The organism is Enterovirga sp. CN4-39 (genome assembly GCF_049446235.1).
GTDB lineage: Bacteria > Pseudomonadota > Alphaproteobacteria > Rhizobiales > Beijerinckiaceae > Enterovirga.
The window spans coordinates 1-54,491 of sequence record NZ_JBMSEF010000008.1; the positions used below are offsets into that span (position 1 = coordinate 1).

Annotated in this window: 55 protein-coding genes and 1 pseudogene (1 of these 56 running past the window's edge); 29 read left to right on the top strand and 27 right to left on the bottom strand. The window is 67.5% G+C overall.

What is annotated here, in order from left to right; all coding sequences use genetic code 11:
- The 3 genes from exbB to ACO2SS_RS14255 form a co-directional block, all read left to right on the top strand.
- The coding region (gene exbB / locus ACO2SS_RS14245) for a tonB-system energizer ExbB (protein ID WP_423278342.1) at window positions 1–969 on the top strand (969 nt) is incomplete at its 5' end.
- 5 nt (window positions 970–974) lie between these two features.
- On the top strand, window positions 975–1,421 hold the full coding sequence (gene exbD / locus ACO2SS_RS14250; RefSeq protein ID WP_423278343.1) for a TonB system transport protein ExbD: 447 nt from the start codon (window positions 975–977) through the stop codon (window positions 1,419–1,421).
- On the top strand, window positions 1,418–2,305 hold the full coding sequence (locus ACO2SS_RS14255) for a TonB family protein (RefSeq protein WP_423278344.1): 888 nt from the start codon (window positions 1,418–1,420) through the stop codon (window positions 2,303–2,305). The genes exbD and ACO2SS_RS14255 overlap by 4 nt, the downstream gene beginning before the upstream one ends.
- A 31-nt stretch (window positions 2,306–2,336) precedes the next feature.
- Here ACO2SS_RS14255 and ACO2SS_RS14260 read toward each other — a convergent pair whose 3' ends face one another.
- From ACO2SS_RS14260 to ACO2SS_RS14270, 3 genes are all read right to left on the bottom strand, one after another.
- A complete protein-coding gene (locus ACO2SS_RS14260; protein WP_423278345.1) occupies window positions 2,337–3,626 on the bottom strand; it encodes a hemolysin family protein in 1,290 nt (429 codons plus the stop codon).
- A gap of 123 nt (window positions 3,627–3,749) precedes the next feature.
- Window positions 3,750–4,898: a GNAT family N-acetyltransferase gene (locus ACO2SS_RS14265; protein WP_423278346.1), complete on the bottom strand. Its 1,149-nt coding sequence runs from the start codon at window positions 4,896–4,898 to the stop codon at window positions 3,750–3,752.
- Window positions 4,899–5,030: 132 nt separating this feature from the next.
- Window positions 5,031–5,624, bottom strand: a complete 594-nt coding sequence (locus ACO2SS_RS14270) for a class I SAM-dependent methyltransferase (RefSeq protein WP_423278347.1) — start codon at window positions 5,622–5,624, stop codon at window positions 5,031–5,033.
- Window positions 5,625–6,245: 621 nt separating this feature from the next.
- Here ACO2SS_RS14270 and arr point away from each other — a divergent pair.
- A complete protein-coding gene (arr, locus tag ACO2SS_RS14275; protein WP_423278348.1) occupies window positions 6,246–6,659 on the top strand; it encodes an NAD(+)--rifampin ADP-ribosyltransferase in 414 nt (137 codons plus the stop codon).
- A gap of 137 nt (window positions 6,660–6,796) precedes the next feature.
- Here the strand turns inward: arr and ACO2SS_RS14280 are convergent, their stop codons facing one another.
- The gene (locus tag ACO2SS_RS14280; protein WP_423278349.1) at window positions 6,797–9,082 is read right to left on the bottom strand and encodes an NADP-dependent malic enzyme; all 2,286 of its coding nucleotides are present in this window, start codon (window positions 9,080–9,082) and stop codon (window positions 6,797–6,799) included.
- 54 nt (window positions 9,083–9,136) lie between these two features.
- Window positions 9,137–10,504 (bottom strand): alpha-amylase family glycosyl hydrolase, encoded by a 1,368-nt coding sequence (locus tag ACO2SS_RS14285; protein WP_423278350.1) that lies wholly within the window; start codon window positions 10,502–10,504, stop codon window positions 9,137–9,139.
- 99 nt (window positions 10,505–10,603) lie between these two features.
- Here ACO2SS_RS14285 and ACO2SS_RS14290 point away from each other — a divergent pair, with 99 nt between their 5' ends.
- The 4 genes from ACO2SS_RS14290 (at window position 10,604) to ACO2SS_RS14305 (ending at window position 16,511) form a co-directional block, all read left to right on the top strand.
- Window positions 10,604–10,867, top strand: a complete 264-nt coding sequence (locus tag ACO2SS_RS14290) for a type II toxin-antitoxin system Phd/YefM family antitoxin (protein ID WP_423278351.1) — start codon at window positions 10,604–10,606, stop codon at window positions 10,865–10,867.
- A gap of 8 nt (window positions 10,868–10,875) precedes the next feature.
- The gene (locus ACO2SS_RS14295; protein ID WP_423278352.1) at window positions 10,876–11,283 is read left to right on the top strand and encodes a type II toxin-antitoxin system VapC family toxin; all 408 of its coding nucleotides are present in this window, start codon (window positions 10,876–10,878) and stop codon (window positions 11,281–11,283) included.
- A gap of 159 nt (window positions 11,284–11,442) precedes the next feature.
- Entirely contained in the window at window positions 11,443–14,085 is a 2,643-nt protein-coding gene (gene mutS, locus ACO2SS_RS14300) for a DNA mismatch repair protein MutS (protein WP_423278570.1), read from the top strand.
- Between the two features lie 1,439 nt (window positions 14,086–15,524).
- Window positions 15,525–16,511, top strand: a complete 987-nt coding sequence (locus tag ACO2SS_RS14305; RefSeq protein ID WP_423278353.1) for a TRAP transporter substrate-binding protein — start codon at window positions 15,525–15,527, stop codon at window positions 16,509–16,511.
- An 8-nt stretch (window positions 16,512–16,519) separates the two neighbouring features.
- On the opposite strand, the gene ACO2SS_RS14310 is transcribed toward ACO2SS_RS14305, so the two are convergent.
- The gene (locus ACO2SS_RS14310) at window positions 16,520–17,422 is read right to left on the bottom strand and encodes a LysR family transcriptional regulator (protein ID WP_423278354.1); all 903 of its coding nucleotides are present in this window, start codon (window positions 17,420–17,422) and stop codon (window positions 16,520–16,522) included.
- A gap of 142 nt (window positions 17,423–17,564) precedes the next feature.
- Here ACO2SS_RS14310 and ACO2SS_RS14315 point away from each other — a divergent pair, with 142 nt between their 5' ends.
- The gene (locus tag ACO2SS_RS14315) at window positions 17,565–17,960 is read left to right on the top strand and encodes a RidA family protein (protein WP_423278355.1); all 396 of its coding nucleotides are present in this window, start codon (window positions 17,565–17,567) and stop codon (window positions 17,958–17,960) included.
- Window positions 17,961–17,977: 17 nt separating this feature from the next.
- On the opposite strand, the gene ACO2SS_RS14320 is transcribed toward ACO2SS_RS14315, so the two are convergent.
- Window positions 17,978–18,343, bottom strand: a complete 366-nt coding sequence (locus ACO2SS_RS14320) for a winged helix-turn-helix transcriptional regulator (RefSeq protein ID WP_423278356.1) — start codon at window positions 18,341–18,343, stop codon at window positions 17,978–17,980.
- Window positions 18,344–18,475: 132 nt separating this feature from the next.
- On the opposite strand from ACO2SS_RS14320, the gene gstA reads away from it, so the two are divergent.
- A complete protein-coding gene (gene gstA / locus ACO2SS_RS14325) occupies window positions 18,476–19,093 on the top strand; it encodes a glutathione transferase GstA (RefSeq protein ID WP_423278357.1) in 618 nt (205 codons plus the stop codon).
- A gap of 90 nt (window positions 19,094–19,183) precedes the next feature.
- Window positions 19,184–19,624, top strand: coding sequence for a cupin domain-containing protein (locus ACO2SS_RS14330; RefSeq protein ID WP_423278358.1), 441 nt, complete (start codon window positions 19,184–19,186; stop codon window positions 19,622–19,624).
- Window positions 19,625–19,653: 29 nt separating this feature from the next.
- Here ACO2SS_RS14330 and ACO2SS_RS14335 read toward each other — a convergent pair whose 3' ends face one another.
- Both ACO2SS_RS14335 and ACO2SS_RS14340 read right to left on the bottom strand, forming a co-directional pair.
- On the bottom strand, window positions 19,654–20,475 hold the full coding sequence (locus ACO2SS_RS14335; protein ID WP_423278359.1) for an NAD-dependent epimerase/dehydratase family protein: 822 nt from the start codon (window positions 20,473–20,475) through the stop codon (window positions 19,654–19,656).
- The gene (locus ACO2SS_RS14340; protein ID WP_423278360.1) at window positions 20,475–20,933 is read right to left on the bottom strand and encodes a MarR family winged helix-turn-helix transcriptional regulator; all 459 of its coding nucleotides are present in this window, start codon (window positions 20,931–20,933) and stop codon (window positions 20,475–20,477) included. The genes ACO2SS_RS14335 and ACO2SS_RS14340 overlap by 1 nt, the downstream gene beginning before the upstream one ends.
- A 163-nt stretch (window positions 20,934–21,096) precedes the next feature.
- On the opposite strand from ACO2SS_RS14340, the gene ACO2SS_RS14345 reads away from it, so the two are divergent.
- Window positions 21,097–21,789 (top strand): class I SAM-dependent methyltransferase, encoded by a 693-nt coding sequence (locus ACO2SS_RS14345; protein ID WP_423278361.1) that lies wholly within the window; start codon window positions 21,097–21,099, stop codon window positions 21,787–21,789.
- A gap of 15 nt (window positions 21,790–21,804) precedes the next feature.
- Here ACO2SS_RS14345 and ACO2SS_RS14350 read toward each other — a convergent pair whose 3' ends face one another.
- Together ACO2SS_RS14350 and ACO2SS_RS14355 are read right to left on the bottom strand one after the other, a co-directional pair.
- Window positions 21,805–22,692 (bottom strand): class I SAM-dependent methyltransferase, encoded by an 888-nt coding sequence (locus ACO2SS_RS14350; protein WP_423278362.1) that lies wholly within the window; start codon window positions 22,690–22,692, stop codon window positions 21,805–21,807.
- A gap of 197 nt (window positions 22,693–22,889) precedes the next feature.
- Window positions 22,890–23,210, bottom strand: a complete 321-nt coding sequence (locus ACO2SS_RS14355; RefSeq protein WP_423278363.1) for a hypothetical protein — start codon at window positions 23,208–23,210, stop codon at window positions 22,890–22,892.
- 276 nt (window positions 23,211–23,486) lie between these two features.
- On the opposite strand from ACO2SS_RS14355, the gene ACO2SS_RS14360 reads away from it, so the two are divergent.
- From ACO2SS_RS14360 to ACO2SS_RS14385, 6 genes are all read left to right on the top strand, one after another.
- Window positions 23,487–24,071: a hypothetical protein gene (locus ACO2SS_RS14360; RefSeq protein WP_423278364.1), complete on the top strand. Its 585-nt coding sequence runs from the start codon at window positions 23,487–23,489 to the stop codon at window positions 24,069–24,071.
- Between the two features lie 32 nt (window positions 24,072–24,103).
- Window positions 24,104–24,937, top strand: coding sequence for a hypothetical protein (locus ACO2SS_RS14365; RefSeq protein ID WP_423278365.1), 834 nt, complete (start codon window positions 24,104–24,106; stop codon window positions 24,935–24,937).
- Window positions 24,938–25,038: 101 nt separating this feature from the next.
- Window positions 25,039–25,353 carry a YdeI/OmpD-associated family protein gene (locus ACO2SS_RS14370; protein WP_423278366.1) on the top strand — a complete coding sequence of 105 codons (315 nt, stop codon included), beginning with the start codon at window positions 25,039–25,041 and terminating at the stop codon, window positions 25,351–25,353.
- A gap of 571 nt (window positions 25,354–25,924) precedes the next feature.
- Window positions 25,925–27,100 carry a zinc-dependent alcohol dehydrogenase gene (locus tag ACO2SS_RS14375; protein ID WP_423278367.1) on the top strand — a complete coding sequence of 392 codons (1,176 nt, stop codon included), beginning with the start codon at window positions 25,925–25,927 and terminating at the stop codon, window positions 27,098–27,100.
- A gap of 26 nt (window positions 27,101–27,126) precedes the next feature.
- Complete coding sequence (locus ACO2SS_RS14380) at window positions 27,127–27,714, top strand: hypothetical protein (RefSeq protein WP_423278368.1); 588 nt, start codon at window positions 27,127–27,129, stop codon at window positions 27,712–27,714.
- A 46-nt stretch (window positions 27,715–27,760) separates the two neighbouring features.
- A complete protein-coding gene (locus tag ACO2SS_RS14385; protein WP_423278369.1) occupies window positions 27,761–28,792 on the top strand; it encodes an ion channel in 1,032 nt (343 codons plus the stop codon).
- A gap of 79 nt (window positions 28,793–28,871) precedes the next feature.
- On the opposite strand, the gene ACO2SS_RS14390 is transcribed toward ACO2SS_RS14385, so the two are convergent.
- Together ACO2SS_RS14390 and ACO2SS_RS14395 are read right to left on the bottom strand one after the other, a co-directional pair.
- Window positions 28,872–29,510 (bottom strand): glutathione S-transferase, encoded by a 639-nt coding sequence (locus tag ACO2SS_RS14390; RefSeq protein WP_423278571.1) that lies wholly within the window; start codon window positions 29,508–29,510, stop codon window positions 28,872–28,874.
- Window positions 29,511–29,711: 201 nt separating this feature from the next.
- Window positions 29,712–30,365 carry an RraA family protein gene (locus ACO2SS_RS14395; protein ID WP_423278370.1) on the bottom strand — a complete coding sequence of 218 codons (654 nt, stop codon included), beginning with the start codon at window positions 30,363–30,365 and terminating at the stop codon, window positions 29,712–29,714.
- A 332-nt stretch (window positions 30,366–30,697) separates the two neighbouring features.
- Here ACO2SS_RS14395 and ACO2SS_RS14400 point away from each other — a divergent pair, with 332 nt between their 5' ends.
- A complete protein-coding gene (locus ACO2SS_RS14400) occupies window positions 30,698–31,636 on the top strand; it encodes an IS110 family transposase (RefSeq protein ID WP_423278371.1) in 939 nt (312 codons plus the stop codon).
- Between the two features lie 151 nt (window positions 31,637–31,787).
- On the opposite strand, the gene ACO2SS_RS14405 is transcribed toward ACO2SS_RS14400, so the two are convergent.
- From ACO2SS_RS14405 to ACO2SS_RS14430, 6 genes are all read right to left on the bottom strand, one after another.
- Entirely contained in the window at window positions 31,788–32,729 is a 942-nt protein-coding gene (locus ACO2SS_RS14405; protein ID WP_423278372.1) for a ring-cleaving dioxygenase, read from the bottom strand.
- Window positions 32,730–32,857: 128 nt separating this feature from the next.
- The gene (locus ACO2SS_RS14410; RefSeq protein WP_423278373.1) at window positions 32,858–33,490 is read right to left on the bottom strand and encodes a glutathione S-transferase N-terminal domain-containing protein; all 633 of its coding nucleotides are present in this window, start codon (window positions 33,488–33,490) and stop codon (window positions 32,858–32,860) included.
- Window position 33,491: 1 nt separating this feature from the next.
- Entirely contained in the window at window positions 33,492–33,683 is a 192-nt protein-coding gene (locus tag ACO2SS_RS14415; protein ID WP_423278374.1) for a hypothetical protein, read from the bottom strand.
- Between the two features lie 13 nt (window positions 33,684–33,696).
- Window positions 33,697–33,993, bottom strand: coding sequence for a hypothetical protein (locus tag ACO2SS_RS14420; protein WP_423278375.1), 297 nt, complete (start codon window positions 33,991–33,993; stop codon window positions 33,697–33,699).
- Window positions 33,994–34,053: 60 nt separating this feature from the next.
- Window positions 34,054–34,404 carry a RidA family protein gene (locus tag ACO2SS_RS14425; protein ID WP_423278376.1) on the bottom strand — a complete coding sequence of 117 codons (351 nt, stop codon included), beginning with the start codon at window positions 34,402–34,404 and terminating at the stop codon, window positions 34,054–34,056.
- A gap of 77 nt (window positions 34,405–34,481) precedes the next feature.
- Window positions 34,482–35,102: a pyridoxamine 5'-phosphate oxidase family protein gene (locus tag ACO2SS_RS14430; protein ID WP_423278377.1), complete on the bottom strand. Its 621-nt coding sequence runs from the start codon at window positions 35,100–35,102 to the stop codon at window positions 34,482–34,484.
- Between the two features lie 119 nt (window positions 35,103–35,221).
- On the opposite strand from ACO2SS_RS14430, the gene ACO2SS_RS14435 reads away from it, so the two are divergent.
- Window positions 35,222–35,491: a GlsB/YeaQ/YmgE family stress response membrane protein gene (locus ACO2SS_RS14435; protein WP_423278378.1), complete on the top strand. Its 270-nt coding sequence runs from the start codon at window positions 35,222–35,224 to the stop codon at window positions 35,489–35,491.
- Window positions 35,492–35,563: 72 nt separating this feature from the next.
- Here ACO2SS_RS14435 and ACO2SS_RS14440 read toward each other — a convergent pair whose 3' ends face one another.
- On the bottom strand, window positions 35,564–35,806 hold the full coding sequence (locus tag ACO2SS_RS14440) for a YgaP-like transmembrane domain (protein WP_423278379.1): 243 nt from the start codon (window positions 35,804–35,806) through the stop codon (window positions 35,564–35,566).
- Between the two features lie 191 nt (window positions 35,807–35,997).
- Between ACO2SS_RS14440 and ACO2SS_RS14445 the strand changes: the two genes are divergently transcribed.
- Together ACO2SS_RS14445 and ACO2SS_RS14450 are read left to right on the top strand one after the other, a co-directional pair.
- Window positions 35,998–36,792, top strand: coding sequence for a DUF72 domain-containing protein (locus ACO2SS_RS14445; protein ID WP_423278380.1), 795 nt, complete (start codon window positions 35,998–36,000; stop codon window positions 36,790–36,792).
- A gap of 153 nt (window positions 36,793–36,945) precedes the next feature.
- Window positions 36,946–37,239: a GYD domain-containing protein gene (locus ACO2SS_RS14450; protein WP_423278381.1), complete on the top strand. Its 294-nt coding sequence runs from the start codon at window positions 36,946–36,948 to the stop codon at window positions 37,237–37,239.
- Window positions 37,240–37,329: 90 nt separating this feature from the next.
- Here the strand turns inward: ACO2SS_RS14450 and ACO2SS_RS14455 are convergent, their stop codons facing one another.
- The 3 genes and pseudogenes from ACO2SS_RS14455 to ACO2SS_RS14465 all read right to left on the bottom strand — a co-directional run.
- On the bottom strand, window positions 37,330–38,952 hold the full coding sequence (locus tag ACO2SS_RS14455) for an ABC-F family ATP-binding cassette domain-containing protein (protein WP_423278382.1): 1,623 nt from the start codon (window positions 38,950–38,952) through the stop codon (window positions 37,330–37,332).
- A 535-nt stretch (window positions 38,953–39,487) separates the two neighbouring features.
- Complete coding sequence (locus ACO2SS_RS14460; protein ID WP_423278383.1) at window positions 39,488–40,444, bottom strand: IS5 family transposase; 957 nt, start codon at window positions 40,442–40,444, stop codon at window positions 39,488–39,490.
- A 233-nt stretch (window positions 40,445–40,677) separates the two neighbouring features.
- Window positions 40,678–41,007, bottom strand: a pseudogene (locus ACO2SS_RS14465) (transposase); the annotation flags it as partial.
- A 306-nt stretch (window positions 41,008–41,313) separates the two neighbouring features.
- On the opposite strand from ACO2SS_RS14465, the gene ACO2SS_RS14470 reads away from it, so the two are divergent.
- Together ACO2SS_RS14470 and ACO2SS_RS14475 are read left to right on the top strand one after the other, a co-directional pair.
- Complete coding sequence (locus ACO2SS_RS14470; RefSeq protein WP_423278384.1) at window positions 41,314–42,528, top strand: putative DNA modification/repair radical SAM protein; 1,215 nt, start codon at window positions 41,314–41,316, stop codon at window positions 42,526–42,528.
- Window positions 42,528–43,970: a UdgX family uracil-DNA binding protein gene (locus tag ACO2SS_RS14475; RefSeq protein ID WP_423278385.1), complete on the top strand. Its 1,443-nt coding sequence runs from the start codon at window positions 42,528–42,530 to the stop codon at window positions 43,968–43,970. The genes ACO2SS_RS14470 and ACO2SS_RS14475 overlap by 1 nt, the downstream gene beginning before the upstream one ends.
- Here ACO2SS_RS14475 and ACO2SS_RS14480 read toward each other — a convergent pair whose 3' ends face one another.
- Both ACO2SS_RS14480 and ACO2SS_RS14485 read right to left on the bottom strand, forming a co-directional pair.
- Window positions 43,971–44,714 (bottom strand): M48 family metallopeptidase, encoded by a 744-nt coding sequence (locus ACO2SS_RS14480; protein ID WP_423278386.1) that lies wholly within the window; start codon window positions 44,712–44,714, stop codon window positions 43,971–43,973.
- A gap of 58 nt (window positions 44,715–44,772) precedes the next feature.
- Window positions 44,773–46,065, bottom strand: a complete 1,293-nt coding sequence (locus tag ACO2SS_RS14485) for a polyhydroxyalkanoate depolymerase (protein WP_423278387.1) — start codon at window positions 46,063–46,065, stop codon at window positions 44,773–44,775.
- A 241-nt stretch (window positions 46,066–46,306) separates the two neighbouring features.
- Between ACO2SS_RS14485 and ACO2SS_RS14490 the strand changes: the two genes are divergently transcribed.
- Both ACO2SS_RS14490 and ACO2SS_RS14495 read left to right on the top strand, forming a co-directional pair.
- On the top strand, window positions 46,307–47,689 hold the full coding sequence (locus tag ACO2SS_RS14490) for an ActS/PrrB/RegB family redox-sensitive histidine kinase (protein WP_423278572.1): 1,383 nt from the start codon (window positions 46,307–46,309) through the stop codon (window positions 47,687–47,689).
- 54 nt (window positions 47,690–47,743) lie between these two features.
- On the top strand, window positions 47,744–48,301 hold the full coding sequence (locus tag ACO2SS_RS14495) for an ActR/PrrA/RegA family redox response regulator transcription factor (protein WP_423278573.1): 558 nt from the start codon (window positions 47,744–47,746) through the stop codon (window positions 48,299–48,301).
- 11 nt (window positions 48,302–48,312) lie between these two features.
- Here ACO2SS_RS14495 and ACO2SS_RS14500 read toward each other — a convergent pair whose 3' ends face one another.
- The gene (locus ACO2SS_RS14500) at window positions 48,313–48,804 is read right to left on the bottom strand and encodes an MmcB family DNA repair protein (RefSeq protein ID WP_423278388.1); all 492 of its coding nucleotides are present in this window, start codon (window positions 48,802–48,804) and stop codon (window positions 48,313–48,315) included.
- Between the two features lie 152 nt (window positions 48,805–48,956).
- On the opposite strand from ACO2SS_RS14500, the gene ACO2SS_RS14505 reads away from it, so the two are divergent.
- The 3 genes from ACO2SS_RS14505 to ACO2SS_RS14515 are packed head-to-tail and all read left to right on the top strand — an operon-like array spanning window position 48,957 to window position 53,636.
- Window positions 48,957–51,548 (top strand): ABC transporter transmembrane domain-containing protein, encoded by a 2,592-nt coding sequence (locus ACO2SS_RS14505; protein ID WP_423278389.1) that lies wholly within the window; start codon window positions 48,957–48,959, stop codon window positions 51,546–51,548.
- Complete coding sequence (locus ACO2SS_RS14510) at window positions 51,545–52,399, top strand: MBL fold metallo-hydrolase (RefSeq protein ID WP_423278390.1); 855 nt, start codon at window positions 51,545–51,547, stop codon at window positions 52,397–52,399. Before ACO2SS_RS14505 ends, ACO2SS_RS14510 begins: the two co-directional genes overlap by 4 nt.
- Window positions 52,400–52,454: 55 nt before the next feature.
- A complete protein-coding gene (locus tag ACO2SS_RS14515) occupies window positions 52,455–53,636 on the top strand; it encodes an aminotransferase (RefSeq protein ID WP_423278391.1) in 1,182 nt (393 codons plus the stop codon).
- A 10-nt stretch (window positions 53,637–53,646) separates the two neighbouring features.
- Here ACO2SS_RS14515 and ACO2SS_RS14520 read toward each other — a convergent pair whose 3' ends face one another.
- Window positions 53,647–54,491: the 3' portion of an O-succinylhomoserine sulfhydrylase gene (locus tag ACO2SS_RS14520; protein WP_423278392.1), read on the bottom strand. Its footprint extends 352 nt past the window's final position; the window shows 845 of its 1,197 coding nt (coding positions 353–1,197); its start codon lies off the right edge, out of view; it ends in the stop codon at window positions 53,647–53,649.

Here is a 54,491-nt window from a genome sequence, read left to right on the forward strand (position 1 = left end):
CCCGCTCCCTCCTCCGCCGCACCGGCGCCGGCGCCGTCCCCGGCTCCCGCGCAGCACCCGGCGCCCGTGGCGCAGCAGCCGGCGGCGGCCCCCGCCCCGGCGCCCTCCGCGGGGTCCCCGGCCGCTGCGCCGGCCACGGACCCTGCCGCTCCGACGGCGAGCCCCGCGGCTCCGGCCGGCCCCTCTCCGGCCAACGTGCCTCCGGCCGGCGTGGCCCCGGACGCGGCGCCCGCAGCAGCGCCCCAGGCGGCCCCGCGCGGTCCGGGCGCCTCCCTCGCCCTGCCGCATGATCTTTCCCCCTGGGGAATGTTCATGGGGGCGGACATCGTCGTGAAGGCCGTCATGGTCGGCCTCGCCTTCGCGTCCGTCGTGACCTGGACGATCTGGCTGGCCAAGAGCCTGGAACTCCTCGCCGCCCGCCGGACGGCGCGCCGCCTGCTCGTCCGGATCGGCGGCGCCCCGTCGCTGCCCCACGCCATCGATGCCGTCGGAAGCGGAAGATCGCCCGTCGGCCAGATGGTGGCGGCCGCCGCCCGTGAGGCCGAGATGTCGGCCGGCCTGGACAAGGACGGCATCAAGGAGCGGGTCGCATCCCGCCTCGAGCGGATCGAGGCGGCGGCGTCGCGCCGCATGACCCGCGGCACCGGGCTCCTGGCGACGATCGGCTCGACGGCACCCTTCGTGGGCCTGTTCGGCACCGTCTGGGGCATCATGAACTCGTTCATCGGCATCTCGAAGGCGCAGACCACGAACCTCGCGGTCGTCGCCCCCGGCATCGCCGAGGCCCTGCTCGCGACCGCCATCGGGCTGGTCGCGGCCATCCCGGCCGTCGTGATCTACAATCTGTTCTCGCGCTGGATCTCGGGCTACCGGCTCATCCTGTCCGATGCCGCCGCGGAGGTGATGCGCCACGTCAGCCGCGATCTCGATCGCGCGCGCAAGCCGCATCTGCGCGCCGCCGCGGAGTAACGCTCATGGGTGCGAAGCTTGGCGAAAGCGGCGGCGACGATCTCGAACTCAACCACGAGATCAACGTCACGCCCTTCATCGACGTCATCCTGGTCCTGCTGATCATCTTCATGGTGGCGGCGCCGCTCGCGACGGTCGACGTGCCGGTGGACCTGCCCGCCTCGACGGCGCAGCCGCAGCCACGGCCCGACAAGCCCGTCTTTCTCACGGTGAAGTCCGACCTGTCGCTGGATCTCGGCGAGACGCCGGTCCCGCGCGACGGGCTGAACGGCGCGCTCCAGGCCGCCACCAACGGCGACCACGAGCAGCGCATCTTCCTGCGCGCCGACAAGGCCGTGAGCTACGGCGACCTGATGGACGTGATGAACGCGCTCCGGAACGCCGGCTACCTCAAGGTGGCACTGGTCGGGCTCGAAGGTGCGGCGGCCGCCAACGGGGCCCTCCCGAAGTGAGCGCGCTCGCCCTGTCCGGGCCGCCGGATTTCGACCGCGGCGAGGTTTCCCGCTGGACCGCCAGCTTCGCGCTCGTGCTGGGCCTGCACGCAGCCGCGATCGGCGCCGCGGTCGCATACAAGACGGTGTCCCTGGAGCCCGGCGAGGCGCTCCCGGCCGTGATGATCGACATGGCCCCGCCGCCTTCCGCGCCGACCGTGGCGCCCAACGACGCGCCGCCGCAGGAGGCCGTCCCGGAGGCGGCCATCCCCGACCCCGTCCTGGACGCGCCGCCGGACGTCCCCGAGCCGGACGTGCAGCCGCCCGAGCCGATCGTGACGGCGGACGTGCCGCCGCTCGAGCCGGTGCCGCAGGTCCCGCCGATCGACCAGATCCTGACGCCGCCCCCGGTCGTGAAGGAGACGGCCGCGGTCGCGCTGCCGCCGCCCCCGCAGGCAGCCCCGAAGCCCAAGAAGGTGGTCGAGAAGAAGCCGGAGACGAAGAAGCCCCCGAAGCCCGTGCAGGCGCGCCGCGCCGAGCAGCGGCAGGAGGCCCGCCGTCCGCCGCAGCAGCAATCCGGAGCCCAGACGACGGCCTCGATCGCCTCGAATTCGAGCGGCTCCTCGGCCGCGAGCCGTTCCTCCTGGCAGGGCGCACTCGTCTCGCACCTGCGCCGTCACCTGCGCCCGCAACCCGGACAGACCGGCTCCGCCTCCGTCCGCTTCTCGGTCGATCGCGGCGGGCGGGTCCTGTCGGCGAGCCTCGCGGGCAGCGCCGGCTCGCCCGCGCTCGACGCCGAGGCGGTCGCCGTGTTCCGGCGCGCTCAGCCGCTCCCGGCGCCCCCGGCCGAGGTGCCGGGCTCGACCTTCACGTTCACCATCCCGATCCGGTTCACGGTCCGGTAGGACACGGGCGGCCGAGGCGGGCCGCCCTGCCTCAGGCCGCCACCGCCTCGGCGCGGGTCGCGAGGACCTTGTCCACGCGGCGGCCATCCAGGTCCACGACCTCGAAACGCCAGCCGAGCGTGTGGACGGCCTCGCCCGCCGCGGGCAGGTGCTGCAATTCGCCGATCACCAGCCCCGCGACCGTCTCGTAGGAGCGGCGCTCCGGCAGGGTGAGGCCCAGCATGTCGGCCATCTCGTCGACCGGCATCCAGCCTGCGAGCAGCCAGGATCCGTCTTCGCGCAGCACGGCTTCCGGCTCGGCCCCGCCCTCGTCCGAACGGAACGCGCCCGCGATGGCGTCCAGGATGTCCGCGGGCGTCGCAAGCCCCTCGAAATGCCCGTACTCGTCATGCACGAGCGCCATCGGCACCTCGGCCTCCCGGAGCACCGTCAAGGCGTCCAGCGCGTCCAGCGTGTCGGGCACGACCGGCGCGTTGCGCATATGGGTCCGGATATCGATGCTCTTCCCGTCGAGCAGCGGCGCCAGGATTTCCCGCACCTGGACGACGCCCAGCATGTTGTCCGGGCTGCCCTCGCCGACCGGAAGGCGGGAATGGGTCGTCGCCGCCAGCCGCTGGCGCAGCTTCGTCTCGTCCTCGTCGAGGTCCAGCCACTCGACCTCCGTCCGCGGCGTCATGACCGAGCGCACGGCTCGGTCCCCGAGCCGCATCACGCCCGAGATCATCTTGCGCTCGTCGACCTCGAGGATGCCGGCCGTCTCGGCTTCCGCCATGACGGTCCTGATCTCCTCCTCGGTCACGGCGTTCTCGGGCTCGGTCGTCTGGCCGAAGATGTGGAAGATCAGCCGCGTCGAGGCATCGAGCAGCCAGACGACGGGCGCTGCGATCTTGGAGACGACCGACATCAGGGGAGCGACCGCGCAGGCGATCGCCTCCGGGTTGCGGAGCGCCAGATTCTTGGGGACGAGCTCGCCCACCACCACGGACAGGTAGGTGATGATGGCGATGACCAGCACATAGCCGAGCGGACCCGCGATCCGCTCCGGAACGCCCTGCGAGAGGAGGAGGTCGGTGAGCTGGCCGCCAAGCGCCGCGCCGGAGACTGCACCGGCCAAGATCCCGACGAGCGTGATGCCGATCTGGACGGTGGAGAGGAAGCGGCCCGGATTCTCCGCCAAGGCCAACGCCGTGGCGGCGCCGCGCCTTCCCGATTCCGCCATTCCCTTCAGTCTCGCCCGGCGGGCGGATACGACTGCGAGTTCCGAAAGGGAGAACACCCCATTCAGGAGGATGAGAAAAACCGCGACCGCGAATTCGAGCAATGACCCGAAGGGCCGGCCCCGAACGGTCCGGTCCTCTCCTTGCTGTTGAGGGGCCTAGAAGATGAGGCTGGAGCCGGCTGCGGTCAAGACGACCGGGCGATTCGCGCCGATCTCGCGCTGCTCCTATTTCCACCCGCGCCGGCGCCGAGGCGGGATGAGCCCATCCACCACCGGCAGGATTCTCCGGCGCGCTGCATCCCGGCAGAGGCGGTAGGTGCGCTCGAGTTGGGCGAGGCACATTCCCCCGAAAGAACCGCCAGGGTGAAGGTCGATCACCAGGTCGAGAACCTGGCGCCGCTCCGGCCATAGCTGCGCGAGCGGCCCGGTGTCGCGCCGATTGCACGAATCGAAGAACCAGGCCTCGGGATCCGCCATGACCTGTTCGGTCAGGTCGTCCAGCAGCAAGGCTCCGGGCGACATCTGCCGGTAGGCTTCGTCGAAGGCCATCTTCCACCCGAAGACGCCGTGCCCTGACCGCAGCCAGACATTCATCGCGATCGCACGGCCGTCGAGACGAAACGCGTCGATCGTCACGCAGCCGTCGCGCGCGAGGCGTTCGATCATGTCCCGGGCGAAGGCGGTCCGGTGTTCCGAGTTGAGGATCGCCCGGCTCTCGCCCTTCCAGCCCGAGGCCTCGAGCGAAAGAAACTCTCCGAATGCCGCCCGGACGGCGTCCGGTGCGCTGTACCTGGCACGTTCGAGCGAGCCGAGCCCGGCCAGCTTCTTGCGCTGGCGCCTGAGCTCGGAGCGCCGCTTGGAGGAACCCGCCCGAGTGGAGAGGTCCTTCGGGTCGGCCTTGAGGTCGAGCTTGGCACGGGCTCGCCGCTCGATCTCGACAGCTCTTCCGCCACGATTGTCGACCGCCGCCCGCAAGGCCGGATAGACGGCACCCTCGGCCGCGATGTCGTTCGCGCAGACCATGTTCGGCAAGCGAGGATCCGCCGCGATCGCATCGAACATGGCCGAGAGCGTCTCCACTGGACGGTGGCGGTCGAGCACGGGCGAGCCGAGAAAGGTCAGCGTGTTCGGCGGGCAGGCGAGGACCCTCACGGGCAGGTGCGAGGACGGCTTCGTCAAGCCTAGCAGCCACGCGCCTTCCAGCTCCTGCTCGGAGCGCCAAACAAGGACGGAGAATAGCGGCATGTCCGTCGTGGACACGACCGCCTCCGCCACCGCCGGCTCCATGAAGACGTTCGGCTCCGAGCAGCGGGACACGAGATCGCGCCAGGCGGGCGCGGCGGCCCGGAAGCTTTCCGCTCCGGCGATCTCCACCCGAAGCCTCCCGTTTCCCGGTCCCGCCAGCGCGCCGCGCGGAATCTGCGGGAAGCGACGGGCCGATGTCCGATCAAAGTCCAAGTGCTCCCCCTGCCGCCCCGGGAACCGTGTCGGTAGGGCCCAGCCTCGTCAAACGCTCTCGTAGAGGGCCCACTTAGCCGGCGTCGTGACATGAAGCAGACCGGCAAACAGAGGAGGAACGCCGAACGGCGCGAAATGCCTCGAACTCTCCACGACCTCGCGGTGCTTCGGATGCTGGTAGATGATGTAGATCTTGCGGCCCTTAGTGACCTCTGATCCGAGCCGGGCGATCAGCCGGCCGAGCGGCTCCGGGCCGAACGGATTGAAGAGAAAGACGACGAGGTCCTCCTCGGGCGGCTCGAACAGCGTGGCATCCATGTTCACTACCTGGATGTCGCGACACCGAGCCTGTCCGGACTCGAGCAGACGGGCGACATTGCGCTCCGCGTGGCCGCTCAGCATCTCCGAAAGCTCGACGCCAAGCACGCGCCGGAAGGGAAACCCCGCCGCGATGCAGAGCGAGCGGCCCATTCCCGAGCCGAAGTCGATGAAGGTGAACCTGGCGGGATCGATTCCGAGGGCGCGGATGAACAGCCGGAGCGTGAACGTGTTCGTCGCCTCATAGCCGCTGTTCAGCGCGGGCCCCTCCGCGTCGAAATCGAGCTGCTGGGGCGGAATTCGCCCAAACGTATCTGCCTGCATGTATTTATCCAGACGACGGTCCATCCGCGCCAAGATCGATTGGCGTATCGCGAGCGATGCTGCCAAGCGGGCCGTCTCCGCCACTCCTCTTGTCGCCAGGGATCCGCGGACTCTCTTCATCTGCTGCGATATGCTCTTCCCCATCGGCCATCACTTGCTTCACTGTCCGCAATACGACACATGAAGTCTTACAGCGATGCATCACAGCAATGGTTCTTTCGAGGTACTTTCCTGTTCCGAATAACTATTGTCTCAGCCTGATCTCTGCGACATATGCCGGCGCGCGCTCGTTATTTGGGCAGTAGATCGCCGAGGCTAGACTCGCTACGCGACTCCGAGCACGGCGTCGAAACGGCCACAAAATGCTAGACCGTCGGCTTAACTGACCAACGACTCCGTGGGCCTACCGTCCGGCGATTGAATTAACTTCGGAGGAGCGCGGAACCACTCGTCAACGCGCCTGCGGTCAGATCCAGGGGAGTGGTTCGGCGCGCAGAACTGGAAGACGAGATCTCATCTTCCATGATCATCATCTAACCCGGACGGGGGCTTGCGGCAAGCCCGCCTACCCGGTCCATGAACATTGCTCCCGATTCGAATCGGCGAGGGAGCAGCAGATCGATGGCAATTGTCGACACTATACGTCCGCGGCAATTCTACCACGGCACCCGGGCTGATCTTAGTCCTGGAGACCTAATCATACCTGGCTACCGATCCAACTTTGGGACGGGGAGGCCCTTGTCCTGGGTGTACCTCACCGGGACGCTGGATGCCGCCATCTGGGGCGCGGAATTGGCCGCCGGGAATGGCCGGGAGAGGATCTATATCGTCGAGCCGACGGGTCCGATCGTCGACGACCCGAACCTGACGGACAAGAAATTCCCCGGCAACCCGACGAAATCCTATCGCTCCCGCGACCCGCTCAGGGTGGTCGGAGAGATCATGGAATGGGAGGGACATTCCCCCGAGCGACTGGAAGAGATGAAGAACAATATTCGGCGCCTGCTGGCGGAAGGCGCCCAGATCATCGACTGACGCGGCGGAGCCGTGCCGCCCCGGACCGACGGGACGCGAATGATACCCGCGGCCCGCCGGCTCGTGCGCCATTCGGCTTCCTCGCCACCGCGAGAGCGGTGGCGAGGGTCTGCTTCGTCGGGGGCGCGCGGGCGTCCTCAGCCGCCGATGTTGAACCCGGCGAGCGCCGCCATGCGGACGAGATCCGTATCCGTCGCCCCGAGCGAGACGATCTGGACCGGCTTGTCGAGGCCGACGATGAGCGGGCCGACAACCGTCGAGCCGCCGAGTTCCTGCAGCATCCGGGTCGAGATCGAGGCCGAGTGGAAGGCCGGCATGACGAGCACGTTCGCCGGCCCGGAGAGACGGCAGAACGGATAGGCGGCCATCTGCTCCCGGTTCAGCGCGACATCGGCCGCCATGTCTCCGTCATACTCGAAGTCGACGCGCATCCCGTCGAGCACCTTCACGGCCTCGCGGACATGCCGGGAGCGCTCGCCCTCCGGGTGGCCGAAGGTCGAGAAGGCCAGGAGTGCGACGCGGGGCTCCATGCCGAGGCGCCGCGCGGCACCGGCCGCCTCGATGGCGATCTCCGCGAGGGCATGCGCGTCCGGCATCTCGGTGACGGCCGTGTCTGCGACCAGCACCGTGCCGCCGCGCGTCAGGCAGAGGGAGACGCCGATGACCCGGTGCCCCGGCTTGTCGTCGATGACCCGGCGCACGTCCTCGAGCGCGACGGAGAAGTTGCGGGTCACACCGGTCACCATCGCGTCCGCGTCGCCGAGCGCCACCATGGCGGCCGCGAAATGGTTGCGGTCCTGGTTGATGAGCCGCTGGCAGTCGCGCAGCAGGTACCCCTTCCGCTGCAGCCGCTCATAGAGATACTGCGCATAGGCGGCATTGCGGTGCGACAGCCGGGCGTTGTGGATCTCGACCAGGCGGCCGTCGATCTCGACCCCGGCCTGTTCGGCGGCCGCCCGCACCCGCTCCTCGCGCCCGACCAGGATCGCCGTGCCGAGGCCCTGGCTGGCGAAGGACAGGGCGGCGCGGATGACCTGTTCCTCTTCGCCCTCGGCGAAGACGACGCGCTTCGGATATTTCCGCACGCGCTCGAAGACCTGCGACAGCACGCCGGCGGTCGGGTCGCGCCTCGCCTCCAGCTCGGTCTTGTAGCGGCGGAAATCGGCGATGTTCTTCCGGGCGACGCCCGTGTCCATGGCGGCTTTCGCGACCGCCGGCGGAACCGTGGAGATCAACCGCGGATCGAAGGGCACGGGGATGATGTAGTCGCGACCGAAGCGCGGACGGGAGCCCTGGTAGGCCGCCGCGACCTCGTCCGGAACGTCCTCGCGCGCCAGTTCGGCCAAGGCCTGCGCGGCCGCGATCTTCATCTCCATGTTGATCGAGGTGGCCCGCACGTCGAGCGCGCCGCGGAAGATGTAGGGGAAGCCGAGGACGTTGTTGATCTGGTTCGGGTAGTCCGACCGGCCCGTCGCCATGATGGCGTCTTCACGGATCGCCGCGACCTCCTCGACCGTGATCTCCGGATCGGGATTGGCCATCGCGAAGATGATCGGGTTCGGGGCCATCGACCGGATCATCTCGTCCGTGAACGAGCCCTTCACGGACAGGCCGAACACCGCATCCGCACCGTCCATCGCCTCGGCCAGCGTGCGCTTGTCCGTACGCGCCGCATGGGCCGACTTCCACTGGTTCATGCCCTCGGTGCGGCCGGCATAGACCACGCCCTTCGTGTCGCAGAGGATGACGTTCTCGGGGTGGAGCCCCAGCGCCTTCAGGAGATCGAGGCAGGCGATGCCGGCCGCGCCCGCGCCGTTCACGACGAGCTTCGCCTCCTTGATGTCCCGACCCGTGAGATAGAGCGCGTTGATCAGCCCCGCGGCCGCGATGATGGCGGTGCCGTGCTGGTCGTCATGGAACACCGGGATGTCCATGAGCTCGCGCAGGCGCTCCTCGATGATGAAGCACTCCGGCGCCTTGATGTCCTCCAGGTTGATGCCCCCGAAGGTCGGCGCGAGATAGCGCACGCAGTTGATCACGGCGTCCGCGTCCTCGGTGCCCACCTCCAGGTCGAAGGCGTCGATATCGGCGAAGCGCTTGAAGAGGACGGCCTTGCCCTCCATGACGGGCTTCGACGCCATCGCGCCGCGGTTGCCGAGCCCGAGGATGGCGGTGCCGTTCGAGACGACCCCGACGAGATTGCCCTTGGCCGTGTAGTCGAAGGCGGTGCCCGGATCCTCGGCGATCGCCAGGACCGGCACGGCGACGCCCGGCGAATAGGCGAGCGACAGGTCGCGCTGCGTCGCCATCGGCTTGGTGGCTACGATCTCGAGTTTCCCCGGACGGCCGACGGCGTGGAAATTGAGCGCCTCCTGGTCCGTGAAGGTCGGACGCTTGCGGCGCATCGGGGGCTGGTCGCTCATCACTCTCTCGGTGTTTCCTCGGCCTCGACCCTTAAGGGAGGTCGGCCCACCCGCTCAAGGAGAAAGCGGCCCGGATCGAACGAGGACACGGCCGGAATTCGGCTCCAGCGGGACGTGCAGGGTTCCGCCCTCGGCCCCGAATACCCGTCCCGGCGCAAGTCCGTTTCGCCAGGCGCCCTCGATCCCTTCTCCCCGCAACACGATCTCGGTCGGGCTTTCGGCGGCGTTCACGGCGATGATCGCCCGTTCCCCCCTGGTCTCGCGGGCGAAGGCGAACTGCTCCGAGGCGAGGTGGAGCTCGCGGTAAGTCCCGGCCCTCAGCGCGGAGTGCTCGCGGCGGAGCGTGGCGAGGCTGCGGATCAGGGGCGGCAATTCGGGATGCGGCGCTCCTTCGGCGAGGCGCTCGGGGTCCAGCGCCGGCCGCAGCGGCGCGTCGGTCCCTTTCCCCTTCCGGCCTGAAATGCCCCACTCGCTGCCATAGTAGATCGAGGGCAGGCCCGGCACGGTGAACAGCAGGATGTGGAGCGGGACGAGATGGGCCGGCTCGCGCAGGCGGCTGGCGATCCGCTCGACGTCGTGGTTGTCGAGGAAGTTGTAGAGAATCAGGTCCTTGTAGATCCCGCCCTCGCCGAATTGCCGCGCGAGCGAATGGCCGAGCTCGAAGTAGTTCCGGTCGTTGTGGCTCGACCAGAGCCCCTTGTGCAGCTCGTAGTTCGTCACGGCATCGAGCTCGGCTTCGCGGATCCAGCGAGTGTAGTCGCCATGGATCACCTCGCCCTTCAGCCAGAAATCGGGCTTCAGGCCGCGGCAGAAGCCGGCGAGGTCGCGCTGGAAGCTCCGGTCGAGCACGTCGGCCGCATCCAGGCGTAGACCGTCGATGCCGAAGGCGTCGATCCACATCCTGACCGCCGCGAAGAGGTGGTCGCGAAGCGCCGGCTCGGCGAGGTTCAGCTTCACGAGGTCGTAATGCTTGTTCCATCCCTCGTAGAAGAACGGATCGCCGAGAGGGCTCGGGCGCCCGAAATCGAGGTGGAACCAGGAGCGATAGGCCGAGGCCTCGCCATGGGCGAGAACGTCGCGGAACGCCCAGAAGTCGCGCCCGACATGGTGGAAGACGCCGTCGAGCACGACCCGGAAACCGGCCGCATGAGCCTCAGCCACCCAGGCCGCGAAGGCTTCGTTCGTGCCGAGCCGGCGGTCGATCGTGAACAGGTCGGCCGTGTCGTAGCCGTGCCGGCTGGATTCGAAGACCGGCCCGAGCAGGATGGCGTCCGCGCCGATGTCGCGGGCTGGGCCGAGCCAGCCGGAGAGCTGCGCGACCCGGTCCGCCGCCGGGGAGGCGAAATCGTTGACCTCCGGCGCGCCGAGCGCCCCGAGGGGAAAGATGTTGTAGAAGACAGCCTCGTCCGCCCAGCCCGGCATCCCGCCCCCATTTTCTGGAAAGCCGATCCAACGCAGGCAAACCCGGGTTGTTCGGCCCCGGCGTTCGACGCCTCGCCTGCGAAGCGCTATATTGCGGCGATGAGCGAGCACAGCCTCCTCGAAGCCGAAGGCAAGCTTTCCGAGCTGGTCGACCGCGTCCTCGCGGGCGAGGACGTCGTGATCACGCGCGACGGGCGGCCGGTCGCCGAGCTTCGGCCTCTCTCCGGGCCGGCGGAGGCGCCGAAGCCTCGTATGAGCCCGGAGGAGTCGATCGCGTGGCTCCGCGCGAACCGGGTGCCCACGCGCGCGAAAACCGATGCCGGTGAGTTGCTGCGGCAATTGCGGGACGAGTGGGACAGGTGAGGGTCTACTTGGATGCGAGCGTCGTGGTTGCGCTCGTATCCGATGAGGCATTCTCGCCGCGTGCCGAGCAACTGCTCAGTCGGAGCGATCTCGTTCTCGTCTTCAGCGATTTTGCCTCCGCCGAGGCGACTTCGGCGATCGCTCGGCGGGTCAGGACAGGCGAGATGGAAGCTCATCACGCATCGATCGCGTTCGACCGCATCGATGACTGGACTGCTCGGGTTCCCGATCGGGTCAGCTTGGACTCGCGCGACATAGCTCACGCCGAAGCGATGCTCCGCACCCTGGACCTCTCGCTGAGGACGCCCGACGCGATCAATCTCGCGATAGCCCTGCGTGTGGCGGATGGATTAGCCACCTTCGATCGGCAGCTCGCGCGAGCTGCCGAGAGCAAAGGGGTCCCTGCGCTCTCATAACCGGGGACGACTCGCTTCCCACCGGTGAAACCCGGCCTTCGCCCTGCTAGCGTCCCGGCCATGCCTGTGGATGTCGCGTACCCGATCGCCGGCGAGGAGCCGGTCGTCCTGCCGGAAGAGCTTGCGCCCGCTGCCGCGCCGGAGGCGCGCGTCACGCCCATGATGGCGCAGTATATCGAGATCAAGGCCGCCAATCCGGGCTGCCTCCTGTTCTACCGGATGGGCGACTTCTTCGAGCTGTTCTTCGAGGACGCCGAGATCGCCTCCCGTGCGCTCGGCATCGCGCTGACCAAGCGCGGCAAGCATCAGGGCCTCGACATCCCGATGTGCGGCGTGCCGGTGGACCGCGCCGACGACTACCTGCACCGCCTCATCGCGCAGGGCCACCGGGTCGCCGTGTGCGAGCAGACGGAGGATCCGGCGGAAGCCAAGAAGCGCGGCGGGAAATCCGTCGTGCGGCGCGCGGTGGTCCGCCTCGTCACGCCGGGCACGCTCACCGAGGACCGCCTGCTCGAGCCGTCCCGCGCGAATCTGCTCGTGGCGGTGGCGCGGCGGCGCGTCTCCGACACCGCCTTCTGCTACGGCCTCGCCTCCGTGGACATCTCGACCGGCCGCTTCGCGGTCTCGGAGACAGATGCGGCGGGCCTCGCGGCCGAGATCGCCCGGCTCGATCCGCGCGAGATCGTGCTGCCCGACACGATCTACGACGACCCCGACCTCAAGGCGGTCTGGCGCGACGGCAAGGCGGCGCTGACGCCCCTCCCCCGCGACGGGCTCGACCCGGCCTCGGCCGAGCGCCGCCTGAAGGAGTTTTTCGCGGTCGCAACGCTCGACAGCTTCGGGAACTTCACCCGCGCCGAGATCGCGGCGGCGGGGTCGGCCCTCGCCTATGTCGAGCGCACGCAATTCGGCAGCCGGCCGGCCCTGCAGCCGCCCTCCCGCCTCGATGGCGGCGCGACGCTCCTCATCGATCCCGCCACCCGCGCCAATCTCGAGCTCACCCGCACGCTCGGCGGCGAGCGGGCCGGCAGCCTCCTCGCCGCCATCGACCGCACGCTGACGGCGGCCGGCGGCCGGCTGCTCGCCGAGCGCCTCGCCGGCCCCCTGACCGATCTTCCGGCCATCACGCGCCGGCAGGATGCCGTGGCCTTCCTGCTCGCCGAGCGCGAATTGCGCGAAGCCCTGCGGGAACGTCTCGCCCGCGCGCCGGACGCCTCGCGGGCGCTCTCCCGCCTCGCGCTCGGCCGCGGCGGCCCGCGCGACCTCGCCTGCCTGCGCGACGGGCTCCAGGCGGCCCAGGGGATCGCGGCCCGGCTCGACGGCATTGACGACCTGCCCGGCGAACTTGCCGAGGCGCGCGAGATGGCGCGCGGCGTGCCGCCGGAACTGGCAGCCGAGCTCTCGCGCGCGCTTGCGGACGAGTTGCCGCTGCTCCGCCGCGACGGCGGCTTCATCCGCCCGGGCTACGACGCGGCGCTCGACGAGGCGCGCGAGCTCGCGCAGGATTCCCGCCGGGTCATCGCGGCCCTGCAGGCGCGCTATGCGGCCGAGACCGGCTGCCGGACGCTCCGCGTCAAGCACAACAACGTCATCGGCTATTTCGTGGAGGTGCCGCAGGCTGCCGGCGAGGAACTCGCCCGTGCGGACAACGCCTTCATCCACCGCCAGACCATGGCGGGCGCGATGCGCTTCACCACGACGGAGCTCGGCGAGCTGGAGCAGAAGATCGCGTCGGCCTCCGACCGGGCGCTCCGCATCGAGCTCGGCCATTTCGACGCCCTCGCCGCGGCCATCGAGGAGGCGGGACCCCGGATTGCGGCGGCCGCAGAGGCCCTGGCGGTGCTGGACGTGACGGCGGCGCTCGCCGATCTCGCGGACGACCTCGCCTGGACGCGCCCGAAACTCGACGACAGCCTCGCCTTCCACATCGAGGGCGGGCGCCATCCGGTGGTCGAGGCCGCGCTGAAGCGCGACGGCGAGCCGTTCATCCCGAACTCGACCGAGATCGGCGGAGAGCAGGATGGAAAGATCCTGCTCGTCACCGGCCCGAACATGGGCGGCAAGTCGACCTATCTGCGCCAGAACGCCGTGATCGCGGTGCTCGCCCAGACGGGCGCTTTCGTGCCGGCGAGTTCGGCCCATCTCGGCATCGTGGACCGTCTCTTCTCGCGCGTCGGCGCGGCGGACGACCTCGCCCGCGGCCGCTCGACCTTCATGGTCGAGATGGTCGAGACCGCCGCGATCCTGAACCAGGCGACGCGCCGCTCGCTCGTGATCCTCGACGAGATCGGCCGCGGCACCGCGACCTTCGACGGCCTCTCCATCGCCTGGGCGGCGATCGAGCACCTGCACGAGGAGAACCGCTGCCGCGCGCTCTTCGCCACCCATTTTCATGAGCTGACCGCGCTTGCCGAACGGCTGCCGCGCCTGTCCAACGCCACGCTCCGCATGACGGAGTGGAACGGCGACGTCGTGTTCCTGCACGAGGTGGTGCCGGGCGCGGCCGACCGCTCCTACGGGCTTCAGGTCGCGCGCCTCGCAGGCCTGCCGGCCGCGGTGGTCGAGCGTGCGAAGGTGATCCTGTCCGAGCTCGAGAAGCAGGACCGCGAGCGCCCCAAGGCCGCTTTGATCGACGACCTGCCGCTCTTCGCGGCCGCCAAGCCCGCACCTGCCCCCGCGAAGGCCGCCGAGCCCGACCCGCTCCGCACCGCCCTCGCGGCCATCGATCCGGACGATCTCACCCCGCGCGAGGCCCTGGAAGCGCTCTACCGGCTGAAGGCGGCCGTGTCGGCAAGAGATTAGTGGTCCAAGGGGATCCCTGTGCTGACCGGAGCGACAAACCGCTTGCTTCGTTGACAAAAGAAGTAAATTCAAACCGAAGCGTAAAGCGACTAGAAGCTTGACTGGGCGGCATCTTAACTAGAGCTAAGAAAATGCTCTGTTGCCGCCCGAGACACCGCCGTAATTACTCCGTCAAGGGCCACATTTCCGAGACCTCTCACACGCTGCAGAAGGCTCTGCACGAGGGTTTTCGCAGGAGCTCCACTGCGCACGATTTGTGCTGCTTCAGAGATTTCTGCGCTCATTGCACGCGCGCGAACATGATACTCGTGAGGGTTAACAGTGACGCTCATCCCAATCGAGTGCGTGCCGGGTTCCCCTCCGGCTACACTGACACGTAGCCCAGTGGCGGACCCGCCAGCGCCGCCCGACACTGAAACGGACACTCCGACCAAACGGACTGGTCCTGTCCGTAACTCCTCCGCCAGCCGCTCTAGGGCTAAGGCCAACGCCTCAGAATCCGGCAACTTGACCTCCTCAACTAGGGGACTTACCAATCCTACACAACTATCAGCTAATCCAAATAGGGGCCAAAAATTAACTCGAATTTTGATTATCTACTTGCCTCTAACGACGCTCTAAATCAAACTTCAACATTTGATATAGATTGCAGGAGCTTATCAGGCGCCATATCGACCGACATAGCGCCTCGTTTGTCGTCTTTTTTAAAGCAGAAACTAGATCATAGCCTTTGTCGCAGATCGTTGAAATATCATACACTGACTTAGTCATTTTACAGCGATCTAAGACTTAACGCCGTATCGACTTCGACAGTGTCTTTGACGCGAACACGATGGCGCACTCGAAGAGCTATTTCAATCACGCCTCAACGGTGATTTCTTGTGAGCCAATCGGGAAAGCGAGATCAAGCGGTCAGGTAGCGAGCGCTTAGCGGTGCCACCCTCCCTCGATCGTCATTTCGGGATCCGTGCTATCGACGAAGGCTTCGGTTTCGAGAACGTGGCAAGCCGGCCCGGGATAAGCTATCTTAGTAAGCGGATAGTCTCATCATGACACGCAAGCGCTCTGGTCCGGTCTCCCTGGCGACACCAGCACCTCGAGGTGTGGCCAGTCGCGACATGGCCTATTCGAGGCCGCTCGGCACGATTGAGCAAGCCCGCGAGCGTGCAAGTGCACCGCCCACCGGGTTCACGGACCGCGTCGATACCGGACCGTCCTGGCCCATCGATGAACCCGAAATTCTGGGACCCCGCCGGGACTGACCTCACGCCGCGCGCGGCCCTGGAGGCGCTCTACCGGCTGAAGGCGGCCGCGTCGGCGGCCTGACCCCTTACCCCGCGGCACGCCTGTCCGGGCATTCACATCGGCGCCGTGGAAAATCTACGCCGCTCGGTGTATGGGCCTTGCGCATGGCCGGGCCTGACAGGGGCGGTGGGACGATGATGCGCGCCGCGACCCGGCGATCGGTGCTGGCATCGGGGGCCAGCCTAGTCGCCATGCCGGCCCTCGCGGCCGCCCATCCCGCCTTGAAGCTGCGGCTCGCGCATTCGCTCCCGCGCTCGCATCCCATCCACCCGGCCCTGGAATTCATGGCCGAACGCGTCCGCGAGCGCTCGGGCGGCGCGGTCTGGATCGAGATCTTCGCCGATGGCGATCTCGGCCAGGAGGTCCAGCTCGTCGAGCACCTGCGGGCGGGCCGCATCGACATCGCGAAGGTGAGCGCGAGCGTGCTCGAACGCCGCGTGCCGACCTACCGGCTCTTCGACATCCCCTTCCTGTTTCGCGACGACGCCCACCGGAGGGCCGCCGTCGCGGGCGCCGTGGGGGAGGAGATCCTCGCGTCAGGCACCGATCACGGGCTCGTGGGCCTCGGCTTCTACGAGGCGGGGACCCGCAGCTTCTACGGCCGGGAGCCAATCATGGCGCCGGAGGATCTTCGTGGCCTCAGGGTGCGGATCCAGCCCTCGCCCACGATGGCCCGCATGATCCGGGCCCTGGACGGCATCCCGTCCGAGCTGCCCTGGGCGGCCACGTTCAGCGCGCTCCAGACCGGGCTGGTCCAGGCGGCGGAGAACAGCGTCGCGGCCCTGATCGCGGGGCGGCACGCCGAAGTCGTCCGCTATTACTGCCACGACGAGCATACGGCCGTGCCGGACGTGCTGGTTGCGAGCGGTCGCCGCTGGGCCCAGCTCGACGGCGAGACTCGCCGCCTCCTCCGCGAGGCGGCGCGGGATTCCTCCGACCGGATGGACGCGCTCTGGAGCATCTTCACGGCGGAGGTACGCCAGGCCTCAGAGCGGCTCGGGGTCTCCTTCCTCCATCCCGACAAGGAGCCGTTCCTCGCCCGGACGGCCGCGATCCGGGACGAATACGCGTCCGAGCCGGATATCGGCCCGCTCATCGCGCGCATCGTGAAGACCGGCTGACGCGCCGCTCACCGCGCCGTCCGTCGCGTGCTCCTGACGACGTCCAGGAAGGCGCGAAGGGCCGGCGGGACGGCCCGGTGCCCGGGATAATAGACCGAGAGCCCTTCCGGAGCCGGCATCCAAGCCTCCAGCACGAGGCGCAGCTCGCCCCGCGCCAGGGCGGCTTCGGCAGCCATGTGGGCCAGGTAGGCGATGCCGAGCCCCCGCGCCGCGGCATCGGCCATCAATTCCTCGTCGTCGAGGATCACCGATCCGCCCGTTTCGACCACGACCCCCTGGCCGGCCCGCTCGAACTCCCAGCGGTACAGCTTGCCGCCGGGCAGGCGGTGGCGGATGCAGCGGTGGCGCTGCAGGTCCTCGGGCGTGCCGGGCTCGCCGAAGCGCTCGAGATAGGCCGGCGAGGCGACGCAGACGAACCGGACGGCGCCGCCGAGCGGCACCGTCACCATGTCGGCCGGTATCGAGCCGTCGAGGCGCACGCCGGCATCGAACCCGCCCGACACGATGTCGACCAGCTTCCCCTCCACCACGATGTCGAGCGTCACGTCGGGGAAGCGCTCCGCCACCAGGGGCAGGATATCGCGGACGAGCAGCACGGCGCCCAGGCGCGGTGCGTTGATGCGGACGGTGCCGGCCACATTCCCGCGAAAGCCCGCGACGCCGTCCAGCGCGCCGTCCAGCGCGGCCAGCGCCGGCCGAAGCGTGGCGAGGAATTGCAGGCCGGCCTCCGTGGGCGAGACGCTGCGCGTCGTACGGTTCAGGAGGCGGATGCCGATGCGCTCCTCGAGCGCCCGCATGGCGTGGCTGAGCGTGGAGGGCGCGATGCCGAGCTCGTCGGCCGCGCGGCGGAAGCTGCGATGGGTGGCGACGGCCACGAAGGCGGAGAGATCGTTGAGCGTCGGCCGCGACATTGATGGGGATTTTGCATCAACCCATACGGATTCCAACGGCTAATCCGCATGATCCGTCCGGCCTATCTGCGTCCTGCAACGAAGCACAAGACGAGACGGCGATCCCTCCGGGGCCGTCCGCCCATCCCAAGGGACCGACGACATGGCCAAGCGCGACGCAGTCTTTCCGGCGAACCGGCACGCGCTCTACGACCTCCACCAATATTCGGCGGCGATCCGCTCCGGCGACCTGCTCTTCGTGTCGGGGCAGGTCGGCAGCCGCGAGGACGGCTCGCCCGAGCCGGGCTTCGAGGCGCAGGTGCGGCGGGCCTTCGCCAACCTGAAGGCCGTCCTGGCCGCCGCCGGATGCAGCTTCGACGACGTGGTCGACGTCACGAGCTTCCACACGAACCCGGAGGCACAGTTCGAGACGGTGATGGCGGTTCGGGCGGAGGAGATCGGCGATGCGCCCTACCCGACCTGGACGGCAATCGGCGTGACCTGGCTCGCGGGCTTCGACTTCGAGATCAAGGCGATCGCCCGCATCCCGGGCGCGTGACGCGGGGCGGCGCCCCGCTAGGCCGCGAGGCGCGCCGCCTCCTCCTTCATCCGCGAATGAAGCTTCGAGCCGACCTCCACGATCGCCCGGATGGCCGGGATCAGCTCCTCGCCGAGATCCGTCAGGGCATATTCCACGCTCGGCGGGGTGGTGGCGAGCACCGTGCGGGAGAGGACGCCGCGCTCCTCCAGGTCCTTGAGCCGGGCGCTCAGGACCTTGGCCGAGATCGCCGGCATGCAGCGCCGCATCTCCGAGAAGCGCCGCGGCCCCTGGCTGAGGTTCCAGATCACCTCCGGCGTCCAGACGCCGCCGAGCAGGCTCATGCAGGCCGACATCGGGCAGCCGGGCGGCGGCGGGACTCGTCTGCGAAGCTTCAGGGCCATGCATTCACCTCGACGCCGGCGGGCAACTTGGTTTCCCGTCAGATACCGGAAAACGCCGGTCACCGGAAGTTACCCGGTTTCCGAAAGTAACGCTGCGGCGTATTTGGTGGCCTCCGCAACCGGAGACACGCCATGAAGCTCTATTACAGCCCCGGCGCCTGCTCGCTCTCGCCGCATATCGTGCTTCGGGAGCTCGGCCTTCCGGCCACGCTCGAGGCCGTGGACCTCAAGACCAAGCGCACCGATAGCGGCGCCGATTTCGCCGCCCTCAACCCGAAGGGCTACGTGCCGGCGCTGCAGCTCGACGACGGCGAAGTCCTGACGGAGGGCGTCGCGATCGTGCAGTACCTGGCCGACAGGCACGCGCCCGGCACGCTCGCCCCGGCCGCCGGCACGGTGGAGCGCGCGCGGCTCGCGGCCCATCTCAACTTCATCTCCGCCGAACTGCACAAGGCGTTCGGGCCGCTCTTCAACCCGGCCCTGGCCCCGGAGGCGCGGCAGGCCGCGCTCGCCACGATCGGCCGCAAGCTCGACGTGATGGAGCAGACGCTCGCCGACGGCCGGCCCTACCTCCTCGGCCCCGGTTTCTCGGTCGCCGACGCCTATCTGTTCGTGATCCTGACCTGGGCAGACCCGATGGGGATCGACCTCGCCCGCTGGCCGCACCTCCAGCAGTTCCGCCAGCGCGTCGCGTCGCGCCCCGCCGTGCAATCCGCCATGGCGGCGGAGGGGCTGCAGCAGGCGGCGTAAGGCGTAAGGGGCGCTTGAACCGCCCTGCCGGACAGCCGCATCATCCCCGGCCGGAGCCCTGCGCTCCGGCCTGCCAAGAGGGGCGCTTCGATGACACCAGAGGACATCCGCATCGGGGCGCTCCACCTGCGCTTCCTGCGCACGAAGCACGACACCGGCGGCGCGCTCGACATGTTCGAGATGACGGTCCCCGCCAATGCCCGCATGCCCGTGCCGCATTACCATCGCGACTGGGAGGAGAGCGTCTACGGCCTCTCGGGCGCCCTCACCTTCACGATCGGCGGCGAGGCGGTGACGGTCGGGCCGGGCGACACCGCCTTCATCCCGCGCGGCGTGGTGCACGGCTTCGAGAACCGCGGCACCGAGACGGCCTCGGCCCTCTGCATCCTGACGCCCGGCATTCTCGGCCCCGAATATTTTCGCGACATCGCCGCCCTCGCCGCCTCCGGCCCGCCCGACGCCGCGAAGATGCGGGCCGTGATGGACCGGTACGGCCTCGTGCCCGCCCCGCCCGGGCAGCCGGCCGGGTGATCAGCGCCTAATCGGCTCGACTCGGCAGGTCACATCAATCGTTCTTCGACCGCCTGGTAGACGGTTCTCACGCTGGGCTTGAAACCGAGACGGCGCGCCAATGATCCGTCGACATGGAGGTCCCAGGGGCTTTCCAGCGGTTCCGCGGATGGGGCCATGGGCTCGCCGACGAGCTCGGCCAGCTCGTACAGAGAGGTCGGAGCCTCGTCCGTGATATTGACGACCTGGCGATCCATCGCCCCGGACAGAGCAAGCTTCATCGCGGAGGCGATGTCGCGGTGATGAACCATGCTCATTCTGACGGCGGGGTGGAGTTTGAATTGCGTCGCGAGCCTGGGCAGCGATTCCAGATGACCGTCCTTGTCCCCATAGACGAATGAAAACCGCTGGATGACCCAGTTGAGCCCGCTCTCGCGAAGGAGTTTTTCTGCCGCGAGCTTGCTGGCTGGGTAGGCCTGCTTGGGTTCTGTCGCGCAGTCCTCGCGTCCGGGGCGATTTTGCCTGGTCCCGACGCCGTAGACATTGCTGGTGCTTGCCATGATGAAGCGGGCGCCGGGCGCATGCGCCTCGGCCGCGGCGATCAGGTTCCGGGTGCCGTCGAGATTGATCCGCCAGATCAGGTCTGTGTCGGGCGTGCGAAACACGGCAGCCAGGTGAATGATGGCGGAGACTCCCGCAACGGCCTCTGCGAGGCACGAGGGGTCCATCAAGTCTCCGCGGACGGCCGCGGCGCCGGCGGGAACCTCTGCCACGCTCCGAACGAGAACGCGGCAATTCTCTCCGGCCTCGATCAGACGCGGCAGGAGCCGCGCCCCGACAAGTCCAGTTGCGCCCGTCAATAGAACTGTCATCACCCAACTCCCTTGCCGATGAATTTCTCCAGTCGTCCGGTCGCTCTTCTGAGAACTTCGACAGCGGTCGCGATCTCCTCTTCCTCTATTCCGTCGAAGGCGACCCTGCGAATGAAGGTAAGGTCGGGCAGCTCGCTCCAGAGCTTGGCGCCCGCCGCGGTCAGCCGGAGCGATTTCTGTCGCTGATCCGTCTCGTCGGGCACCTGGGCGACAAAGCCCTTGCGCAGGAGTGTGGCGACGATCCCGCTCATCGACGCGCGCTCGATCCCAAGGATCCGCACGAGGTCGCGTTGCCTGCTCGGCCCCTCGGTCGCCAGCCGGTGCAGCACGTACCATTGCGTCGAGCCGAGATCGTACGGACGCAAAGCGGCATCCATCACGGCGCGCCCGGCGAAATAGCATCGCTTCGCCCAGGCCCCCACGCTGTCACGGTCCGGCCCAGTCTCAGAACGCGCCACCCGAAGCCCCCTTTTGCAAGCTACCTAACACAATTAGTTAGGTACCTTACATTCGTCAATGGCTCCTGAGGTTTCCTCGCGGCACGGCGGGTCGCGGCGAGGTTGGAAAGCAATCCGTTACAATATAGCGTTACACATCGCCCCGACCGCACCGCGAGCTGCCATGCCCCAGATGTCCGAGATCCTCGACCGCTTCTCCGACCCGGAGGCGGTGGCGCAATATGCCGAGGGGCCGCCCCGCTACGTGCCGGGCTTTGCCGACCTCCACCGCATGGCGGCGGTGCTGATGGCCGAGCGTGCGCCGGCAGATGCGCGGGTGCTCGTGCTGGGCGCCGGCGGCGGCCTGGAGCTCAGGGCTTTCGCGGATGCGCAGCCCGGCTGGCGCTTCGACGGCGTCGATCCCTCGGCCGAGATGCTCCGCCTCGCCGTGCGCACGCTCGGCCCGCACGCCCCGCGGGCGCACCTGCACGAAGGCTATATCGAGGCCGCGCCCGACGGCCCCTTCGATGCCGCGACCTGCCTCCTCACCCTGCATTTCCTCGCGCCCGACGAGCGGTTGCGCACGCTCCGCGAGATCCGCCGCCGCCTGCGGCCGGGCGCGCCGTTCGTGGTGGCGCATTCCAGCTTCCCGCAGGGCGAGGACGAGCGCGCCGCCTGGCTCCGGCGCTATGCGGATTTCGCGGTCGCGTCCGGCGCCGACCCGGCCCAGGCCGAGAACGCCCGCGCGGCCGTCTCGGCGCACCTCAACATCCTCGAGCCCGAGCACGACGCGGCCATCCTGCGCGAGGCCGGCTTTTCCGACGTCACGCCCTTCTACGCGGCCTTCACCTGGCGGGGGTGGGTGGCGTACGCGTGAGGTCGCCCGGCGGCCTCAAGCGATTTCCGCCACCTGCCGCGCCGGGGCGTTCGAGCGGGCGCCCGCATGGCCCGGCCGATTCGCCGCTCCAGCGCCAGGTGCGCGGGAGAAGCGCCAGAAGCGCCGGTTCTTCCAGCCGCCGAGATTGCCGTCGTTCCGGTGCTGCCAATCGTAGACGAACAGCTTGTCCACGTTCAGGTCGGGCGTGAAGTGCCGGGCGACCGAGAAGCCGTTCTCCGCCGCGATCCGCTCCACATAGGCGGGCGACGGCCGGCTTCCCGTCCCATGCAGGCATTCCTCGATGACGCTGGCATTCCCCTGCACGAGCACGATCTTGTCGGGGTCCGTCGAGTCGCACACGACGCTCTCCAGGATGATCTCGTCGGACATGGCGAAGCATTGCCCCAGGTGACCGGCGACATCCGGGATGTGGTACAGCAGCCCGAAATGGATGACCAGGTCGAACCTGCCGAGATGGGAGAAATCCTGCTCCAGGTCGTGCTGCTCGATCCTGAGCCGCGGGACCTTGCGATGCTTCAGGCGCGCCAGGCGGATCGTTTCCCTCCGGCCCTCGACGCATAGCACCTCCGCCCCGAGATCGGCGAAGAAGGCGCCGATATCGGCGAGGCCCGAGCCCAGTTCCAGGATGCGCTTTCCCGCGAAGTAATCCTCGCCGTAGATCTCCAGCATCTTGTTGAGCCGCTTGATCCGCCAATAGGCGTAGCTGATCTCGAACAAGGCGTCGTTCCGCATGGCGACGTTGAGGGCGACATACTGGTCGATGGGGGAGAGCGTCGCGGGAAAGACCAGCTTTTCGAAGCGGTCGAAGTTCCAGGGCAGCCGCTTCATGCCCCAGAGGGCATCCACGGCCGCACGCCTCGCATTCGAGAGGGTGGACAGCATCGGTTCGACCCTCTTCGACTGCAGTCGTGCGTTCCGTCTACGGCGCTGCTCTATCTACGGCTTGCGACGACTTCGCCTGCAAGTCGTAAGGATGGAGTACTCCCAGTTCTGCAGCGCCCTGAGGGGGCGGATATTGCGGGATCGACTTGGGGCGCACCGAGCCGGGTGCTGCCGCGACGGTCTCGTAGCCACATCCGCTACACGCGGGCGCTCCAACCCAGCACCCGGGCATCGGCCGCGTGCGCGGATCGAACATCTTCCTCGATCGACGCCACCAGACGGAGCAGCTTCTCCGCGCGGCACCGCCGGCTCACGACTGCGCTGTACTGGACGGCGGCGGGAGCCTGAGCAGGGTCGTCCGCCAAGTAGATGACGGGCCCGAACGGGCGGTAGAAGCGGTACCAGAACGGGATGGCCACGCCGGACATGGGTCGCGGGGCAGCGGCATCGACGACGAGGCAGGAAATCTGCTCGTTGAGCTGCCGTATCGCCTGCATGGCGGCGGTTCCGTCGCTCACCAGCAGCACCTCCGCCCCCTTTCGACCCAGGTCGCCGGCCAACGCCTCGAGTGGGGCGTCCGACGCTTGGACGAGCAGGAACGAGCCGGTCTGAGCGGATCTGAGCAACGAAAGTGACCCCTTCGGGAGGCCGTGCGATCCTCCCACCTCGGCTATCCGGGGGATCCGGTCGCCGGAGAGCCTGCCACGCCCTGCGACGGCGCAGAACCTCCCTTCGCCCCCGGCGGACGGTGAGCGCGGACCAGAGCCGGATGGGAGGCCTGCATCTCGGATGCGGTGACGACCCAGATATGGGGCGCCTGGCCGTTGGGCGCCCCGGAGGCGACCCCCCATGCCAGCGCAGCCCAGAGCCCGGTGGCGCACGCGATCGACGGGCCTTCGCTCGACACTGAATCCTCGCCGGTCATGGGCCGGCTAGCCCCGCCAGAAGGGTTTTGCGCATTCGCGCGCGCGATCGGCTTCACAAAGACCCACATCGGCGAGGCGGAACGCTTCGAGATCCGCAAGATGCTTGCGTTGCCTGGAACGCTCGACCCAAGTCACGGCCTGCCCAAGTATCACAAATACATTCGCCTCTCTGGTGAAATTCAGGTCCCTCGGCGTCGGATGGATGGACGAAGAAGACGAAACATCTGCATGTCTTCGGCGCCCACTCGCCGTCTCCTGCACACCGATCACTATGCCGGCAAAAGCAAACATGAGCGCCCCCACTTCTATGCTCTGCCAGGACACGAAGGAGGTCATTCCGCCACCGCCGATCTAATTGATACTGTTGGACGACATACTCTGATCTACGTACACGCCTCCGACACGATCGATTACGGAACTTTTTGCGTTGAATCCGAAAATTATTGCGTGTAATTCGGAAGTACGACTTGAGGAGCATTGTCCTTATGGCAAGTCGCGAGGAGATCCTGACGCACCGGAACTTCGCCCACGCTCGCGACTGCCATATTGCGGGACTGGTCGACTTGTTCGCCGGTGACAGATTCGTCACGAGGATGATGTCGGATGCGGCCGTCATCAGCATGCGGGCGCTCGTGGTCGGTTTCCATGCGAGCTATTCGCGTGACGACCGGAGCACCTGGGCCACACCGCGCAATCTACGCGAGCTGATCGTGGAGCGGTCCCTGGCCAGCCCGCGTCGCATGGACGACATGATCGCGCGCTTCCGACAGGCTCGGTACGTCGAGGTGGCGCCCTCGCCCATGGACCGCAGGGTCCGGGTCTTCACGCCGACCGAGCGGCTCCTCCAGCACGACCACGATCACCTGGCCGCCTACCATCGGTTCCTGCTCGAGCTGTTCCCGGGCGAGGGCTACGAATGGACGATCCGAGGCTGCCGCGACACGCAGCTTGCGATCCGGCGAACGGCCTTCAGGCGCCTGCCGCAGGCCATGGCCTTCATGCGTCACGCACCGATGATGATGTTCCTGGCGAGGGATGCCGGCTATCTCGCGTTCCTTCTGCTCGCCCATGCGCAGCTGGAAGGCCGGGAGCGCGATCTGTCCTTCAGCCGCATGTCCGCCGATCTCGGCGTCTCCCGCACGCACATCCGCAACCTGTTCGAGGAAGCGGAGGCGGCCGGTCTCGTTCGCCTGAGCCCCGGGAAGAAGCGCCCCGCCGAGATCACGCCCCAGCTCTGGGAGGCCTACGACAGCTTTCTCGCAGATGTTCAGGCCGACCAGCATGCGATCGCACGGGTCGCATTCGGCCGAGCGAGCTGATCGGCGCCCGGCCGCCCCGTTCTCGACCCGTCCTGGACACTCCTTTATCCAGGGCGCAACGACGCCGTCCTGTCCCGTGACGGCGATTGCCTGGAGGCTTCGTGGCGAACGCTTTCCCGCATGGAACCGTCCATCAGGCAGGCGAGGACCTGCAGGCCGCCCTGCTTTCGGATCCGAAGCTCTTCGCGCTCTGGGAAAGCCTGACGCCGCTCGGCCGGAACGAGTTCATCTGCTGGGTCGACGACGCGAAGCAGCCGGCGACCCGCCAGCGCCGCATCGCCCGGACCCGCGACGAATTGTTGGAAGGCAAGAAGCGGCCCTGCTGCTGGCCGGGCTGCATCCACCGCACCGACAAGCCCCCAGGCCGCTGGCAGCAGGCCGTCCTCTCCGCCCGGCGAGAAAAGAACGGCGCTTAGGCAGGCTTTGAGGCGACGCGACGTTTGCGCCGCTGCCGGTCAGACTACCGCCTAGCCAAATCCGAAGAGATGGTGGTGCGAGCAGCCCGGGTGCCTGCGCGGTCCAGGGCGGTTGCTCGTTCGGCGGCCGGCAAGCCTGCTCTCTCCCGCACGTCGATGCGCGGAAGCGTGACGGAGGTTGAGGCGCAAATGCGGGAGAGTGTTGAGTGACCGACTGCCCGTCCGCTCTCGACCCTTCTCGGAAGCTCAGGAGGTCCGCTTCTCGGCAGCCTGATCCCGCTTCGTCGCCTTCTGGCCGTCGGCAAAAGGTCGCTCTGAATCAGCTTTCAGAAGAAACGGGTTGCCTTCTCGGTTCTCCAGGAAAGTTGACGTGCCTCCAACACGACCTTGGTACTAAAAGAGACCAGGGCTGATTGCGTACACAGCCAATAAGTCTGGAACTGACAATCACGGCAGGGCTTGAGCCGAAGGAGCCGAGCTTCTTAGGCGCACTCAACTTGGCCGATGGCACGATAGTCAAAGACTATTCAAGCTATTTCGACGTTCCGAGCGCGCCATCACGGAGGATTCCATGAGGGCTCTCGTTTGGCACGGCAAGGAAGACATCCGCTGCGATACGGTCACCGATCCTTTCATCGAGCACCCGCGCGACGCGATCATCAAGGTGACAAGCTGCGCGATCTGCGGCTCGGACCTCCATCTTTTCCATAATCTGGTCCCCGCGATGCTGCCCGGCGACATCATGGGGCATGAGTCGATGGGCGAGGTCGTCGAGGTCGGCACAGCCGCGAAGGGCAAGCTCAAGAAGGGCGACCGCGTCGTGATCCCCTTCACCATCCAGTGCGGAGAGTGCGACCAGTGCCGGCGAGGCAACTTTTCGGTCTGCCAACGGTCGAACCGGAAGGGTGAGCTGGGCGACAAGGTGTTCGGCCACAGGACGGCGGGGCTGTTCGGGTACACGCACCTGACCGGGGGGTACCCAGGTGGGCAGGCCGAGTATCTGCGCGTCCCCTTTGCCGACACGACGCACGTCAAGGTGCCGGACGGCATCGACGACGAGAAACTGCTCTTCCTCTCTGACATCTTGCCCACCGGTTGGCAGGCCGCAGTCCAAGCTGACATTCAGCCCGGAGACACCGTCGCTGTCTGGGGATGCGGACCGGTCGGCCAGATGACGATCCGCTCGGCCATCCTCCTTGGCGCCGAGCAGGTCATCGCGATCGATTGTCTCCCGGAGCGGCTTTCCATGGCGGAGGCCGCGGGAGCGATCACCATCGACTTCACGCAGGAGAGCGTCGTCGAACGGCTGAACGAGCTGACCGGCGGCGAAGGCCCCCACAAATGCATCGACGCGGTCGGCACCGAGGCCCACGTCAATTTCGGTCAGCCGGACACCGTGCTCGACCGCGCCAAGCAGATGCTGATGGGCGAGAACGATCGGCCCCACGTTCTTCGCGAGATGATTTACGTGTGCCGACCCGCCGGCGTTATCTCGATCATCGGGGTTTATCTCGGGCTCGTCGACAAGATCCCGATGGGCCAGGCGATGAACAAGGGCCTGACCTTCCGCATGGCGCAGGCGCACGTGCCGCGATGGACGGGCGACCTCCTCCGCAGGATCGAGGACGGGCAGATCGATCCGTCCTTCGTGATCACCCACAAGGTCGACCTTTCGGACGGACCCGAGATGTACCGCACGTTCCGCGACAAGACGGACGGCTGCATCAAGGTCATGCTCCAGCCCTGAACGATCTAGCCGGAAGAGGTTTCGCCATGGCGCTCACGAACATCTCGCATATCGCTCGCTCCGAAGGGGATCCCCGGGTCGTGCGCAAGGGCCCAAGCTCAATGACGGAGCCGGACACGCTCGCACGGGCGCTCGGATGGCTCTCCATTGGAATCGGCGTCACCGAGCTGCTGGCCGCTGAGCGGCTCATGCGCATGCTCGGCCTACATGGGAAGGAAGGCCTGATCCGGGCTTATGGCGTCCGCGAGTTGGCAAGCGCGGTGCCGACGCTGTCGATCGACAAGGGCGTCGGCCTCGCGACGCGAATTGCCGGTGACGCGCTTGATCTCGCAACGCTCGCGACGGCGCTGCATCGGAGCAACCCCAAGCGGGACAACGCGGCGATCGCGACTGCGCTCGTCGTAGGGATCACGGCGCTCGACCTGATCGCCTATGTCGGCGTCAAGGCTGCACACCGCCGCGCGCCCGGGAGCGGACGTGACTACTCCGACCGCAGCGGCCTGCCTCGCGGGCAGCGAGCCTCACGCGGTCTCGCCCGCAAGGACTTTCAAATACCGGCCGACTATCGGGCAGAGGGTACGGTCGCGCCCAAAATCCCTGCTCTCGCATCCTGATTGAGCATCTCCTGTGAACCTCGAGCAGCAGGTCGGGGCGGCCCTCATGCTGCTCTTCCTGGCCGACATCTTCCTGACCGTCCTATACGCGCGGGCGGGGACCGGACTGCTCGCGCCCTCTTGGAACAGGGCGATCTGGTCTGCGCTCCGCACGGTGGCGGGGCCGCTCGGGAGACACCGCGGCGTAGTCTTATCGTTCGGCGGCCCCTTGATCGTCATCTCGCTCGTCTTTTTCTGGGCATCGGGAATGGCAATCGGGGCGGCGCTCGTCATCCAACCCGAGCTCGGCACCTCGATCCGGCCGTCGAGTGGCGACACCCCGACCGATTTCATCACCGCGCTCCTTGTCGCGGGCAACTCTCTGTCGATCGTCGGAAGCGGCGACTACTCTCCCCACACAGCGGGCACCCGCGTCCTCTTCTTCGTGAACTCGTTGATAGGTGCGTCGGTGCTGTCACTGGTGCTGAGCTACCTCGTCCAGGTCTATTCCGCGCTTCGCGAACGAAACGCCCTCGCTCTGAATATCCATTTGATGACGGGGAGCACGGGTGACGCGGCCGAGATGCTGGCTCGACTCGCACCAGGTGGAGATACCAGCAGCGCGACCAGCGAACTCGGCAACCTGGCGAGGTCCCTCGCAGCGACGAAGGAGGCGCATCATTTCTACCCGTTGCTGTTCTACTTTCGCTTCGAAGAGCCGCTGTATTCGGTGTCCCGCTTCAGCTTCGTCATTCTCGACCTCGTCACCTTGATCGAGTGCGCCGTGGAGGTGAATGCTCAGCTGGCCCGGTCGGCGCCGGTGGCCTCGCTGCGGCAGGGCAGCAGGCTTCTCCTGGAAACCCTGGACCGAAGCCTCCCCACTCCCACGAGATCGGCCGAGATCATTTCAAGAACCGACCTGCACGACAGTTACACCGCCGCGACCGAAACCCTTGAGAGGGACGGGATCAGGACCCGAGCGGGCGGAGGGGAGGCCTATGTCGCCGCACGCGCGGCATGGGAACCGCTGGTGCGACGCGTAGCGCCGGCACTCGGCTATACCATCGACGACATCGCCCGGCGAACCGTCCGGAGCTGAGCCAGCGCTCGAGGGAGGCCAGAGGAAATTCCGGTTCTGGGCAGGCCGCCAACTTCGGCTCACCACCCTTCTCCGACATTCACGCCGACATCGTTCGCCAATTCTGTACGCTCGGGCGTTCCTGCATCCTGGCGTGCCAAGCCATCAGAGCCTCGCATTCGTCCGGCAGGGTAATCTTGAGCAAAGCGGCAAAGATCATGCCCCCGACGAGCGTGATGTCCGCCATCGAGAAGCAATTGCCGGCAACGAAGGTCTGCCCTCGCAGGACGGCATCGAAGTACCGCATTCCTCGCAGGGCCTTGTCGCGCTGATACAATCCCCACTCGTGGTTTTGGTAGACTTCCACGTGGGGACCGAGACCGGGTGTGGCGTGGTGAAAATAGATGCTGATCGCGTCGAGAACCTCCAGTTCGGCGCGTTTGCTCATCATGTGAATGACGCCCTTCTCGCGGGGAGTTTTCCCCGTCAGCAAAGACCTGCCGTCGAGCGCGTCGAGGTACTCGGTTATAGCCGTGCATTCGGCGATGAGCGTGCCGTCGCCGAGTTCGAGCACAGGCAGCGTGCCGGAGTAGTTCTTCGCGCGGAACTCCTCCGTCTTGTGCTCGCCCTTTCGCAGATCAACCGAGACGAAGCGCGCCTGAGACTGCAAGCCTAGCTCCGCCAAGGCTATGCGAACGCGTGCTGGATAGGGGCCATTGTGCCAGTCGTAGATCGTCAGGGTCATTGATTTGGCTTCTGCTGATCGCATGGACTACAGGAACTTACGGCGTCGTGTCGGCCACCTCAAACAGGGAGGAGCCATCTCCCCGGAAGGGCTGATTCCCGCCCATCTCGGGCAGCGCCGACCCAATGCCTGTGCGCATGGTTCAGCGCGGCTTGGCTTTGGCTCGGCATTCGCCGATCGCCGCTCGGCTCCCCCCTACAGTACCCCATGCCGCCGAAACACATCCGCCAGCTTCGCGCCCACCGCGAGTTCGTCTCGGGTGGTGGTCTCGCTGTCGACCTTGGCGAGGGCGGTTGCAAAGGCTTCGGAGGCGGCGGAGGCGGGGATGATCACGACGCCGTCGGCGTCGCCGAAGACCCAGTCGCCCGGATGGACCAGGACGCCCCCGCATTCGACCGGCACGTCGGCCTCCATCATCTTGCCGCGGCCTTTTGAATCCAGCGGGCCGATGCCGCCGTGGAAGACCGGGAAGCCCGTGGCGCGGATGGCCCGGATGTCGCGGACGAGGCCGTCCGTGACGCAGCCTGCGGCGCCGCGGGCGCGGGCGGCGGTGGTCAGCAATTCGCCCCAGGGCGCGATGCGGTCGGTCGGCCCGCCGCAGGCGAAGACCGCGACGTCGCCTTCCTTGAGGTCGTCCACGAGGGCGATCTCGACGTCATAGGGGTTCTCGCCCTCGCGCACGGAATAGACCGGCATGTAGAGCCCGGTCCTGGCCCGCCCGAACAGGATGTGCGCCTCGTCCAGCGGCCGCACGAAGGGCCGCATGGCCTGGCTTCGAAACCCCATGCCGTCGAGAACGTCGGACAAGACGGCGGCATAGAGGCGCTTCTGGACATCGACGGGCAGCATGCGGGTCCTCCGATCGAACGTGGGCCGCAACCATTGTTGTTCCCGGCCGGAGGGGCCGCAAGGCGGTTTGGGGCGATGGGTGAAGCCTCACTGTCATTTCCGGCCGGAGGCGCCGGAGGCACCGGCGCTGGCAGGCGGTGCGCGCCATCCCTTGTAAGTCCGCCTTGTCCGGATCTGGCATGATGCCGATTGCGGTGGCAGGCGAGAGACCGGGCACCCTGAGGGACGCCAAGCCCATGGGAGAGCGCGCGTCATCGCCTGCCGTTCCATCGAGCCCGAACAGTCGCTTGGGCCGCGCGACGCGAAGCCCGCTCGCGCAAGGACGGGACAGGATGGACGCCATCGTAGTTGGGATCGACGTGTCGAAGGACCGGATGCACGTCGCGGTGCGACCAAGCGGGGAGGCGTTCGCCGTGGGGCGAGATGCCGAGGGGTTGGAGGTCCTGGTTGCCCGCCTGGCGCCTCTCTCGCCGATCGCTGTCGCCGTGGAGGCGGCCGGCGGGTACGAGACGGTCGTGGCCGCAAGCCTCGCGGCTGCGGGGCTCGCTGTTGTGGTCGTGAACCCCGCTCAGGTCAGGGCCTTCGCCCAGGCGCTCGGCCGACGCGCCAAGACGGACCCGATCGACGCCGCGGTGATCGCCCGGTTCGTCGAGGCAACCCGGCCCGAGATCCGCCCGCTGCGCGATGCCGAGACCCAGACCTTGGCCGACCTGGTCACCCGGCGCCGGCAGATCGTCGCCATGATGGTGGCCGAGCGGCAGCGGCAGAAGCGGCTGACGGACCGGCGCCTGCAGAAGAGCATCGCCCGCCTCCTCACCGCCCTTCAGAAGGAACTCTCGAGCCTGGAGACCGACATCGAGGATACCGTACGCGGCTCGCCCGCCTGGCGTGAGAGCGAGGATCTGCTCGCTTCCGTGCCGGGTGTTGGCAAAACCATTGCTCGGACCATGCTGGCCGAGTTGCCCGAGCTCGGTCGCCTTGACCGCCGCCAGATCGCGGCCCTTGCCGGCCTTGCTCCCTGGACCCGTCAGTCCGGTACCTGGAGGGGCCGGAGCTTCATTGGCGGCGGACGGGCCTCCGTGCGGGCTGTCCTCTTCACGGGAGCCATGGCAGCCGCCCGCTTCAATCCGCACCTCAAGGCCTTCAGGGATAAGCTGGTTCAGGCCGGCAAGCCCAAGCTCGTCGCCCTCGTTGCCGTCGCCCGGAAGCTCCTCACCGTCCTAAACGCCACCCTTCGCGACAGGCAGCCATGGCAACAGCAAGACGCTTGACCGCGAACACAGTCGCTCTCCCCGGCGGGGAGAGGGTCGGGGTGAGGGGGACCAACGCTGTCCGTAGAGCGTGCAGCCCCCCTCACCCGCCTTCGGGCTTCGCCCTGCGGCGACCTCTCCCCAGCTGGGGAGAGGTGACCCGCGGCGCCCGTCAGGTCTCGAGCGGCTTCAGCCCCCGCTCGATCTCCGCACGCCGCCCTTCCAGGAAGGGCGGCAGCGCGAGCTTCTCGCCGAGCTTGTCCATCGGCTCGTCGGCCGCGAAGCCCGGCCCGTCCGTCGCGATCTCGAACAAAATGCCGTTCGGCTCGCGGAAATAGAGGGAGCGGAAGTAGAAGCGGTCGACCGGCCCGCTTGAAGGTACCCGCTTTTGGCGGAGCTGGTCGGCCCAGGCCTCGTAATCCGCGTCAGGAATACGGAAGGCGACGTGGTGAACGCCGCCCGCGCCCTGGCTCGCGGTCGGCGCGTTCGGCTCGATGACGACATGCAGCTCCGCGGCCGGACCGCCTTCGCCCATTTCGTACACGATCACTGTCCTGTCCTCGATCCGGTATTCGCGGACGGGCTGCATCGCCATGAGCTTCTGCAGCACGACATCGGTCTTGCTCAGCTCCGGCACGCTGATCGTGATCGGCCCAAGGCCGCGGATCTGGTCCTCGGCCGGCACCGGGCTCTTCGCCCAGACATGGCCTTCGCCGCGGCCACCATCGTCAACGAGGCTGAGGCGCTGGCCCTCGGGATCCTCGAAGTCGACCGTAAGGCGGCCGTCGCGCTCCTCGATGCCGGCGTGGCGTATTCCAGCCTTTCCGAGCCGCTCCGTCCAGCGAGTCAGCGCGGCCGCACCCGATACGCGAAGGGCCGTCCTGACGATGCTGTTCGTCCCGCGCCGCTCGCGCGGGGCCGGCCAGTCGAAGAAGGTCAGGTCCGAGCCAGGAGTCGCAAGGCCGTCCGCGTAGAAGAGGTGATAGGCGGAGACGTCGTCCTGGTTCACGGTCTTCTTCACGAGCCGCATGCCCAAGACGCCCGTGTAGAAGGCGTGGTTGCCGGGCGCGTCTGTCGTGATGGCGGTGAGATGGTGAATGCCGGTGAGCTGCATGGGTTGGTCCCCGTGAGCCACGTCCTCCGGGACGAGCTCGATGGAGGGGACATGGCCACCGGGCATCCGCCGCCGCAAGGCACCGCCTGCAAGGGCTTTCGTGCACTCCTGCAAGGAAACGCGGCAGGCTAGATCCGCGGCACCTCCATGCCCCGCTGAACGGCCGGACGTGCACCGACTTCGGCGAGCCAGCGGTCTGTCGCGGGGCTTGGCTCGAAATCTGGCCCGGCACGCTCGCGCAGCTTGGCCTGCAGAGCCTTGGTCCAGGTGTAGGTCGAGATATCCGCGATGCTGTACTCGCCGGCCAGGTACGGCTCTTCCGAGAGCCGCCTCTCGAGCACGCCGAAGAGCCTGATCGCTTCCTTCGTGAAACGATCGATCGCAGCGGGGACCTTCTCCTCGGCCCGGAGTGCGAAATAGCTCCACTGCCCGAGCATGGGGGCGAGCCCCGCGACGGACCAGACGAGCCACTCGAGCGTCCGGTCCCGGCGCGGCCCGCCCATGGGCAGGAGCTTGCCCGAGCCTTCAGCCAAGTGGATCAGGATCGCGGCCGTCTCGAACACGACCCGCGGCGGGCCTGCCCCGCGGGCATCCAGGATGGCCGGGATCTTGTTGTTGGGCGAGATCTTGAGGAATGCCGGTTCGAACTGTTCACCCTTCCCGAGGTCGACCGGCCTCACCTCGTATTCGAGGCCGAGCTCCTCGAGCATGATCGACGCCTTGCGTCCGTTCGGTGTCGTCCAGGTATAGAGGGTGATCACGTCACCGCTCCGCGTGGTCTGTCCGGCCCTTTTCTACACCGCCCTGAAGAGAAGTCTCAGTCTCGCCGGACGCGTCCGGCTTCGTGCGGACCTTGGGCATGAGACGCGGCGCGTCTGTTCTCTTGCCAGCATCCCGCATCGTACCCTGGCCCTGCCCGGGCTGGTTGTTCGCGGTGTTGCTGGTCACGCCCATGGCGACTCACTCCTCAGCCAGTGCCCGGATCGACGTCTCCGCCCTGCGGCGAGCCGCTCGGAAGCGCGCCCGAGCCTGGCGTGGATTCATCACGCCGGTTCTCGGCGCTCGGGCTGGACGAACCGGAATCCCGCCTTCCCGAATGAGAGCCGGTCCCGCCCGTATCCGGAACGGAGCGCGAGCCAGTCGTCTGCCCCTCCTTGGACGAGCGGTCGCCCGCTTCGGGTTTTGCGGAGGCGGACTTCTCCGAGGGACGTGCCGCGCCGGCCGCGGCTGCGTCCTCGTGATTGCCGTAGCCGGCATTCGCCATCTCGCTCTCCCTGAAACTGACATGGGTCAACTCCAGGGAAGCGAGATCGTTGCGCTCGGATCAGCGCGCGGCGATCACCGCGATCTCGACCTTGAACTGAGGCGCGGCGAGCTGTGCCTGGACGGTGGCGCGAGCCGGCGAGCAGCCTTCCGCGACCCAGCCGTCCCACACGGAATTCATCTCGGCGAAGGTTGCAATGTCGGTCAGCCAGATATTGGCCGAGAGCAGCTTCGTCTTGTCCGTGCCGGCCTTAGCCAGAAGCGCATCGATGATGCCCAGGATCTCGCGCGTCTGCTCGCCGACGCTGCTGCCTGCCGTCTTATCCGCTACCTGGCCCGCCAGATACACGGTGTTCCCGTGCACAACCGCCTTGCTCATGCGGGGGCCGCATTCGATCCGCTCGATGCTCATTCGATCCTTCCTCGGCCGCGAAGGGCGGCGATGCCCTCCTAGCGTCTCGCTTCCAAAGAGTCAGGAGCGGCGCGGTCCTACCAGAGAGTTGCCTTGAGGCGACCGGGATAGGCCTGGTCGATCGCCTCCGCATCCATGCGGCCGGCCGTGCAGGCTTTCAGGATGCGGCCGGGGCTCGGGAGCGAGTTGCGCTCGACATGCCGGGACGGGTCCCAGAGCTGGGACCGCATGATCGCTTTCGCGCATTGGAAGTAGACCCTGTCGATCTCCACCACGAGCACCGAACGCGGCGCCTGGCCCTCGACCACGAAACTCGCCAGCAGCTCAGGATCCACGGAGATCCTCGCCCGCCCATTGACCCGGATCGTTTCCCCGCAGCCGGGAATGAGAAACAGGAGCCCGACCCGCGGATCGTGCAGGATGTTGCCCAGCGTATCGACCCGGTTGTTCCCGCGCCGGTCGGGGATCATGAGCGTGCGGTCGTCGACGATGCGTACGAAACCCGGTGCGTCGCCGCGCGGCGTGCAGTCGAGCCCGTCGGGACCGGCGCTCGCGATCGTCAGAAAGGGCGAGGCCTCGATGAACACCCGATATTCGGGAATCAGCCGGTCGAGTTCCTTGTAGACCGCATTCTCGCTTGGCTCGCCGTAGAGGCCGTGCAGTGTTTCGGGCGAGGTGATTTCGGTCGGTGCGGCCATCTTCGAAGCTTGGGCAAGAACCCCGCTGCGGTCAATTTTTTCCAAGCTTGACCGTCGGCGTGCAACTCCGCCGCATCCGAGGCGTTGCACGGGCGTCTCAGCAGCCGGAGCGCGCGACGATGGGTATCATTTGGACGATCATTCTGGGTTTCATCATCGGCGTCGTTGCCAAGTTCCTGATGCCAGGTCGCAACGAGCCTCAAGGCTTCATACTGACGACCATCCTCGGCATCGTCGGCATGTTCGTCGGAACTTGGCTTGGTCAGCTCGTCGGCTGGTACGGCCCGAATGATGGAGCCCGGTTCATTGGCGGCGTCGTCGGCGCGATCGTCGTGCTGTTCATCTACGGGCTGATCGCCGGGCGGTCGGCGTCCCGCCCGATGGTATGACATCGGCGCCGTCGGTGTAGGGCCGACGCAACGCCGGAAAATGAAGCCGCCCGGCATCCCGGGCGGCTTTTTTCATGCCTGGGGGTGATCGCCCGAGATCGCGGCCTTTGCCGGGCAGTGACCGGTCGCGCCGCGGATTGCGAGCGCCACGCCGGCAACGAGGGCGACAAGGCTCAGCAGCTTGTTCGGGCGCGGCTTCGCGGCGACGGCGGCGAGCGCCAATCCGCCGACCACCGACACGCTCCGCTCGGTGAAGGACAGGTTCTGCTCGCCCGAGAACAGGTGCTGGGCTTCCTCGATCACGGCATTCGGCATGGCTTTGAGCTCCTCGCGCCGCAGCATGCGGCGGTGATGGAGCGTGAACCGGCCAGACCGGGTCCCGTTCCCGCATCGTTGCCAGGGCGGAGCTGCCGGAGTGCAGCACCACCGAACCTCGCAGAGACCGGGTCGCCGTCGCGGTCCAATCAGGGCAAGATGCGCTCCGGGCAGAGGGAGCACGGGTGCGGATGATCAGGGTCGGAATTGGCGGCTGGACCTTCGCTCCCTGGTGCGGAACCTTCTACCCCAAGGGCCTGCCGCATGCCCGCGAGCTGGAGCATGCGAGCCGGCATGTCACCGCCATCGAGATCAACGGCACCTTCTACCGCACCCAATCGCCCGAGAGCTTTCGCAAATGGGCGGCCGAGACGCCGGAGAACTTCGTCTTCTCCGTGAAGGGCCACCGGTTCGTGACCAACCGCAAGAGGCTCGCCGAGGCGGGCGACGCGGTCGAAACCTTCATCGGCTCCGGCGTGCTGGAACTCGGCGACAAGCTCGGCCCGCTGCTCTGGCAGCTGGCCCCGACCAAGAAGTTCGAGCCGGAGGACATCGACGCCTTCCTCCGGCTCCTGCCGAAGGAGCGCGGCGGCCGCCCGCTCCGGCATGCGCTCGAGGTCAGGCACGAGACCTTCCTGACGCCCGACCTCATCGAGATCCTGCGGCGGCACGGGGTGCCGGTCGTCTTCGCCGAGTCGGACGACTATCCGGCGATCGCCGACCCCGTCGGCGACTTCGTCTACGCACGCCTCCAGCGCTGCCGCGAGGCGGAGCCGGACGGCTATTCCCCGGCCGAGCTCGATCTCTGGGCCGGGCGGGCCAAGGCCTGGGAGCGGGGCGAGGCGCCGGAGGGGCTGCCCTCGCTCTCGAATACGGCCCCGGAGACGACGAAGCGGGACGTCTTCATGTTCTTCATCGCGGGCGACAAGGTCCGCGCCCCGATGGCCGCGCAGGCGCTGCTGAAGCGGCTCCAGCCGCCTGCTTGACACGGCAGGGCCGCCGGGCGGACGCTCCGGCCAGCGCATCCCGGAACGCGGATGCGGCGACGGGCAGGCCGGCCTGTCGGCAGGCCGGGAGCGGGGCGCACCCGCATCGCCTCGCTCATCTCCACCCTGCCCGGGAACGGGAGGAGGAGAGCCATGTCGACTTACATCGTGCTGTCGAACTGGACCGACCAGGGCCTTCGCGCCGTGAAGGATTCGGCGAAGCGCCTCGATGCCACCCGCAAGGCCGCGGAAGCGCTCGGCGGCAGCATCAAGGCCTTCTACCTGACGATGGGCGAGTACGACATGGTGCTCGTCGCGGAGGCCCCGGACGACGCCACCTTCGCGCGCTTCATGCTGGAGCTCGCCATGATGGGCAATGTCCGCACCCGCACCCTGAAGGCGTTTCCGGAGGCGGCCTACCGGGAGATCATCGCGTCCTTCTCGTGACCTCGAACCGCCCCGCCGCTCGCACCGGCGAAAGCCGGTGCCCCGCGCGGAGCTGTGGATCCCGGCCTGCGCCGGGATGAGCGGAAAGCCTCAATGCCGGAGGCCGGGCGCCTCCTGGCCGGTGCGGGCGACATATTCGGTGTAGCCGCCGCCATAGAGGTGCGGGCCCTCGTCCGTCAGCTCCAGCACGCGGTTCGACAGCGCGGCGAGGAAGTGCCGGTCGTGGCTGACGAACAGCATGGTGCCCTCGAAATTCGATAAAGCCCCGATCAGCATCTCCTTCGTGGCGATGTCGAGGTGGTTGGTCGGCTCGTCGAGCACCAAGAAGTTCGGCGGGTCGTACAGCATCTTGGCCATCACGAGCCGCGCCTTCTCGCCGCCCGACAGCACGCGGCAGCGCTTCTCGACGTCGTCGCCCGAGAAGCCGAAGCAGCCGGCGAGCGCCCTGAGCGACCCCTGGCCGGCCTGCGGGAAGGAATCCTGCAGCGTCTCGAACACCGTGCGCTCGCCTTCGAGCAGGTCCATGGCGTGCTGCGCGAAATAGCCGAGCTTGACGCTCGCCCCGATCGACACCGATCCTTCGTCCGGCTCGGTCGTCCCTGTGACGAGCTTCAGCAGGGTCGACTTGCCGGCCCCGTTCACGCCCATCACGCACCAGCGCTCGCGCCGGCGGATGCCGAAATCGAGCCCCTCGTAGATGATCCGCGAGCCATAGGCCTTGTGCACGCCCTTCAGGCTCACGACGTCGTCGCCCGACCGCGGCGCCGGGGGAAAATCGAACGCCACGGAGACGCGCCGCTTCGGCGGCTCCACGCGCTCGATCTTGTCGAGCTTCTTCACCCGGCTCTGCACCTGCGCGGCATGCGAGGCGCGCGCCTTGAAGCGCTCGATGAAGGCGATCTCCTTGGCCAGCATCGCCTGCTGGCGCTCGAACTGCGCCTGTTTCTGCGCCTCGGCGAGCGCGCGCTGGCCCTCGTAGAACTCGTAATTGCCCGAATAGGTCGTGAGCTCGCCGCCCTCGATCTCGATGATCTTGGTCACGACGCGGTTCATGAAGGCGCGGTCGTGCGAGGTCATCAGCAGCGCGCCGTCGAAGCCCTTGAGGAAGCTCTCGAGCCAGATCAGGCTTTCGAGGTCCAGGTGGTTCGACGGCTCGTCGAGCAGCATCACGTCCGGCTTCATCAGCAGGATGCGGGCGAGGGCGACGCGCATCTTCCAGCCGCCCGAGAGCGCCCCGACATCGCCGTCCATCATCTCCTGGCTGAAGGAGAGCCCGTCCAGCACCTCGCGGGCCCGGCCCTCGAGCGCGTAGCCGTCCAGCTCCTCGAACCGCGCCTGCACCTCGCCGTAGCGCTCGATGATCGCGTCCATCTCGTCGGCCCGCTCGGGATCCGCCATGGCGGATTCGAGCTCGCGCAGCTCCGCCGCGACCGCGCTCACCGGCCCCGCGCCCTCCATCACCTCCGCGACGGCGCTGCGGCCGGACATCTCGCCGACATCCTGGCTGAAATACCCGATCGTGATGCCGCGATCGGCCGAGACCTGCCCCTCGTCCGGCGGCTCCTCGCCCGTGATCATGCGGAACAGGGTGGTCTTCCCGGCGCCGTTCGGCCCGACGAGCCCGACCTTCTCGCCCCGCTGCAGCGCGGCCGAAGCCTCGATGAAGACGATCTGCTTCCCGTTCTGCTTACCGATCCTGTCGAGACGTATCATTCTTGCGGTGCTTCAGGTTCCGAGCTGTTGCGGGGTCACTAGGCGAGATGCTGCAACTGCGAAAGGGGAGGGGATGCCGCGTATCCCTCCCCCCGCTCGACCTCCGCCCCGCCCACACCGGCGAAAGCCGGTGGCAGGGGCTGAGGCGTGGCTGGATCCCGGCTTCCGCCGGGATGAGCGGAGAGGTGGCAGACGGCTGGATTGCTTCGGTACGCTCGCAAAGACGAGCCCGACCGCGCCGCCGCGCTCCGACTGCCAGCCCCGGTACCTCCAGCGCCTCCGGCCGGGAATGACATGATGCGCTACGTCATCCCCGGCGGCCCGTGAGGCTCCACTATCATCCCCGGCGCCCGCGCACAGCGGGGAAGGGGATCGAGCCAGCCCGGGCCGCTGCGCACCCTCTCCCGTGCGGGACCGTTGCGATACCTCGTGTTGGGGTTCAGGGTTCAGCGGGCGAGCAAGGAGCCGGGTCGTTCCCCTCCGCGCGTGCCCCCGCTGAGCTCTCGTGGATCGTCCTGCTGGCGATCCGTGCCCGTCATGCGGGCGCGAGAGCGACCCACCGGCGCATGTTGAAGGCGATGGCCGCAAGGGTGACTTGGGCGCTGGCCTTGAGGAGGCCGATGTACCGGATGGCGGTGAGCCCCATCCGACGCTTCCATGTCGCGAAGGTCGTCTCGACGCCTGAACGGGTCCTGGCGACGAGGCGGTTGTAGCGCTTCTGGGACCGCAGTTCAGGATTGTGCTTGTTGGGCCGGCGCGCGAGACGGGCCTTGACGCCCCGGGCCCGCAGGGCCGCGGCGCGGGCATGGGTGTGATAGGCGGCATCCGCCCACACGGCCCGCTCGTCGCCGCGCACGAGAGCATCAGCGGGCGTGGTGTCGTTGATGTTGGCTGGTGTCGTGAGGACCGAGCGGATGAGGCCCGAGCCCTCGTCCACGCCGACATGGGCCTTGTAGCCGAAGCAGTAGCCGGGCTTCCCGCTGCGCCGGGCATAGCGGGCGTCCGGATCGGTGACGCGGCCGTCCCGCGAGGGCGGCTCGGAGGCTTGGGTGTCGATCAGGGTCGCATCCAGCATGGTGCCCCGCTTCAGCATCAGCCCGGCCGCGTCGAGCTGCCGGTCAAGTTCGGCGAAGAGCTCCTTCAGGCATCCTGCCTCGATCAGGCGAAGACGGAAGCGGCACAGCGTCGCGTGGTCAGGCACGCCGTCGGCCAGGGCGAGGCCGACAAAGCGGCGGAACGACAGCCGATTCGCCAAGGCCTCCTCCAGGCCCGCATCCGACAGCCCATACAGCGACTGCAACAGTAGGGCCTTGAACATCACCAGCGGCTCGTAACCCGGACGGCCGGGACCCCGATCGCGAAACCCGGCGAGACGGGCCTCGAACCCCGACCAGTCGACCAAAGCCAACAGCCGGTCCAGCCGACCCGGCCGCGCCCGATCCGGCAGAAGCGCATCCGCAAAGCTCATCTGACCCGTGCGCTTCGCCGACATCCCGAAACTCCCGCTCACAGCAGAGAATCACGATGGGAGGATTTTGCAACGGTCCCGTGCGTGGGAGAGGGTCGGATGCGCAGCATCCGGGGTGAGGGATGGACCTTTGTTGGATGAAGCGAGGCCGTATTGCCGTTGCGGCAAGGAGATCGATCCGGCCGCAGCACAACCCTCACCCAGCCGCTTTCGGCGTCCGACCCTCTCCCCGCCGGGGAGAGCGACTGTGTTCGCGATCAAGCGTCTTGCTGTTGCCATGGCTGCCTGTCGCGAAGGGTGGCGTTAAGGACGGTGAGGAGCTTCCGGGCAACGGCAACGAGGGCGACGAGCTTGGGCTTGCCGGCCTGAACCAGCTTATCCCTGAAGGCCTTGAGGTGCGGATTGTAGCGGGCGGCTGCCATGGCTCCCGTGAAGAGGACAGCCCGCACGGAGGCCCGTCCGCCGCCAATGAAGCTCCGGCCCCTCCAGGTACCGGACTGGCGGGTCCAGGGAGCAAGGCCGGCAAGGGCCGCGATCTGGCGGCGGTCAAGGCGACCGAGCTCGGGCAACTCGGCCAGCATGGTCCGATCCCAACTACGATGGCGTCCATCCTGTCCCGTCCTTGCACAAGCGGGCTTCGCGTCGCGGCCCAAGCGACTGTTCAGGTCCGATGGAACGGCACGCGATGACCCGCGCTCGCCCACGGGCTTGGCGTCCCTCAGGGTGCCCGGTCTCTCGCCTGCCACCGCAACCGGCATCATGCCAGATCCGGACAAGGCGGACTTACAAGGGTGGCGCGTAACGCTTGTTCACAAGCGCTTGATAGCGGCTCCCGCTACGCTTGCTCCCCCTGGATGGCCCGCTTAAGTGAGGGAACATTCAGCGAACGTACGATGGACGAGCGGCTCACGAGGAAACTTCGCATCCTGGCCGATGCGGCGAAATACGACGCCTCCTGCGCCTCCTCGGGCGCGCCGAAGCGCTCGGCCGGGCGCGACGGGATCGGGTCCACCAACAAGATCGGGATCTGCCATTCCTACACGCCTGACGGGCGGTGCGTGTCTCTGCTGAAGATCCTGCTAACGAACTACTGCCTGTTCGACTGTGCCTATTGCATCAACCGCCGTTCCTCCAACGTGGAGCGGGCGCGCTTCTCCGTGCAGGAGGTCGTGGACATCACGATCGCCTTCTACAAGCGCAACTACATCGAGGGACTGTTCCTCTCCTCCGGCATCATCCGCTCGCCGGATTATACGATGGAGCAGCTGGTGCTGGTCGCGAAGACGTTGCGGCAGCAGCACGGCTATCGGGGCTACATTCATCTCAAGACCATTCCCGAGGCGAGCCCCTGGCTGATCGAGCAGGCCGGCCTCTGGGCGGACAGGCTCTCGGTCAATCTCGAGCTGCCGACCGACGAGGGCCTGAAAAGCTTCGCGCCCGAGAAGCAGGCCGGGACCATCAAGGCCGCGATGGGCCAGATGCGCGAGCGCATCGACGAAGCCAAGGCCGAGAAGCGTTCCTTCTCGCCGGCCGGGCAATCGACACAACTCATCGTCGGGGCGGACGCGGCGAGCGATGCGGACGTGCTGCGCACCACGGCTAACCTTTATGACCGCTACGCGCTCCGGCGCGTCTATTTCTCGGCCTTCAGCCCTATCCCGGACACGACGTCGAAGCTGCCGGCCAAGGCGCCTCCCCTGCAGCGCGAGAACCGGCTGTATCAGGCAGACTGGCTGCTGCGGCACTACGAGTTCGAGGTCGAGGAGATCGCCTCCGCGACCGAGGGCGGCATGCTCGACCTCGAGGTCGACCCGAAGCTCGCTTGGGCGCTGAAGAATAGGGAGCGCTTTCCGGTCGACGTGAACAAGGCGGATCGCGAGATGCTGCTGCGGGTGCCGGGCCTCGGGGCGCGCGCGGTGGACAAGATCGTCAAGGCGCGCCGGCACACGACCCTTCGGCTGGATGATTTGAAGCGGCTCTCGGGCGCCCTGAAGCGGAGCTTGCCCTTCCTGATCGCGGCCGACCACCATCCTGCCGGCACGACGGACCAAGCCGACCTCCGCGCCCGGCTCGTTCAGCCCGCGGCCGAACAGTTGGCCTTGTTCTGATGCGCGAGGTTGCCCTCCAGCCCGGCGCCGATCTCGACGGTTTTCGCCGGGCCGCCCGGTCGCTGGTTGCCGGGGACTTCGCACCGGGCGAGGTCGCCTGGAGCACGGCCGAGCCAAACCTGTTCGGGGCCGAGCCGATGACGGAGCCTGGGCCGGATGCACCGCCACTTCGCCTGCCGCGCGCACTCGCCGAGCTGGTCGAGGAGGTCGTGCCGCACAGCGATCCGGAGCGCTATGCCCTTCTGTACGATGTGATCTGGCGCGTTGCCCATGGCCAGCGCGGATTGCTGGAGATCGGGAGCGATCCGGTCGTTCATCGCCTCGATCTGATGCGGAAATCGGTCCGGCGCGACATCCATAAGATGCACGCCTATGTGCGCTTCCGGCAGCTCGACACGGCTCCCGGCGAGCCCGAGCACTACGCCGCCTGGTTCGAGCCCGACCACTTCATCCTCGAAGCGGCGACCCCGTTCTTCGTCGAGCGCTTCCGGGCGATGCGTTGGAGCATCGTCACGCCGATCGGGACGGCCGTTTGGGACGGGCACAAGCTCCGCTTCGGACCGCCGGGCACCCGGGCCGATGTGCCGGCAGACGATAAATTCGAATCGGGTTGGACCGGCTACTACGAATCCACCTTCAACCCGGCCCGCGCCAATCCGAAGCTGATGCAGCAGCACATGGCGAAGAAGTACTGGCGCAACATGCCGGAGGCCCAGGCGATCCCGAACCTCATCCGATCCGCCTCCTCGCGCGTTGAGCGGATGCTGGAGGAGGAGCCGACGGTGCCGACCAAACGCATGCCGGAAGGTGCGCTCGCCGCCATGATGGATCAGGCGCCTACCAACCTCGCGGAGCTCAACGCCATTATCAAGGCGTCCGGCCCGCTCGTGCCGGGCGCGACGCAGGCGGTCGTCGGCGAGGGTCCGGAGCATGCGGGCATCGTCTTTGTCGGCGAGCAGCCCGGAGACGAAGAGGACGTCCAGGGCCGGCCTTTCGTAGGCCCGGCCGGGCGGCTGCTCGACCGAGCCCTGGGCGAGGCAGGCATCGAGCGCAAGGACGTGTACCTCACGAATGCCGTGAAGCATTTCAAGTTCGAGCAGCGCGGCAAGCGCCGCATCCATGCGAAGCCCACGGCCGGCGAGGTCAGTCATTACCGCTGGTGGCTGATGCGCGAGCTGGAGCTGATCGAGCCGAAGCTCGTGGTGGCGCTCGGCGGGACGGCAGTGCTGGCGCTGACCGGCAAGCAGGTTCCGATCACGCGCGCCCGGGGCCCGGCGAAGCTGCTCGAGGATTTCCAGGGCTACATCACCGTGCACCCATCGTACCTGCTGCGGCTGCCGGACGAGGATGCGAAGCGGAGCGCCTATTCGAGCTTCGTGGACGACATGCGCCGCATCCGGGAACTCGGGAAGGCGGAGCGGCCCCGTCTGGCGGCGGAGTAGCTAGCCGTAGCGGTGCAACTCCGCCCCATGCCGCTTCAACCAGCGCTCGGCCTCTTCGGTTTGCGGGCAGAGGGCCTTGAGCAGCGTCCAGAACCGGTTCGAGTGGTTCAGCTCCTTCAGGTGCGCCACCTCGTGCGCAGCGAGATAATCAAGCACGAAGGGGGGCGCCATGATGAGCCGCCAGGAGAAGCTCAGGGTGCCGGTCGAGGAGCACGAGCCCCATCGGCTTTTCGTGTCCCGAATCGCGATCCGCCGCGCCGGGATGCCGAGCGCGCCGGTGTGCTTTGCGACCGCCTCGCGCAGGTCCTTGCCAGCCTCGCTGGTCAGGTAGCGCCTGACGCGGCCCGGTATCGCCTCGCTGAACCCGGAGACGAGGAGGACAGGCCCGAGCTCCGCGTCGACCTCGGCCTTCACGAGCGCGCGCATGCCCGGCCTGTGCTCGATCCGATGGGGGATGCCCCGGACAGGCACAGCGGATCCGGGTACGAACCCGACCCGTTCGGGCACGCGGGCGATCCGTGCCGCGATCCAGCCGCCATGCGCCTCCGCGAAGGAACGGGCCGACGCGAAGGTGACATGCTCGGGAACCGTCAGCACGACTTGGCCGGTGGCACTCGACACACGCAGCGTAAGGCGGCGAAGGCCTGGCCGGCGACGCAGCGCCACTTCGAAGCGCTGGCCGGCATGGTCCACGTCGATTGCGGAAGGCTCGGCCGTCCGGGTGCGGCGGAACAGAAGCGGCATGCCCCTGCCTGCCTGCTCGGCAGCGATTTGTCAGCTCCGCCGGGCGGCGCAGCCCTCGTTAAGCCACAGGAACGAGAGCGGCCCGGCGCGCGCGGGGAGCCTTTACGACGGCCGGGCGCCGTTCATGCGTCGCGATGAAATCGCAAATCCGCGGGGCGATCTCCGACCGGAACCGAGATCCGTTGAAGACGCCGTAATGCCCCACGCCTTTCTGGAGGTAGTACACTTTCCTGTCGGCTGACAGGTTGGGAGTGAGCTCGAGCGCTGCCTGGGTCTGGCCGACGCCGGAAATGTCGTCCTTCTCGCCCTCGACGGCCATGATGGCGCAGCGGCGGATCGCAAGGAGATCGACCGGATCGCCACGGTGGAGCAGTTCACCCTTCGGAAGCTCGTGATCCACGAACACCTTTGCGACCGTCTGGAGGTAGAACTCCGCCGTGAGGTCCATCACGGCGAGGTACTCATCATAAAAGTCGCGGTGCTTCTCCGCAGCGTCGCCGTCTCCGTGCACGAGATGGTTGAACATATCCCGATGCGCCGTGATGTGGCGATCGAGGTTCATGGCCATGAACCCCGAGAGCTGGAGAAACCCCGGATAGACCTGCCGGCCGAAACCCGGATAGCCGAACGGGACCGTGTGGATGCAGTGGCGCCGGAACCACTCGACGCCCCGCTTCTCGGCAAGCTGGTTCACGGCCGTGGGGGAGCGGCGGGTGTCGATTGGCCCACCCATGACGGTGAGGGAGCGCGGTATCGCCGGCTCGTCCTCTGCCTCCAGGCGGGCGACCGCAGCGATCGCCGGCACGGATGGCTGGCAGACGGCCATCAGATGGAGGTCCGGACCCAGGTCCCGGCACATATCCATCACGTAGTCGATGTAGTCGTCGAGGTCGAAGCCGCCCTCAGCGACCGGCACCATGCTGGCGTCGGTCCAATCGGTGATCATGACCTCGTGCGTCGGCAGGAATGCCTCCACCGTGCCGCGGAGCAACGTAGCGTAGTGGCCGGACATCGGGGCGATGATCAGGAGCTTCGGCTGACGGACCGGTTTTGCCGTCGGGCCGCGCCGGAACGCGATCACGCGGCAGAATGGCCGCGACCAGATCACCTCCTCGGAGACAGGCACACGTTCGCCCCCCACGAGGGTCGAACCCAGCCCGAAATCCGGCTTCGCGTAGCGGCGCGTCGTGCGCTCGAACATCTCGCAGGCCGCCGCGACCGTGCGGCCAACGGGCGTATAGGTCAGCGGATTGGCGGGATTGTTCAGGGCGAGACGCGCGAGGTCGGAGGCAGCCCTGGCCGGAGCCAGGATGGCATGGGCGGCATCGAACCAGTAATAGGCGAGGTCCATCGACACTCCTGAACCCGGGCCGGCTGCCTGAAGCGGGCCGAGCGTCAACCCAAAGTCACAATTGCGGTTCCTTAGATCCTACGCGGCGCTGCCTTTCTTCAAGGTGAACTCACCACGATCATTGGGCATAACGCTAGCGGCACAGGCTGGTGGGCGCGGGTTTCAGTGCCCATGTTGTCCTGCAGCCTCACTCTTTGGTTCTAGCTCTCGCTGAACGGCGAGGAATTTGGTTGTGCCGAGCCTGATCACAAACCCGCCGGAGCATCCTGCGACAGGCGCCATCGGCCGGGATGCTCGCCGGCTCAAGCTCGACACGCTTGTGCGGCTGCGCTGGCTCGCGGTCGCGGGCCAGTCGGCGGCGGTCGCCTTCGTCCATTTCGAGCTGGGGTACAAGCTGCCCTTTGCGCTCTGCCTGGCCGTGATTGCCCTGGCGGCTCTCGTGAACCTCTGGCTGGGCCTCAAATGGCCGGCCAGCCACCGGCTGGGCGAGGACCTCGCGACCTTCCTCCTCGCCTTCGACATTTTGCAATTGGCGGCGCTGCTCTACCTCACCGGCGGTCTTCAGAACCCCTTCGCAATCCTGTTCCTCGCGCCGGTTCTCATCTCGGCGGCCGCGCTCCCGCCCGCCCGCACAGTCGGACTCGGCCTCCTGGCGGCGGCCTGCGCCACCCTGCTCCTCTTTTATCACTACAAGTTGCCCTGGAACCCCGCCGACGGCTTCGAGCTACCCCGTCTGTATGTGGTCGGGGTGTGGAGCGCGATCCTCCTCGCCATCGCGTTCACCGGCGCTTTTGCCTATCGGATCGCCGAAGAGGCGCGCCAGCTCTCGGCTGCCCTCGCCGCCACCGAACTCGTCCTCGCCCGCGAGCAGCACCTGTCACAGCTCGACGGGCTGGCCGCCGCTGCCGCTCACGAGCTCGGGACGCCGCTAGCCACTATTGCGCTCGTCTCCAAGGAGCTCGATCTCCAGGCTCCCGAGGGCAGTGCCCTCAAGGAGGACACGAGCCTCCTCCGTGAGCAGGTCGAGCGCTGCCGGTCGATCCTGTCCAAGCTGACTTCCCTCGGCGACGAAGAGGGAGGGTTCCTCGAAAGCATGACGCTCCGCCATCTGATCGAGGAGGTCGTCAGTCCCGAACGGTCGCTCGGAGTCGACATCGAGGTCGTGTGCTCGGGTGAAGGCCCAGAGCCCGTCAGCCGGCGCTCGCCGGGGCTTCTCTATGGCCTGGGCAATCTCGTCGACAATGCCGCCGACTTCGCGGAGAGCCGTATCGAGATCCGGGCGCACTGGACCCCGCACGAAGTGGCCGTCGAGATCCGGGACGACGGGCCGGGCTTCCCGCCGGAGATCCTGCTGAGGCTGGGCGAGCCTTATGTCACAACTCGCGGCCGCGAACGTTCGCAGGATCCCGAAAGCGGCTCCGGCTTGGGCCTTGGGCTCTTCATCGCGAAGACGCTGATCGAGCGGTCGGGAGGGCAGCTGACGCTGTCCAATGCTGCGCCCCCGGATCGAGGCGCCATCGCTCGCATTGTCTGGCTCCGGACGAGCTTCGAAGAGAAATCAGCAATCACAACAACGGGATCGACGGCTGCCCCCCTAAAAGAAGTCGAGATCGTTTCTATATAGAGGGAACCAAAAGCCCCGATCGAGGATCGTAACGTGGCTCACCCACAGATCGCCATGAACGAGAGCAACGCTCCTATGTCGGCTCTCACAGAAAACTCCCTTCTTCTCGTCGATGACGATCGCGCGTTTTCGACCCGGCTGGCCCGCGCCATGGAGGCTCGCGGCTTCGAGGTGCGGGTCGCGGAAAGCGTCGCGGAGGGCGTAGCCCTGATCGAGGAGAAGGCTCCGGCCTACGCGGTCATCGACATGCGCCTGGCCGACGGGAACGGTCTCGACGTGATCGCGCGCCTCAAGGAGCGCCGTCCCGACGCGCGCGGGGTCATCCTGACGGGTTACGGAAATATCGCGACCGCCGTGACGGCCGTGAAGCTCGGCGCCTTCGACTATCTCGCCAAGCCTGCGGACGCGGATGAGATCCATGCCGCCCTGAAGGCCGAGCCGGGCGAGCGCGCCAGCCCGCCCGAGAACCCGATGTCGGCCGATCGTGTCCGCTGGGAGCATATCCAGCGCGTGTACGAGCTGTGTGGCCGGAATGTTTCCGAGACCGCCCGTCGGCTCAACATGCACCGCCGGACGCTCCAGAGGATCCTGGCCAAGCGCGCCCCGCGCTGAAAGCCGGCAGCTCAGTCCATCCAGCCGGTCGCGCCGGCTGGATCTACGAGCCCGTGGTGGCGGTTCGCGGCTGCGTGCGCAAAGCGGAGCAGAACCGCCTTTCGCCGGGCGGCTGCCATTCGGTGCTCGGGCGCCTCTCTGATCAGAGCGGCTCCGTACCCGTCCGCCACGATAAGTCCCGCTCCCTCCGGGAGCACCTCGGTCGGGAAGCGGTCGCTGACTGCGAAGAAGAGCCGGTCGCAGAATTCCCGGTAATCCGGCCACTTCGCGTCGGCGCGAAAATCCGCGAGCGAGGATTTCACTTCCAGGATCCAGACGCAGCCATCCTGGCCGATCCCGACGATGTCGGCTCGGCGGCCGGAGGCCAGCGTGAGTTCCGTGACCGAGGCATATCCCATCCCCGACAGGAGCCGCCGCGCACCGGTGCAGATGGCGAGTGCGGCGGGTGATTGCCGCCCGTCGCTTGGGACTGTGAGGGTATCGCTGTGTAGCGCAAGGGCCATGGCGCGTTCTGGTCTGTTCACGATTCGTTTATGGCATCCTGTATCCGGTCGGCGCGAGTGTCACGGCCGGAGACCAGTTTTCGGGCGGTTCGCCCGTTGCCGTGGGAGCGCACCCTGTCTAACCTGACAGGAAGTCGAGGTCAGGGCGCGGTATGGAGCGCGATCCGGTTCGTTTCGTCTGGCGGTCCGCGCCGGGTCTCAATATTTCACTTCTGGCCATCGCCGTCGTCGCAATCCCGAGTCTGTGGATCGTGCTCGAGCTGCTGCGCGTGGCCATCGACGATGCTGCGCTCGGCCGGGGCTTCGAAAGCCGGCCGGCGATGCATTTCATGCGGCTCGCGATCTCGCTCCCGTCCCGCCTCACCGAGGCGCCGGTGGTGCTGTTTGGCGGCCTCCTCCTGGAGAGAGGGCCGCTCGTCCAGGCGCTGGCGGGCGTGCTGCTGGTCGTCGCGCTCGCCGTCGGCGCCTTTCTCGCAGGCTCCAGCCTGATCCGCTCCGAAGTGGGTCGCCGCGCGCTCCGCGGGCTCGAGCTTCGGCTCCTGGACGGCATTGCGACAGCGCCACCCGGGGCCGCGGAGACCGTTCGGAATGCGGCTGCCCTCGCCGGAAGCGCACTGGCCGAACAGCAATCCGTCCTTGGCCGCGCTATCGGCGTGCCCTCGCTATGCGGCGCCCTGCTGTTCGCGGCACTCTCCTATCTTGCACTGCTCGATTGGCGGCTCGCTGCAACCGCCGTGACGGGCATTGCAGTGTTCGGCTGGGCGAGCCGCGCCTGGAGCTCCTGGATCCGGCAGGTCAACGCGGCCGACAGGTCATCCGATGCTGCGCTCCGCCGTGCCCTTTCGACACTCGCCGAGAACCTCTCGGCGCTTGCGGCACACGGCACCGCCACCACGGAGCAGCGGCGGATCGCAACCGAGATGGAGCCCATGCGGGCACTCGGCGACAGGGCTCGCCGGCATGCGATCCTGCTCCTCGGTGTGACGGTTGCCTTGGGGGTAGCCACCATCGCCGGCGTTCTTGGTCTCGGCGCGTGGCTCGGAGCGGCCGGCGCACTTTCACCGGGCGAAGTCGTCTCCGCGGCCGCTGCGGCGGCCTTCGCCATCGTGGCCCTCCAGGGCCTCCTGGGATGGCAAGGGGAGCGCGACCAGCTTCTGAAGCTCTTTGCCGAGATCGCCCGCCAACTGGGCTCGTTCAACGCGCGCCGCCGCGTACGGCAGACCCCTGCTCCTCTTCCTGCCTCGGGCGTGATCTCGGCGGAAGACGTCACTGTCGAGGGGACGCTTCGTGGCGGCAGGCTCCTGGGCCTCGATCTCAGCCTGTCTCTGCCGTCGCATGTGGCGCTCGTCGGCGATCCGGATTCCGGCGCGCGAACCTTCGCAAGCCTGCTCGGCGGCCAGATCAGCCCGCGGGCCGGGCACGTCACGTTCTCCGGCGTCAGCATCGAAGATGCGGAGCCGTCCGATCGCGCTCGGCGGCTGGCGTTTTCGGGAGGCGAACCCCTCCTCCTGCCAAACAGCCTGCGTGCCAACATCCTCTACGGCTGTCACGACCCGGACGCGGCGGACATCGAGGATCGCCTTCTCTGGGCGGTGGAGGTGGCCGGCCTGCGGGGCTTCGTTTATCGCCGCGGGCTTGCCGGAATGATCGACGCACGGCGCGAGCCGGGTCTCGCGGCGGCTATCGTGTCAGCGCGGGCTGGTATCCGCCAGGAACTGGAGAGGTCCGGGATCGCTCATCTCGTCCAGCCCTTCGACCCCGTCCGTTACAATCCCCACGCGACGATCGGCGAGAACATCCTGTTCGGGGTCTCGCTCGGGGACACGTTCCGCGAGGAGAACCTCGCAAGCCACCCCTTCATGCGCAGTCTCCTCGATCGGGAGGGCCTGACGAAGCCCCTGGCGGAACTCGGTGCGGCCATCGTCAGGAGCGACCTGGAGATGTTCTGGGGGCTCCCGAGCGGAAGCGCCATCGTGGGCCGGTTCTCGCTCCTCTCTCCTGCCGAGCGCGAGGACTTCGAGGCCATCCTCGAGCGCCAAACGGGCTCCCAGCGCAGCACGGCGTCTGCGCGTGACGCCGCCCGGCTGATCGGGCTGGCGATGCGATACACCGAGAGCCGGCAGCGACTAGGCCTTCTCGGCCCGGAACTGGAGGACCATTTGCTTCGGCTGCGCCAGGCATTCCAGCGTGAGATCCCCAAGAGCCTGCAGCCTTCCATCGAGTTCCTGCATCCGGACCGGGTCTGCTCCGCGACGAGCGTGCTCGACAATCTCCTGTTCGGGCGGATTGCGGAGGATCAGGCCGAAGCGCGAACCCGGGTGGTCGCGGTCGTGCGGCAGGTCCTCGAGCAGTTCGACCTCACGCGCGAACTCATGCGGGTGGGCCTGCAGAGCCGCCTCGATCCCTTCTCCGGCAGTCTCTCGCCTGCGCGCTCGGCCGCCATCGACCTTGCGCGGTGTCTTGTCCGCGTCCCGGACAACCTGGTGGTCGAGCACGCGCTCAACGACCTCCCAGCCCAGGACGCACTCGACCTCACCCGCCGGTTGACTGCCGCGATGGTGGGTCGGGGCCTGGTCGTGGTTGTGCCGCCTCAACTCGAAGGCGCGGCCGAACTGTTCGACGAGGTCGTGACGTTCAAGGCTGGCCGCGCCCTCACCGGCTTACCAGCGACGCATTCAACGGCTGCGTTCGCGCCGGAAAGCGATCGGACGGCCTCGCCCGATCCTGTATGGAGTCCCCAATGACCAGCCTTGCTGCCGGTTTGTCCGCCCTGCAGGTCAGATTCTGGGGCGTCCGCGGTTCGGTCCCGGCCTGCGGTCCACGGTTCGAACGCTACGGCGGCAACACGCCCTGCGTCGAGATCCGGTGCAACGATCGGCTCGTCGTCGTGGATGCCGGGACGGGCCTCGTCGCCCTCGGCGTCGAGCTCGGACCGGATGCCCCGGCGACCATCGATATCCTCCTGAGCCACCTTCATCTCGACCATGTCGGCGGCTTGCCCTTCTTTCGCCCGGCCCTGATGGCCGACCGCTTCGTCCGCCTCCATTGCGGCAACCTGCGTGGCGAAACCGCGGAAGTTGCGCTCGACCGCCTCTTCTCGCCACCCCTCTTCCCAGTAAGCCTCGCCCAATTGCCGGGGTCCTTCGAGCATGTCGGCTTCAAGGCCGGCGACCCGCTGCGTCTCGACGACGGCCTGGAGGTGCGGACCATCCCGCTGAACCATCCCGGCGGTGCGACCGGATACCGCTTCGACCATGGCGGCCGGGCCATTTGCTACATCAGCGACATCGAACACGAGGAACCCTGGCCGCCGCCGGACTTGGCCTCGTTCGTGGCGGGGAGCGACCTGGTCATCTACGATGGCATGTTCTCCGAGACGGAATACCTGCGCTGCCGCGGCTGGGGACATTCGACCTGGGAGAAGGGCGTGGCACTCTGCGAAGCCGCGGGGGTAACGTCGCTCGCGATTTTCCACCTGCACCCGCAGCACGACGACGAGTACCTCGCCCGCCTCGACGCCGAGATGGGCGCCCGGATGCCGGGGGCCTTCCTGGCCCGCGAAGGGCAGATCCTGACCTATCCGGCGGACGACTGAATTTTCCGCGAGCGGGCCAGCGTGTTAGGAGCGCCCGCCTTCGTCTGAGCACCTCATGAACCCGATCTTCGCCGACCTGCCGACGACTGTCTTTGAGACGATGTCGCGCCTCGCCCGTGAAACCGGCGCCGTCAATCTCGGCCAGGGCTTCCCCGACGATCCCGGCCCGGAAGATGTCCGGCGGAAGGCTGCCGAAGCCGTTGTCGATGGTTGGAACCAATACCCGCCCATGATGGGCATACTCGAACTACGCCAAGCCGTTTCGCGGCATTACGGCCATTGGCACGGCGTCGACTTCGACCCGGAAACCGAGGTCATGGTCACCTCCGGCGCGACCGAGGCGCTCGCAGGCGCCCTCCTCGCGCTGATCGAGCCGGGCGACGAGGTCGTGCTCTTCGAGCCGATGTACGACGCCTATCTGCCTCTCGTCAGGCGGGCGGGTGGGGTCCCGCGCTTCGTCACCCTCAGGCCGCCGCACTTCAACCTGACCGAGGAAGCGCTGGCCGCTGCCTTTTCGGAGCGCACGAAGCTCGTCCTGTTCAACAATCCCTTGAACCCGGCCGCGACGGTCGCGTCGGCTGCTGACCTGGAGCTCCTGGCCAGGTTCTGCATCCAGCACGAGGCGATCGCCGTCTGCGACGAGGTCTGGGAACACGTCATCTTCGACGGCAGGCGGCACGTGCCGCTCGTGTCGCTCCCGGGCATGCCGGAGAGGACCGTGAAGATCGGCTCGGCCGGCAAGATCTTCAATCTGACCGGCTGGAAGGTCGGCTTTGTCTGCGCCTGCCCGGCCATCATGCGCGTGCTGGCCAAGGCGCATCAATTCCTGACCTTCACGACCCCTCCGAGCCTGCAGGCCGCAGTCGCCTACGGATTATCCAAGGAAGACAGCCACTTCGAGGCGCTCCGGACGGACTTGGCGCGCAGCCGGGACCGCTTCACCACCGGTCTGCGTGAGCTGGGCTTCGCTGTCCTGCCCTCCGCCGGCACCTACTTCCTCAACATCGACATCGCCCCGCTCGGCGAGACGGACGATGTTGCCTTCTGCCAGAGGCTCGTTGCGGAGAACGGGGTGGCGGCGATCCCGGTCAGCGCGTTCTACGCGGACCGCGCCGTCACCAACCTTGTGCGCTTCTGCTTCGCCAAGCGGGACGAAACGCTGGACGCTGCCTTGACCCGGCTGGGCGTGCTCGCCCGCGCCCGGGGATTGAAGCCCGGCGCGGCCCTGGCCGCCTAGACCGGGGCTCCTACGCGGCGCGATCGAGCGCGGCGCAGAAATCCCCGACGAGGTCGTCGGGATGTTCTAGTCCCACCGAGATGCGCACGAGGCCGTCGGTGATCCCCATGGCGGCCCGCACCTCCGGCTTGAGCCGCTGGTGCGTCGACGTCGCTGGGTGGGTTACCAGCGTCTTCGCGTCTCCAAGATTGTTGGAGATGCGCGCGATCCGGAGGGCGTTCATGAACCGGAACGCGCCCTCCTTGCCGCCCTGGACGTCCAGCGCGATCAGCGTGGATCCGTTCTTCATCTGTCGCCGGATGATCTCGGCCTGGGGATGATCCGCACGGCCGGGATAGATCGTGCGCAGGCTGTGCGGGTGTTCCGCCAGGGCGCCGGCAAGCTGCGCGGCAGACCGCGTCTGCCGCTCGACACGGACCGGGAGCGTTTCCAGCGACTTCAGCATGACCCAGGCATTGAACGGAGACATCGCCGGTCCGGTCTGCCGGAGCAGGTTGTGGATGTGCGCGCCGATGAAATCGGCGGAGGCTAGCACCACTCCCCCGAGACAGCGCCCCTGACCGTCGACATGCTTCGTGGTCGAGTAGACGACGCAATCCGCTCCGAGTTCGAGAGGCCGCTGCCAGAGCGGAGTCGCAAACACGTTGTCGACCACGAGGGTGGCGCCGGCCCCATGGGCGATGTCCGCCACCGCGGCGATGTCGATCACCTCCAGCGTCGGGTTTGCGGGACTTTCAAGGAAGAAGGTCCGCGTCTGCGGCCGGACCGCCGCGCGCCATTGATCGAGATCGGTTCCGTCGACGAGCGTCGAAGCGACGCCGAACCGCGGGAGCAGTTCCTCGATGACGTAGAGGC

Bases quoted from the DNA above. Each gene is read 5' to 3' on its own strand.
- exbD (WP_423278343.1), top strand. From the start codon at position 975: ATGGGTGCGAAGCTTGGCGAAAGCGGCGGCGACGATCTCGAACTCAAC.
- ACO2SS_RS14270 (WP_423278347.1), bottom strand. From the start codon at position 5,624: ATGCAGGCAGATACGTTTGGGCGAATTCCGCCCCAGCAGCTCGATTTC.
- arr (WP_423278348.1), top strand. From the start codon at position 6,246: ATGGCAATTGTCGACACTATACGTCCGCGGCAATTCTACCACGGCACC.
- ACO2SS_RS14280 (WP_423278349.1), bottom strand. From the start codon at position 9,082: ATGAGCGACCAGCCCCCGATGCGCCGCAAGCGTCCGACCTTCACGGAC.
- ACO2SS_RS14285 (WP_423278350.1), bottom strand. From the start codon at position 10,504: ATGCCGGGCTGGGCGGACGAGGCTGTCTTCTACAACATCTTTCCCCTC.
- ACO2SS_RS14290 (WP_423278351.1), top strand. From the start codon at position 10,604: ATGAGCGAGCACAGCCTCCTCGAAGCCGAAGGCAAGCTTTCCGAGCTG.
- mutS (WP_423278570.1), top strand. From the start codon at position 11,443: ATGATGGCGCAGTATATCGAGATCAAGGCCGCCAATCCGGGCTGCCTC.
- ACO2SS_RS14305 (WP_423278353.1), top strand. From the start codon at position 15,525: ATGATGCGCGCCGCGACCCGGCGATCGGTGCTGGCATCGGGGGCCAGC.
- ACO2SS_RS14310 (WP_423278354.1), bottom strand. From the start codon at position 17,422: ATGTCGCGGCCGACGCTCAACGATCTCTCCGCCTTCGTGGCCGTCGCC.
- ACO2SS_RS14315 (WP_423278355.1), top strand. From the start codon at position 17,565: ATGGCCAAGCGCGACGCAGTCTTTCCGGCGAACCGGCACGCGCTCTAC.
- ACO2SS_RS14320 (WP_423278356.1), bottom strand. From the start codon at position 18,343: ATGGCCCTGAAGCTTCGCAGACGAGTCCCGCCGCCGCCCGGCTGCCCG.
- gstA (WP_423278357.1), top strand. From the start codon at position 18,476: ATGAAGCTCTATTACAGCCCCGGCGCCTGCTCGCTCTCGCCGCATATC.
- ACO2SS_RS14330 (WP_423278358.1), top strand. From the start codon at position 19,184: ATGACACCAGAGGACATCCGCATCGGGGCGCTCCACCTGCGCTTCCTG.
- ACO2SS_RS14335 (WP_423278359.1), bottom strand. From the start codon at position 20,475: ATGACAGTTCTATTGACGGGCGCAACTGGACTTGTCGGGGCGCGGCTC.
- ACO2SS_RS14345 (WP_423278361.1), top strand. From the start codon at position 21,097: ATGCCCCAGATGTCCGAGATCCTCGACCGCTTCTCCGACCCGGAGGCG.
- ACO2SS_RS14350 (WP_423278362.1), bottom strand. From the start codon at position 22,692: ATGCTGTCCACCCTCTCGAATGCGAGGCGTGCGGCCGTGGATGCCCTC.
- ACO2SS_RS14365 (WP_423278365.1), top strand. From the start codon at position 24,104: ATGGCAAGTCGCGAGGAGATCCTGACGCACCGGAACTTCGCCCACGCT.
- ACO2SS_RS14375 (WP_423278367.1), top strand. From the start codon at position 25,925: ATGAGGGCTCTCGTTTGGCACGGCAAGGAAGACATCCGCTGCGATACG.
- ACO2SS_RS14380 (WP_423278368.1), top strand. From the start codon at position 27,127: ATGGCGCTCACGAACATCTCGCATATCGCTCGCTCCGAAGGGGATCCC.
- ACO2SS_RS14385 (WP_423278369.1), top strand. From the start codon at position 27,761: ATGCTGCTCTTCCTGGCCGACATCTTCCTGACCGTCCTATACGCGCGG.
- ACO2SS_RS14395 (WP_423278370.1), bottom strand. From the start codon at position 30,365: ATGCTGCCCGTCGATGTCCAGAAGCGCCTCTATGCCGCCGTCTTGTCC.
- ACO2SS_RS14400 (WP_423278371.1), top strand. From the start codon at position 30,698: ATGGACGCCATCGTAGTTGGGATCGACGTGTCGAAGGACCGGATGCAC.
- ACO2SS_RS14405 (WP_423278372.1), bottom strand. From the start codon at position 32,729: ATGCAGCTCACCGGCATTCACCATCTCACCGCCATCACGACAGACGCG.
- ACO2SS_RS14415 (WP_423278374.1), bottom strand. From the start codon at position 33,683: ATGGGCGTGACCAGCAACACCGCGAACAACCAGCCCGGGCAGGGCCAG.
- ACO2SS_RS14420 (WP_423278375.1), bottom strand. From the start codon at position 33,993: ATGGCGAATGCCGGCTACGGCAATCACGAGGACGCAGCCGCGGCCGGC.
- ACO2SS_RS14425 (WP_423278376.1), bottom strand. From the start codon at position 34,404: ATGAGCATCGAGCGGATCGAATGCGGCCCCCGCATGAGCAAGGCGGTT.
- ACO2SS_RS14430 (WP_423278377.1), bottom strand. From the start codon at position 35,102: ATGGCCGCACCGACCGAAATCACCTCGCCCGAAACACTGCACGGCCTC.
- ACO2SS_RS14435 (WP_423278378.1), top strand. From the start codon at position 35,222: ATGGGTATCATTTGGACGATCATTCTGGGTTTCATCATCGGCGTCGTT.
- ACO2SS_RS14440 (WP_423278379.1), bottom strand. From the start codon at position 35,806: ATGCCGAATGCCGTGATCGAGGAAGCCCAGCACCTGTTCTCGGGCGAG.
- ACO2SS_RS14445 (WP_423278380.1), top strand. From the start codon at position 35,998: ATGATCAGGGTCGGAATTGGCGGCTGGACCTTCGCTCCCTGGTGCGGA.
- ACO2SS_RS14450 (WP_423278381.1), top strand. From the start codon at position 36,946: ATGTCGACTTACATCGTGCTGTCGAACTGGACCGACCAGGGCCTTCGC.
- ACO2SS_RS14455 (WP_423278382.1), bottom strand. From the start codon at position 38,952: ATGATACGTCTCGACAGGATCGGTAAGCAGAACGGGAAGCAGATCGTC.
- ACO2SS_RS14460 (WP_423278383.1), bottom strand. From the start codon at position 40,444: ATGTCGGCGAAGCGCACGGGTCAGATGAGCTTTGCGGATGCGCTTCTG.
- ACO2SS_RS14470 (WP_423278384.1), top strand. From the start codon at position 41,314: ATGGACGAGCGGCTCACGAGGAAACTTCGCATCCTGGCCGATGCGGCG.
- ACO2SS_RS14475 (WP_423278385.1), top strand. From the start codon at position 42,528: ATGCGCGAGGTTGCCCTCCAGCCCGGCGCCGATCTCGACGGTTTTCGC.
- ACO2SS_RS14480 (WP_423278386.1), bottom strand. From the start codon at position 44,714: ATGCCGCTTCTGTTCCGCCGCACCCGGACGGCCGAGCCTTCCGCAATC.
- ACO2SS_RS14485 (WP_423278387.1), bottom strand. From the start codon at position 46,065: ATGGACCTCGCCTATTACTGGTTCGATGCCGCCCATGCCATCCTGGCT.
- ACO2SS_RS14495 (WP_423278573.1), top strand. From the start codon at position 47,744: ATGAACGAGAGCAACGCTCCTATGTCGGCTCTCACAGAAAACTCCCTT.
- ACO2SS_RS14500 (WP_423278388.1), bottom strand. From the start codon at position 48,804: ATGGCCCTTGCGCTACACAGCGATACCCTCACAGTCCCAAGCGACGGG.
- ACO2SS_RS14505 (WP_423278389.1), top strand. From the start codon at position 48,957: ATGGAGCGCGATCCGGTTCGTTTCGTCTGGCGGTCCGCGCCGGGTCTC.
- ACO2SS_RS14510 (WP_423278390.1), top strand. From the start codon at position 51,545: ATGACCAGCCTTGCTGCCGGTTTGTCCGCCCTGCAGGTCAGATTCTGG.
- ACO2SS_RS14515 (WP_423278391.1), top strand. From the start codon at position 52,455: ATGAACCCGATCTTCGCCGACCTGCCGACGACTGTCTTTGAGACGATG.